52 protein-coding genes (1 of these 52 only partly in view) are annotated in these 56,241 nt (G+C 71.2%); 32 read left to right on the top strand and 20 right to left on the bottom strand.

Annotation, left to right across the window (positions count from 1 at the left end; all coding sequences use genetic code 11):
• The 9 genes from G4G93_RS24170 to G4G93_RS24130 all read right to left on the bottom strand — a co-directional run.
• Window positions 1–24, bottom strand: the beginning of a protein-coding gene (locus G4G93_RS24170) for a type II toxin-antitoxin system VapB family antitoxin (RefSeq protein WP_165088094.1). Its footprint begins 213 nt before the window's first position; 24 of the gene's 237 nt are visible here — the first part of the coding sequence; its start codon is at window positions 22–24; its stop codon lies beyond the left edge, outside the window.
• 149 nt (window positions 25–173) lie between these two features.
• Complete coding sequence (locus tag G4G93_RS36615; RefSeq protein ID WP_165088092.1) at window positions 174–665, bottom strand: c-type cytochrome; 492 nt, start codon at window positions 663–665, stop codon at window positions 174–176.
• A gap of 119 nt (window positions 666–784) precedes the next feature.
• Window positions 785–2,011: a sorbosone dehydrogenase family protein gene (locus tag G4G93_RS24160; protein ID WP_165088379.1), complete on the bottom strand. Its 1,227-nt coding sequence runs from the start codon at window positions 2,009–2,011 to the stop codon at window positions 785–787.
• Window positions 2,012–2,203: 192 nt separating this feature from the next.
• The gene (locus tag G4G93_RS24155) at window positions 2,204–3,067 is read right to left on the bottom strand and encodes a MurR/RpiR family transcriptional regulator (protein WP_165088090.1); all 864 of its coding nucleotides are present in this window, start codon (window positions 3,065–3,067) and stop codon (window positions 2,204–2,206) included.
• An 86-nt stretch (window positions 3,068–3,153) separates the two neighbouring features.
• Window positions 3,154–3,594 carry an RbsD/FucU family protein gene (locus G4G93_RS24150; RefSeq protein ID WP_165088088.1) on the bottom strand — a complete coding sequence of 147 codons (441 nt, stop codon included), beginning with the start codon at window positions 3,592–3,594 and terminating at the stop codon, window positions 3,154–3,156.
• Window positions 3,588–4,643, bottom strand: coding sequence for an ABC transporter permease (locus tag G4G93_RS24145; protein ID WP_165088085.1), 1,056 nt, complete (start codon window positions 4,641–4,643; stop codon window positions 3,588–3,590). The genes G4G93_RS24150 and G4G93_RS24145 overlap by 7 nt, the downstream gene beginning before the upstream one ends.
• Window positions 4,643–5,638 carry an ABC transporter permease gene (locus G4G93_RS24140; RefSeq protein WP_165088082.1) on the bottom strand — a complete coding sequence of 332 codons (996 nt, stop codon included), beginning with the start codon at window positions 5,636–5,638 and terminating at the stop codon, window positions 4,643–4,645. Before G4G93_RS24140 ends, G4G93_RS24145 begins: the two co-directional genes overlap by 1 nt.
• On the bottom strand, window positions 5,631–7,112 hold the full coding sequence (locus tag G4G93_RS24135) for a sugar ABC transporter ATP-binding protein (protein WP_246736983.1): 1,482 nt from the start codon (window positions 7,110–7,112) through the stop codon (window positions 5,631–5,633). Before G4G93_RS24135 ends, G4G93_RS24140 begins: the two co-directional genes overlap by 8 nt.
• Window positions 7,113–7,512: 400 nt before the next feature.
• On the bottom strand, window positions 7,513–8,523 hold the full coding sequence (locus G4G93_RS24130) for a substrate-binding domain-containing protein (protein WP_165088079.1): 1,011 nt from the start codon (window positions 8,521–8,523) through the stop codon (window positions 7,513–7,515).
• Between the two features lie 234 nt (window positions 8,524–8,757).
• Here G4G93_RS24130 and G4G93_RS24125 point away from each other — a divergent pair, with 234 nt between their 5' ends.
• From G4G93_RS24125 to yghU, 7 genes are all read left to right on the top strand, one after another.
• Window positions 8,758–9,747 carry a sugar phosphate isomerase/epimerase family protein gene (locus tag G4G93_RS24125; RefSeq protein ID WP_312892254.1) on the top strand — a complete coding sequence of 330 codons (990 nt, stop codon included), beginning with the start codon at window positions 8,758–8,760 and terminating at the stop codon, window positions 9,745–9,747.
• 75 nt (window positions 9,748–9,822) lie between these two features.
• Window positions 9,823–10,875 carry a substrate-binding domain-containing protein gene (locus G4G93_RS24120; RefSeq protein ID WP_165088077.1) on the top strand — a complete coding sequence of 351 codons (1,053 nt, stop codon included), beginning with the start codon at window positions 9,823–9,825 and terminating at the stop codon, window positions 10,873–10,875.
• Between the two features lie 277 nt (window positions 10,876–11,152).
• Window positions 11,153–12,673, top strand: coding sequence for a sugar ABC transporter ATP-binding protein (locus G4G93_RS24115; RefSeq protein ID WP_165088074.1), 1,521 nt, complete (start codon window positions 11,153–11,155; stop codon window positions 12,671–12,673).
• Between the two features lie 101 nt (window positions 12,674–12,774).
• Window positions 12,775–13,707 carry an ABC transporter permease gene (locus G4G93_RS24110; RefSeq protein WP_165088371.1) on the top strand — a complete coding sequence of 311 codons (933 nt, stop codon included), beginning with the start codon at window positions 12,775–12,777 and terminating at the stop codon, window positions 13,705–13,707.
• Window positions 13,704–14,612, top strand: a complete 909-nt coding sequence (locus tag G4G93_RS24105) for a PfkB family carbohydrate kinase (protein ID WP_165088071.1) — start codon at window positions 13,704–13,706, stop codon at window positions 14,610–14,612. The genes G4G93_RS24110 and G4G93_RS24105 overlap by 4 nt, the downstream gene beginning before the upstream one ends.
• A 226-nt stretch (window positions 14,613–14,838) precedes the next feature.
• Window positions 14,839–15,627 carry a transporter substrate-binding domain-containing protein gene (locus G4G93_RS24100; protein WP_165088069.1) on the top strand — a complete coding sequence of 263 codons (789 nt, stop codon included), beginning with the start codon at window positions 14,839–14,841 and terminating at the stop codon, window positions 15,625–15,627.
• Window positions 15,628–15,715: 88 nt separating this feature from the next.
• Window positions 15,716–16,603 carry a glutathione-dependent disulfide-bond oxidoreductase gene (gene yghU, locus G4G93_RS24095; RefSeq protein ID WP_165088066.1) on the top strand — a complete coding sequence of 296 codons (888 nt, stop codon included), beginning with the start codon at window positions 15,716–15,718 and terminating at the stop codon, window positions 16,601–16,603.
• 112 nt (window positions 16,604–16,715) lie between these two features.
• On the opposite strand, the gene G4G93_RS24090 is transcribed toward yghU, so the two are convergent.
• Entirely contained in the window at window positions 16,716–18,431 is a 1,716-nt protein-coding gene (locus tag G4G93_RS24090) for a peptidase M14 (RefSeq protein WP_165088063.1), read from the bottom strand.
• A 188-nt stretch (window positions 18,432–18,619) separates the two neighbouring features.
• Here G4G93_RS24090 and G4G93_RS24085 point away from each other — a divergent pair, with 188 nt between their 5' ends.
• The 14 genes from G4G93_RS24085 (at window position 18,620) to G4G93_RS24020 (ending at window position 34,733) form a co-directional block, all read left to right on the top strand.
• A complete protein-coding gene (locus G4G93_RS24085) occupies window positions 18,620–19,114 on the top strand; it encodes a MaoC family dehydratase (RefSeq protein ID WP_165088060.1) in 495 nt (164 codons plus the stop codon).
• 62 nt (window positions 19,115–19,176) lie between these two features.
• On the top strand, window positions 19,177–20,562 hold the full coding sequence (locus G4G93_RS24080; protein WP_165088058.1) for an MFS transporter: 1,386 nt from the start codon (window positions 19,177–19,179) through the stop codon (window positions 20,560–20,562).
• A gap of 128 nt (window positions 20,563–20,690) precedes the next feature.
• Complete coding sequence (locus G4G93_RS24075; RefSeq protein ID WP_165088055.1) at window positions 20,691–21,857, top strand: acyl-CoA dehydrogenase family protein; 1,167 nt, start codon at window positions 20,691–20,693, stop codon at window positions 21,855–21,857.
• On the top strand, window positions 21,857–23,149 hold the full coding sequence (locus tag G4G93_RS24070; protein WP_165088052.1) for a CaiB/BaiF CoA-transferase family protein: 1,293 nt from the start codon (window positions 21,857–21,859) through the stop codon (window positions 23,147–23,149). Before G4G93_RS24075 ends, G4G93_RS24070 begins: the two co-directional genes overlap by 1 nt.
• Window positions 23,150–23,549: 400 nt before the next feature.
• The gene (locus tag G4G93_RS24065) at window positions 23,550–24,326 is read left to right on the top strand and encodes a GntR family transcriptional regulator (RefSeq protein ID WP_165088050.1); all 777 of its coding nucleotides are present in this window, start codon (window positions 23,550–23,552) and stop codon (window positions 24,324–24,326) included.
• Window positions 24,316–25,134, top strand: a complete 819-nt coding sequence (locus G4G93_RS24060) for a CoA ester lyase (protein WP_165088047.1) — start codon at window positions 24,316–24,318, stop codon at window positions 25,132–25,134. Before G4G93_RS24065 ends, G4G93_RS24060 begins: the two co-directional genes overlap by 11 nt.
• Before the next feature lie 10 nt (window positions 25,135–25,144).
• Window positions 25,145–25,837 carry a class I SAM-dependent methyltransferase gene (locus tag G4G93_RS24055; RefSeq protein WP_165088044.1) on the top strand — a complete coding sequence of 231 codons (693 nt, stop codon included), beginning with the start codon at window positions 25,145–25,147 and terminating at the stop codon, window positions 25,835–25,837.
• A gap of 439 nt (window positions 25,838–26,276) precedes the next feature.
• On the top strand, window positions 26,277–27,443 hold the full coding sequence (locus tag G4G93_RS24050) for a CaiB/BaiF CoA-transferase family protein (protein WP_165088042.1): 1,167 nt from the start codon (window positions 26,277–26,279) through the stop codon (window positions 27,441–27,443).
• Window positions 27,440–28,312: an HpcH/HpaI aldolase/citrate lyase family protein gene (locus G4G93_RS24045; RefSeq protein ID WP_165088039.1), complete on the top strand. Its 873-nt coding sequence runs from the start codon at window positions 27,440–27,442 to the stop codon at window positions 28,310–28,312. The genes G4G93_RS24050 and G4G93_RS24045 overlap by 4 nt, the downstream gene beginning before the upstream one ends.
• A complete protein-coding gene (locus tag G4G93_RS24040; RefSeq protein ID WP_206289991.1) occupies window positions 28,309–29,418 on the top strand; it encodes a zinc-binding dehydrogenase in 1,110 nt (369 codons plus the stop codon). The genes G4G93_RS24045 and G4G93_RS24040 overlap by 4 nt, the downstream gene beginning before the upstream one ends.
• A 288-nt stretch (window positions 29,419–29,706) precedes the next feature.
• Window positions 29,707–30,732: a TRAP transporter substrate-binding protein gene (locus G4G93_RS24035; protein WP_165088036.1), complete on the top strand. Its 1,026-nt coding sequence runs from the start codon at window positions 29,707–29,709 to the stop codon at window positions 30,730–30,732.
• 61 nt (window positions 30,733–30,793) lie between these two features.
• Window positions 30,794–31,573 carry an SDR family NAD(P)-dependent oxidoreductase gene (locus G4G93_RS24030; RefSeq protein ID WP_165088034.1) on the top strand — a complete coding sequence of 260 codons (780 nt, stop codon included), beginning with the start codon at window positions 30,794–30,796 and terminating at the stop codon, window positions 31,571–31,573.
• Window positions 31,574–31,848: 275 nt separating this feature from the next.
• Window positions 31,849–33,057, top strand: coding sequence for an ABC transporter substrate-binding protein (locus G4G93_RS24025; protein ID WP_165088031.1), 1,209 nt, complete (start codon window positions 31,849–31,851; stop codon window positions 33,055–33,057).
• Between the two features lie 86 nt (window positions 33,058–33,143).
• Window positions 33,144–34,733: an acyl-CoA synthetase gene (locus G4G93_RS24020; RefSeq protein ID WP_165088028.1), complete on the top strand. Its 1,590-nt coding sequence runs from the start codon at window positions 33,144–33,146 to the stop codon at window positions 34,731–34,733.
• A gap of 179 nt (window positions 34,734–34,912) precedes the next feature.
• On the opposite strand, the gene msrB is transcribed toward G4G93_RS24020, so the two are convergent.
• From msrB to G4G93_RS23975, 9 genes are all read right to left on the bottom strand, one after another.
• A complete protein-coding gene (gene msrB, locus G4G93_RS24015; RefSeq protein ID WP_165088026.1) occupies window positions 34,913–35,356 on the bottom strand; it encodes a peptide-methionine (R)-S-oxide reductase MsrB in 444 nt (147 codons plus the stop codon).
• Window positions 35,357–35,427: 71 nt separating this feature from the next.
• On the bottom strand, window positions 35,428–35,769 hold the full coding sequence (gene mnhG, locus G4G93_RS24010) for a monovalent cation/H(+) antiporter subunit G (protein ID WP_165088024.1): 342 nt from the start codon (window positions 35,767–35,769) through the stop codon (window positions 35,428–35,430).
• Window positions 35,766–36,050: a K+/H+ antiporter subunit F gene (locus G4G93_RS24005; RefSeq protein ID WP_165088021.1), complete on the bottom strand. Its 285-nt coding sequence runs from the start codon at window positions 36,048–36,050 to the stop codon at window positions 35,766–35,768. The genes mnhG and G4G93_RS24005 overlap by 4 nt, the downstream gene beginning before the upstream one ends.
• Window positions 36,047–36,535 (bottom strand): Na+/H+ antiporter subunit E, encoded by a 489-nt coding sequence (locus G4G93_RS24000; RefSeq protein ID WP_165088018.1) that lies wholly within the window; start codon window positions 36,533–36,535, stop codon window positions 36,047–36,049. Before G4G93_RS24000 ends, G4G93_RS24005 begins: the two co-directional genes overlap by 4 nt.
• Window positions 36,532–38,133 (bottom strand): monovalent cation/H+ antiporter subunit D, encoded by a 1,602-nt coding sequence (locus tag G4G93_RS23995; protein ID WP_395414064.1) that lies wholly within the window; start codon window positions 38,131–38,133, stop codon window positions 36,532–36,534. Before G4G93_RS23995 ends, G4G93_RS24000 begins: the two co-directional genes overlap by 4 nt.
• Complete coding sequence (locus G4G93_RS23990; RefSeq protein WP_165088015.1) at window positions 38,130–38,525, bottom strand: Na+/H+ antiporter subunit C; 396 nt, start codon at window positions 38,523–38,525, stop codon at window positions 38,130–38,132. The genes G4G93_RS23995 and G4G93_RS23990 overlap by 4 nt, the downstream gene beginning before the upstream one ends.
• Window positions 38,525–41,455, bottom strand: a complete 2,931-nt coding sequence (locus tag G4G93_RS23985; protein WP_165088013.1) for a monovalent cation/H+ antiporter subunit A — start codon at window positions 41,453–41,455, stop codon at window positions 38,525–38,527. The genes G4G93_RS23990 and G4G93_RS23985 overlap by 1 nt, the downstream gene beginning before the upstream one ends.
• A 238-nt stretch (window positions 41,456–41,693) precedes the next feature.
• Entirely contained in the window at window positions 41,694–42,839 is a 1,146-nt protein-coding gene (locus G4G93_RS23980) for a GGDEF domain-containing protein (protein WP_165088010.1), read from the bottom strand.
• Between the two features lie 180 nt (window positions 42,840–43,019).
• Window positions 43,020–43,889, bottom strand: coding sequence for a LysR family transcriptional regulator (locus G4G93_RS23975; protein ID WP_165088007.1), 870 nt, complete (start codon window positions 43,887–43,889; stop codon window positions 43,020–43,022).
• A gap of 102 nt (window positions 43,890–43,991) precedes the next feature.
• Between G4G93_RS23975 and pdxA the strand changes: the two genes are divergently transcribed.
• Window positions 43,992–44,999, top strand: coding sequence for a 4-hydroxythreonine-4-phosphate dehydrogenase PdxA (pdxA, locus tag G4G93_RS23970; RefSeq protein WP_246736982.1), 1,008 nt, complete (start codon window positions 43,992–43,994; stop codon window positions 44,997–44,999).
• Between the two features lie 106 nt (window positions 45,000–45,105).
• On the top strand, window positions 45,106–45,780 hold the full coding sequence (locus G4G93_RS23965) for a 4-hydroxythreonine-4-phosphate dehydrogenase (protein WP_165088004.1): 675 nt from the start codon (window positions 45,106–45,108) through the stop codon (window positions 45,778–45,780).
• A 309-nt stretch (window positions 45,781–46,089) separates the two neighbouring features.
• Here G4G93_RS23965 and G4G93_RS23960 read toward each other — a convergent pair whose 3' ends face one another.
• The gene (locus G4G93_RS23960; protein ID WP_165088002.1) at window positions 46,090–46,983 is read right to left on the bottom strand and encodes a LysR substrate-binding domain-containing protein; all 894 of its coding nucleotides are present in this window, start codon (window positions 46,981–46,983) and stop codon (window positions 46,090–46,092) included.
• 172 nt (window positions 46,984–47,155) lie between these two features.
• Here G4G93_RS23960 and G4G93_RS23955 point away from each other — a divergent pair, with 172 nt between their 5' ends.
• The 9 genes from G4G93_RS23955 (at window position 47,156) to G4G93_RS23915 (ending at window position 55,811) form a co-directional block, all read left to right on the top strand.
• Window positions 47,156–48,190: an ABC transporter substrate-binding protein gene (locus tag G4G93_RS23955; RefSeq protein ID WP_165088360.1), complete on the top strand. Its 1,035-nt coding sequence runs from the start codon at window positions 47,156–47,158 to the stop codon at window positions 48,188–48,190.
• Between the two features lie 341 nt (window positions 48,191–48,531).
• Window positions 48,532–49,584 (top strand): ABC transporter ATP-binding protein, encoded by a 1,053-nt coding sequence (locus G4G93_RS23950; protein ID WP_165088357.1) that lies wholly within the window; start codon window positions 48,532–48,534, stop codon window positions 49,582–49,584.
• Window positions 49,585–49,604: 20 nt separating this feature from the next.
• A complete protein-coding gene (locus G4G93_RS23945) occupies window positions 49,605–50,495 on the top strand; it encodes an ABC transporter permease (protein ID WP_395414470.1) in 891 nt (296 codons plus the stop codon).
• Window positions 50,492–51,292, top strand: coding sequence for an ABC transporter permease (locus G4G93_RS23940; protein ID WP_165087999.1), 801 nt, complete (start codon window positions 50,492–50,494; stop codon window positions 51,290–51,292). Before G4G93_RS23945 ends, G4G93_RS23940 begins: the two co-directional genes overlap by 4 nt.
• Window positions 51,293–51,327: 35 nt before the next feature.
• Window positions 51,328–52,467 carry an FAD-binding oxidoreductase gene (locus G4G93_RS23935; RefSeq protein ID WP_165087996.1) on the top strand — a complete coding sequence of 380 codons (1,140 nt, stop codon included), beginning with the start codon at window positions 51,328–51,330 and terminating at the stop codon, window positions 52,465–52,467.
• A 163-nt stretch (window positions 52,468–52,630) separates the two neighbouring features.
• Complete coding sequence (locus G4G93_RS23930) at window positions 52,631–52,927, top strand: (2Fe-2S)-binding protein (RefSeq protein ID WP_165087993.1); 297 nt, start codon at window positions 52,631–52,633, stop codon at window positions 52,925–52,927.
• The gene (locus G4G93_RS23925; protein WP_165087990.1) at window positions 52,924–54,342 is read left to right on the top strand and encodes an NAD(P)/FAD-dependent oxidoreductase; all 1,419 of its coding nucleotides are present in this window, start codon (window positions 52,924–52,926) and stop codon (window positions 54,340–54,342) included. The genes G4G93_RS23930 and G4G93_RS23925 overlap by 4 nt, the downstream gene beginning before the upstream one ends.
• Window positions 54,339–55,451, top strand: a complete 1,113-nt coding sequence (locus tag G4G93_RS23920; protein ID WP_165087987.1) for an FAD-binding oxidoreductase — start codon at window positions 54,339–54,341, stop codon at window positions 55,449–55,451. The genes G4G93_RS23925 and G4G93_RS23920 overlap by 4 nt, the downstream gene beginning before the upstream one ends.
• Before the next feature lie 15 nt (window positions 55,452–55,466).
• Window positions 55,467–55,811 (top strand): RidA family protein, encoded by a 345-nt coding sequence (locus G4G93_RS23915; RefSeq protein ID WP_165087985.1) that lies wholly within the window; start codon window positions 55,467–55,469, stop codon window positions 55,809–55,811.
• Window positions 55,812–56,241: the final 430 nt, after the last annotated feature.

Here is a 56,241-nt window from a genome sequence, read left to right as displayed (position 1 = left end):
CTCGCGATCGCGGATGCTGAGCATGATGCCTCCTGTCCGTTGCCGATATCTGTGGGTCCCTCCCGGCAACGTCCATCATACCGCGGCTCGGTGCCCGGCCAGCCCAAGCGTCGCAGAGGCGTCGCAGAGGCGAAGCGCGACCGGGCATCGACATCATCCCCGTTGACAACGCATCACGGCATCACCGCCAGGTAATGCGCCAACGCCTTGATGTCCTCGTCCGACAGCGAGCCCGCGACCTCGGTCATCGCGGCGCCGCCCGAACTCGGGCGGGTGTTCGCCCGGTAATCCGAGAGCGCCTTGGCGAGGTAGGCCTCGGGCAGGCGGGCGACGCGGGGGGCGGCCTGGATGCCGAGATAGGCGTCGCCGTGGCAGGCGGCGCAGCGGTGGCGGGTGGCGGAGGCCTCGCCGGCCTTGGTGAGATCGGCTTGCATGTCCGCCGGGGGCTTCGCGTCCGGGACCGGCAGGGAGGCGAAGTACTTGCCGAGCGCCCGGATGTCGTTGTCCGACAGACCCTCCGCCACGCCCTGCATGATCTCGTTCTTGCGCCGGCCGGAGCGGAAGAAGACCAATTGCAACTGGATGTAGTTGCTGGAATGCCCGGCGATCGGCGGCGCGCCCTCCGCCAGCGCCTCGCCGTGGCAGGACAGGCAGGCCTGCGCCACCTCGGGCGCCTCGGCGGCTCGGGCCCCAGCCGAGGCCGTGAGGGTGAGGGCGACGAGCGCGGCGCGGGCCGGCCCGGAGACACTCCGGGCCGGCTTGCGGGCGCGAGGGGGAACCCCGCTCACTTGGTGTAGGCGATGCGATAGATCGCACCGGCCCAGTCGTCGGCCACCAGCAGCGACCCGTCCGGCGCCACCAGGATGTCGGCCGGACGCCCCGTATAGTCGCGGTCGCCCTTGAGCCAGCCCGAGGCGAAGGTCTCCATCTTGGCGTTCTTGCCGTCCGGATCGACGATCACCCGCTCGATGCGCCCGCCCTGGTACTTGTGGCGGTTCCAGGAGCCGTGCTCGGCGATGAAGATGTTGTTTTTGTACTCGGCCGGGAAGGACGAGCCGGTGTAGAACTTCATGCCGAGCGGGGCCACGTGCGCCCCGAGCTTCGCCACCGGCGGCGTGAACTCGGCGCAGGTGCGGCCTTGAGCGAATTTCGGATCCGGCATGTCGCCCTGGTGGCAGTACGGATAGCCGAAATGCTCGACGACCTTCGAGATCATGTTGAGCTTGTCGCTCGGGACGTCGTCGCTCATCCAGTCGCGGGCGTTCTCGGTGAACCAGTAGCGGCCGGTGCGCGGGTCGATGTCGCCGCCGACGCTGTTGCGCACGCCGAGCGCCACGATCTCCGCCGCCCCGGTCTTCAGGTCGACGCGGCGCACCTGCGACACGCTGCTCGGCGGGTTACCGATGTTGAAGGGCGGGCCGAACGGCACGTAGACCCAGCCGTCCTTGTCGAAGGTCAGGTATTTCCAGCCATGCGGCACGTAGGATGGCATGTCGTCATAGACGACGACCGGCTCCGGCGGCTTGTCGAGATTGGCCTCGATGTTGTCGTAGCGATAGATCTTGTCGATCGCCACGACGTAGAGCGCGCCGTCGCGGTAAGCGAGGCCGGTGGGCATGTTGAGGCCCTTGAGGATCGTCTTGACGACCTTCTTGCCGCCCTGGTCGACGATGGCGTAGACGTTGGTCGCGCCGAACGAGCCGACGAACAGGGTGCCCTTGTCGCCGAGGGCCATCTGGCGCGCCTCGGGCACGCCGCTGGCAAAGACGCTGATCGTGAAGCCCGCCGGCAGCTTGACCGCCTTCAGGTTCTCCGCCAGCTCGTCCTCCGAGGCCGGGAGCGCCGGGTTGGCCGGCGGCGCGAGGCCCTTCTGCGCCGAGGTCTCGTCGCCCAGGAACCAGTCCGGCGGCGGGTTCTTCCAGAACGCCTTGCCGCTCGAATCGTACTGCTTGAGGCCCTGCGCGCCGGCAGCCCCGCCGGTCAGCCCCGCCGCCACCAGGGCGGCGGACATCCAGGCCGCGCGGCGCAGTCCGGTCCCGGGACGGGCTTTCTCGCTCGTCGTCATGTCGGCTTCCTCCCGATATTGTTCGCCCTTGTGGGCGTTCGTCTCGCGGCGCGCCGTGCGGGGCGACCTCGGTTCGCCCACTGTCGAATTGGACACGGACTTCCGTCAAGGGGAGGGGGCGATCGGCGCGCGCGCCGGTCACCCCCGGCGCTTGTCCCGGACCGCGTCCTTTGTGCGCACCAGGTTCGCCTCGGCGGACTTGATGTCGCGCTGCGCCACCAGGACGAAGATGGCGTCGAGGATGTTGAGCTGGGCGATCCGCGCCGCCGCGTTCTCGCCCAGCAGCGGCGAGCCGCGGGCGGTCGAGCACAGGACCACGTCGGCAGCCTCGGCGAGGGGGGAATGCGAGTAGTTGGTGATCGCGATCGTGCGGGCGCCGCGGCGCCGGGCGATCTGGAGCGCGTCCAGCGTCACCAGGGTGGCGCCGGTATGCGAGAAGCCGACCGCCACGTCCCGCGTGCCGAGCAGCGAGGCCGACATCGCCATCATGTGGGCGTCGTCGTAGACCGCGGCGTGAATGCCGATGCGCAGGAACTTGTGGGCGCCGTCGCGGGCGATCTGGGCCGAGCCGCCGACGCCGTAGAAGTCGCGCCGGCGCGCCTCCGCCAGGAAATCCGCCGCGCGCTCGAAGGCGGCGATGTCGGCGATGGCCAGCGTCTCCTCGAGCGCCTGGATCGAGGCCCGGAAGACCTTGCTGACGATCTCGGCGCCCGAATCGTCGGGGGAGAGTTCGTCGTGCATCTCTCCTTCCGAGACGCGCACGTAATCGGCGACGTTCTGGCGGAAGTCGCGGTAGCCCGAGAAGCCGAGCTTCTTGGCGATCTTGACCACCATGGCCTCGGAGACCCCGGCGGTCTCGGCCACGTCCTTGAGCGCCGTCTCGGTGCCGAAGTCGCGCCGCCCGAACACGCTGTCGACGACCTTGGCCTCGAGCGGCGTCAGGTTCGGCCGCATCATGCGGATCCGCGGCCCGACCGACTTCGGATCCATCACGTCGCTCATCGGGTCCGTCTCCTGCGAGGAACGCCTCACTGTAGTCCGGCAGGGCTTAAGACCGGGCAGCGCCCCGGGGGGCGCCGCCCGGAGCCTCAGACCACGCCCTTGCGCAGGATGAAGCAGCCATAAGGGCCGGGATCGGCGGTGCGCACGACCGCGAAGGCCTCGCGGGCGGCGGCGTAGAAGGCGAAGCGCTCCAGCGCCTCCACCGGAACCGGCCGGCCCTCGGCGCGGTCGACGACCTCCTGCATCCGCATGTGCGCGGGCATCAGCCGGTCGGGATCGCCCACCACCTGCATCCGCTTCACGGGCGCCGGCACGAAGGTGTCGAGCGGCATCACCGACAGGATGGCCTGCGCGGCACGGGGCAGATCGCAGCCGGCCATGTCGATCACCCGCCCGTGCACCGTGTGGCGGGCGATGCTGGCGGCCGGATGGTTGACGTCACAGACGAGCAGGTCGTCGCCGTGGCCCATCGCCATCAGCGTGCCCAGGAGCTCGGCCGACAGAGCCCGGTCCAGTCCCTTCAGCATGACGGTCCTTTCGCATCCACGGTCTGCCGCCCGGCGGGGCGGGGGAGCGGCGCGCGCAAGGTGGCGAGGAGCGGCCGCAGCTGGTCGCGCACCGCCCCGATCAGGCTGACGGCGAGCAGGATCCCGCCCCAGATCGCCAGGGTGAGGAACTGGCTGAAATCGAGCAGCACGCAGGCCGTCGAGATCAGCTGCAGCACGACCAGCGACAGGACGAGGCCGCCGACCCGCCCGAAGCCGCCGGTCGGCGAGATGCCGCCGAGCACGCAGGCGAGGATCGTGACGAGGAGGTAGCTCTCGCCGTAGGCCGCGTTGGCCGAGTTGAACCGCGCCATCATGACGAACCCGGCGGTGGCGGCGACCATCGAGGTCAGCATGTAGGTGCGCAGGAGCGCCGCCCGCGTGTCGATGCCGGAGAAGCGCACCGCCTGCTGATTCGAGCCCATCAGCGAGAGGATGGTGCCGAAGGGCGTGCGGGTGAGCAGGACGCCTAAGCCCAGCGCGACGAGCCCGAACAGCAGGAGCGGCATCGGCACGCCGCCCACCGCGCCGCTGCCGAGGAACAGGATGTCGGGCGGGAAATCCGACACGACGCTGCCGTGGGTGAGCCCGATCGCCAGCCCCTTGACCAGCGTCATGGTGCCCAGCGTCGCGAGGATCGGCGAGACGCGCAGGTAGCCGACCAGGGTTCCGTTGAGGAGGCCGACGGCTGCCGCCGTCGCGAGCCCGGCGAGCAGCGCGCCCGCCTCGATGGCGACGAGGAGCGCGCCGGACGCGCCCTCCGGCGCCGCCTTCAGCACCGCCGCCGCGGCGAGCGCCGCGAGGTTCGCGGTGGCGATGATCGACAAATCGAGCCCGCCGGAGAGCAGCGCCACCATCATGGCGAGCGACAGGAGCCCGAGTTCCGGCAGCTGGTAGGCCATCGAGCGCAGGCCCGCCGGCGCGAACAGCCGGTCGCCGATCAGCGGTGCGGCGGCGAGGCACAGGAGGGCAAGGAGGGCGAGGAGCCGCAGGTTGGTGCGGCCGACCGTTCGCAGGAGCAGGGCCGGCATCAGGCGAGACCCGGGGATTCGTGCCAGCGCCGGCGGGCGCGACCGGCCATGACGGCGACTGCCGCCACGATGACGAGGCCGGTGAAGAAGTCCGTCCAGTAGGAGGAGACGCCGAGCAGCGCGAGGCCGTTCTTCATGATGACCACGAGGGCGAGGCCGAGGATCGCGCCGAGCACCGAGCCGCTGCCGCCCTCGAGGCTCGCCCCGCCGAGCACCGCGGCGGCCACCACCTCGAGCTCGCGCCCGACGAGGGCGGTGGGCGACACCGACTGGGTGTATTGCGCCTGCACCAGCGAGGCGAGGCCGGCGACGAGGCCCATATAGCCGTAGACGAGCAGGTTGAGCCGGGTCGTGCCGAAACCGACGCGCCGGGCCGCCTCCGGGTTGCCGCCGAGGGCGAAGACCTGCCGGCCGAAATGCGTCCGGTTGAGCAGGAACCAGGCGACCAGGAAGGCGAGCACGAGCGCCCAGATCTGCAGGCTGACCGCGTAGACGTTGCCCTTCGCGTCGGACGTGACGAAGAGGTCGACCCCGTCGGCGAACCAGGGCGGCAGGGTGAAGATGTCCTGGCCCCGGGTGACGGTGAGCAGGATGCCGTAGATCACGCTCTGCGTGGCGATGGTGACGATGATGCTGGCGATGCCGAGCGTGCTCACCAGGGCGCCGTTGAGGAGGCCGAGGCTCAAGCCGATGCCGCCTGCGATGGCGACGATCTCGCCCCAGCCCGCCCCGGTGGCGTTGGCGACCGTCAGCGCCGCGTATTGCGCCACCGAAGCGACCGCCGCGAACGAGATGTCGATGCCGCCGGCGATCAGCACGATCAGCAGGCCCGAGACCAGGATGCCGTTGAACGCGGTCGCGTTCAGCATCTCGAGGATGTTCTGGATGCTGAGGAAGTTCGGCCGGAGCGCGGTCAGCACGACCACCATCGCCAGGATGACGAGCCCGAGCCAGAGTTCCTGCGGTGCGCGCCCTCGGCGCGGGCCCTTACGCATGCACCATCCTCCTCAGATCGGGCTCGGCGACGTGGTGCGCCATGACTTCGCCGGTCAGCCGGCCGTCCCGCATCACCAGGATGCGGTCGCAATGGTAGAGGACCTCCGGGATCTCGTCGGAGATCATGATGACCGCCAGCCCTTGCGCCGCCAGGTCCTTGACGAGCTGGTAGATGCCGTCCTTGCCGTGCAGGTCGACGCCGACCGTCGGGCTGTCGAGGATCAGGACCCGGGGCTTGGTGGCGAGCCACTTGGCGATCACCACCCGCTGCTGGTTGCCGCCCGACAGGGTCCGGACCGGATCGTCCGGCGTGCCGATCTTGATCGCGAGCCCGCGGATCCAGTCGCGGATCAGCCCGGCCTCGCGGCTGCGGCGCAGGAAGCCGACGCCGTTCGTCAGCGTGTCGAGCACCGGCAGGGTGATGTTGGCGCCGATCGACTGGTCGAGGACCAGCGACAGCGACAGGCGGTCCTCCGGCACGTAGGCGATGCCGCGCGCGATGGCGTCGCGGTTCGAGCGGAACGTCACCGGCTCGCCGTCGATCCGGATGGTGCCGGAATCCGGCGCGTTCATGCCGAAGAGCGAGAGCGCCAGCTCGGTGCGGCCGGCCCCGAGCAGCCCGGTCAGCCCGAGGATCTCGCCGGGATAGAGCGAGAAGCCGATCTCCTGGTACTCGCCCGTCTTGCACAGCCCCTCGACGCTCAGGACCGGGCGCGCGCGGGGAATCGTCCGCTCCTTGGTCTCGTAGGTGAAGGAGCGGCCGGACATCAGCACGGCGAGACGCTGCTCGGTCATGTCCTTGGCCTCAAAGGTGCCGAGCTTCACGCCGTCGCGGATCACCGTGACCCGCTCGGCGATCTCCAGCACCTCGTCGAAGCGGTGGCTGACGAACAGCACGCTGATGTCGCGGCGCTTCAGTTCGAGGGTCAGCGCCAGCAGCGCATCGACCTCGTGGCGGGTCAGCGACGCGGTCGGCTCGTCCATGATGACGAGCTTGGCGTCGGCCGCGATCGCCCGGCAGATCGCCACGAGCTGCCGGTTGGCGATCGACAGGTGCGCCACCCGCTCGTCGAGATCGAGCGCGACGCCGATGCGCCGCATCGCGGCTTCCGCGACCGCGCGCATCGTCTTGCGCTTCACCAGCCCGGTCAGGCCGCGATGCTGCGCGACCGCGATGTTCTCCGCCACCGTGAGGTTGGGAAACAGCGACAGGTCCTGGTAGATCACCTGGATGCCGAGCGCGCTGCTCTCCACCGGCGTGAGCCGCGTCTGCTCGCGGCCCTCGACCACCAGGCGGCCGCCGGGATCGGGGGGCTGCACGCCCGCGATGATCTTGATCATCGTGGACTTGCCCGAGCCGTTGCCGCCGACGAGGCAGTGGATCTCGCCGCGCGCGAGGTCGAAATCGAGATCCGACAGGGCCTGGACCCCGCCGAACCGCTTCGACACGCCCCGCATCTCCAGGAACATCATCGCTCGGGTCCGCAATCGGGAGGGAGGGGGCAGGGACTGGTCCACGTGCGCCGCATCTGATCGCATTTCATCCGGTGCAGGACGGCAGGGCCATGCGGTTTGTCCGGGCCCACGGCGCCTCGTCATACGATTTCCGACGGATCGCGTCGCAATGCGGAAATCGGCGTCGCCCCAGCGCCGCGCAGGCCGGTGATACGAAATCCGGAAGTCATCGTCCGGATTCGTATCAGCCTCCCCCTTTCCCGGATCTCCTTCCGCTTCGCTGCGGTCGTCCGGGAAAGGCGGAGGCTTATGAGGCAGCAATATGCTGCGCCTCAAGCCCTTCGAAACGTCTGCTTCGGCGACGTCTTGGACGAACCGGATTCCGGTTCGTCGGACCAGGCCCGGACCCTGCGCGGGATCAGAGCCCCTGCTTCACCAGATCGCCGACGGTATTCTTGTTGATCGTCAGCACGCGATCGACCTGGATCACCCGGTTCGCCTCGTCGACGGTCGCCGGTCCGAGCGTCGGGATCTCGGTCCCGGTCTTGATCGGCGTGCCGTCGAGCGCCATGCGGGCGACCGCGACCATGCCGTAGCCAGCATCCTTGGGGTTCCACAGGAAGCCCTCGCGGATCGCGCCGCCCATGATCAGGGCCTGCGCCTGGGCCGGGATCAGCGTGCCGACCACGGCGACCTTCTTCTCCAGGCGCCGCTGCCGGATCACGTTGCCGGCGCCGATCGGCCCGTTCGAGCCCATCGACAGGATGCCGCGCACCTCCGGGTAGGTCTGCAGCACCTGCTGGGTCACGCGGGTGGAATCGTCGATCAGGTCAGCGCCCGGGAAGCGGTCGGCCGCCATCTTCATCTTGGGATAATGCGCCTTCTGGTAGGCGATGGCGGCATCGGCCCACTGATTGTGGCCCGGCGTCGTCAGCGTGCCGACATAGACGACGTACTCGCCTTCCTCGCCCATCTCGCGGGCGAGGGCCTTCATCTGCATCTCGCCGTAGTTCTTGGGGCTGATCAGCTCCAGGTCCCAGGTCTTGCCGTCCTGGTTCTCGCCCTCCTGGGTGATGACCAGGATGCCGGCATCCCGCGCGCGCTTCACGGCCTGGGCCGTCACCTTCACGTCGAGCGGCACGAGGCCGATCACGTCGACCTTCTTGGCGATGAGGTCGTCGATGAGCTTGACCTGCTGGGCCGGATCGACCTGGGCCGGCCCGACCATCGTCGTGGTGATGTTGAACTGCTTGCCGGCGGCCTCAAGGCCCTGGTTGAGGATGTTGAACCACGGCACGCCGGCCGCCTTGACCACCGTCGCCATGGTCTTGGGGGCGGCCGCGAAAGCCGGGGCGGCGCCCCTGATCCCGCCGAAGGGGGCCGCGACCGCCAGGCCGCCGAGCATCTTCAACGTGGTGCGTCGATCCATGGTGCGTCCCCTCGACCCTTGGCGATCCGGCATTTGGCCGCCGCGTTATTTACTGCAACACTGGTATGCGTGAAGCCGAGGCCGAGTCAAGGCCATCCCCCAGCGGAACCGCGCGCGGCGAATCTCGCTGCGCCGCAGCATATAGAGAGGGGTGCCGGTCGGCAGGTTCCTGATTTGCACTTTACGGATTTACCAAAATCTGTGATGTAACGGCGAGACACAGGAGACTCGCCGGTGACATCCGCCCCCGTCCGCTTCGCGACGCGCCTGAATTCGTTCGCCTCGAAGCCCGACGCCTTCTGGCCCGCGGGCCACGGCAAGCCGAGCCCCCTGGAGATGGCGGCGCGCGCGGCGACCGCCCGCGGCCTCACCGACGTCGACCTGAACTTCCCCGATCACCTCGGCTCCGACCCGCGGGCGACCGGCAACGCGATCCGCGACCTGGGCCTGACGCTGAACGGCCTGGCGATGCGCTACTACTCGAACCCGGCCTTCAAGCTCGGCGCCTTCACCAACCCGGACCCGGCGGTGCGGCGCGAGGCGATCGACCTGACGAAGCGCGGCATCGACGCGGGCCGCGAGGCCGGCTGCTCCCTGATGACGCTCTGGCTCGGCCAGGACGGCTTCGACTACGCCTTCCAGGCCGATTACAGGAAGCTCTGGGCCGACGAGATCGACGGCATCCGCGAGGTCGCGCTGCACGATCCCGACTGCCTGGTCAGCATCGAGTACAAGCCGAACGAGCCGCGCGCCTACAGCCTGCTGCCCGACTGCGCCACGACCCTGCTGGCGCTTCGCGAGATCGACCTGCCGAATCTCGGCGTCACCCTCGATTTCGCCCACGTGCTCTACGCCGACGAGCAGCCGGCCTTCGCGGCGGCCCTGATCGCCCGGCACAGCCGCATCCTCGGCCTGCACCTCAACGACGGCTACGCCAAGCGCGACGACGGGCTGATGGTCGGCGCGGTGCACCCGATCCAGACGATCGAGCTCCTGCGCCAGGTCCGCAAGGACGGGTTTCACGGCCCGATCTACTTCGACACCTTCCCCGACCTGACCGGGCTCGACCCGGTGGCGGAGTGCGAGGCCAACATCGCCACCGTGACGGCGATGCTCGGCGTGGTCGAGACGCTCGAGGGCGACAACGAACTGAGCGCGGCCATCGCCCGCCAGGACCCGGTGACGAGCCAGAACCTGGTCCGCCGGGCGATGCTCGGGCGCTGATTCCGTCGCGAGAAGTCTTCGAGATCGTCTGACGCAACAGACCGGCCGCCCCCGTCGGCCGGCAGGAGGAACGCCATGAAGTCGTTGCTGTTGTCCGGGTTCATGCTGCTTGCCGCGACGCTGGTGCAAGCGCAGGAGCTGAAGCCGCTCAACCCGGACAGCGAGCCGGACCGGATCGACTGGAGTCAGCTGGCCGCGAAGCTCGGCCCGCTGCCGAAGCCCGCATCCGGCACCCGCGCCGGCGCCGTCTCGAAGACGTTGACCAACGAGTATTGGCGCCTCCTCGGCGAGGGTTATCAGAGCTTCGCCAAGCCGCTGGGCGTGAAGGTCGCCTACCAGGCGGCGCAGAACGAGGGCGACCAGGTCGGCCAGCTGTCGATCGCCGAGACGATGATCGCGCAGGGGGTCAACGTGCTGCTGGTCTCGCCGCAGACCAACGCCAACCTCGAGCCGATCCTGGGCGAGGCGAAGACGGCCGGCATCCCGGTCGTCAACGTCAACGACGCGGTGATCCCGCAGGCGGCGCACTACGTCGGCAACGTGCAGCGCGACAACGGCGTGCGCGTCGCCCGCTGGTTCATCGCCAACCGGCCGAAGGGCGGCAAGCTCGCGGTCATCGAGGGGCAGGCCGGGGTCTACGCGGCGACCCAGCGCACCGCCGGCTTCAAGGCGACCCTCGCGGCGGAGGGAACTGCGTTCAAGGTCGTGGCCAGCGTGCCCGGCAACTGGGACCGCCAGCTCTCCTACGACGCCGCCACCACGATCCTGCAGCAGCACCCGGACCTCGTCGGCTTCTACTGCAACAACGACACGATGGCGCTCGGCGTCGTCGAGGCGGTGAAGAACGCCGGTCTCCTCGGCAAGGTCGCGGTGTTCGGCACCGACGGGATCAACGACGCCCACGCGTCGATCCGTGCCGGCGAGCTGACCGGCACCGTCGACAGCTTCCCGGTCCTGACCGGCGAGGTCGCCATGGAGGCGGCCCTGCGGGTTCTCGCCAAGGAGCCGGTCCCGCGGGTCGTCGCCACGCCGCAGGCCCTCGTCACCAAGGACAACATCGAGCGCTACAAGGGCAAGGGCGCCGACCTGCGGGCGGTGCTCGAGGAGGATGCCCGGTCGGGCAAGTGATACCAGGTGAAGTGATACCAAGTGAGACGACGTCCGGACGATCCCTTCCCGACGTCGTATGAGTCGAGCGGCTGCGCCGGTCTACGTGGCACGCACGCCGACATCTCCCTGCGTCATCCCGGCGCTCGCCGCAGGCAAGAACCCGGGATGACGCAGAGGTTGAAAAGTCTATCGGAGCGGATCGAACAAGCTTTGTCGGAACGGCATCGCCTACGATTCGCCAGTCTTCACGTCGCCCAAACGCGTCCACGGCTGCCCCCCAACCCGCGGTCCCGCCATGCCCCCCGCCGAGCCCCCGCGCCTGCACATCCACGGCCTCACCAAGCGCTTCCCGGGCGTGACCGCGCTTGCCGACATGACCCTGACCGTCCGACCGGGCGAGGTCCACGCGCTGCTCGGCGAGAACGGGGCGGGCAAGTCGACGCTGATGAAGATCCTGTCGGGCGTCCTGAAGGCCGACGAGGGCAGCATCGCGGTGGACGGGGAGGCGCTCACCCTGCGCTCGCCGCTGGCGGCGCGGCGCGCTGGGATCGCGATGATCCACCAGGAGCTGCAGCAGGTTCCCGAGCTGAGCGTGGCGCAGAACATGTTCCTGGGCCGGTCCCTGCGGCGGGCCGGGCTCTTCGTCGACCGCGCCCGGCAGGAGGCGCTCGCCGCCGAGGCCCTGGCGCCGCTCGACCCGTCGATCCGGCCGGAGGCGAAGGTCCGCAGCCTCACGGTGGCGCAGCGCCAGATCGTCGAGATCGCCCGGGCGCTCCTCGACAAGGCCCGGATCATCGCCATGGACGAGCCGACCTCGAGCCTGACGCCGAGCGAGTTCGAGCGCCTGGCCGCCGTCATCGCCGGCCTCGCGGCACGCGGCGTCTCGATCATCTACGTCTCGCACAAGATGGACGAGGTGTTCAAAACCTGCAGCCGCGCCACGATCATGCGCGATGGGCGCCGCGTCGGCGAGGTGGCGCTCGCCGGCACCACCGAGGGCGCGGTCGTCGCCATGATGGTCGGCCGCGAGCTGGCGGCGGCGGCGCACCGCTCGTCGGTGCGGCCGGAGACGGTCCTGTCGGTGCGCGGCCTGACCGCCGGCACCCGGGTCGTCGAGGCGAGCTTCGACCTGCGGCGCGGCGAGGTGCTGGGCATCGCCGGGCTGATCGGCGCCGGCCGCACCGAACTCCTGCGCCTCATCGCGGGCGCCGACCGCGCCGAGTCCGGCACGATCGCCGTGAATGGAAGGCCCCTCACGCGGCCGGGTCCCCGCGCGGCGATCGCGGCCGGGATCGGGCTCGTGCCCGAGGAGCGCAAGCGCGACGGCATCGTGCCCCAGCGCTCGATGGTCGCCAACCTGGCGCTGCCCTCGATGGCCCGGTTCGCGCCGCGCGGCCTCGTCCGCCGGCGGGCCTTGCGGGCCGAGGCGGCGCGGCTCCTCGCCGAGGTGAACCTGCGGCCGATGCAGATCGACCGGCCGATCCGCCTGTTCAGCGGCGGCAACCAGCAGAAGGGCATCATCGCCCGCTGGATCGCCGCCGGCAGCCAGATCCTGCTCTTCGACGAGCCGACCCGCGGCATCGACATCGGCGCCAAGGCGGAGATCTACGGGCTGATCGAGCGGCTGGCCGCCGAGGGGAAGTCGGTGATCGTCGTCTCCTCGGAGCTGCCCGAGCTGCTGCGCCTGTCCGACCGGGTGCTGGTGATGCGCCAGGGCCGCATCGCCGCGGAGCTCGGCCGCGACGCCCTCACCGAGCAGGCCATCGTCGCCCATGCGGTGCCGCAATCGGTCCCCCGGTCCGGGCGCGCCGCCTGACCGCCCGAACCTCACACGTCCCGCGCCGTCGAGGCCCCGTCATGTCCACCGTCACAGAGCCACCCCTCGCCGGCAACGCCGCCCCGTCGCCCGGCCCGGCCATGCGGCTGCGCGTCTCCGTCCGCGATTTCGGCACCCTCATCGGCCTCGTGCTGATCGTGCTGGTCTTCGCCGTCCTGGCGCCGGGCTTCCTGACCGAGCGCAACCTCCTCAACATCCTGCAGCAATCGAGCATCAACGCCTGCGTGGCGCTCGGCATGACGCTGGTGATCGTGTCGGGCGGCATCGACCTCTCGGTCGGACCGGTCGCGGCGCTCTCGGCGGTGCTGGCGGCGAGCCTGATGGTGGCCGGCGCGCCGCCCGGTCTCGCGATCCTGGCCGGGCTGGCGCTCGGCGCGGCGTGCGGCGCCGTCAACGGCGCGCTGATCTGCTTCGGCGGCCTGCAGCCCTTCATCGTCACGCTGGGCACGCTCAGCACCTACCGGGCCCTCGCCCTGATCGCCACGGACGGCAACCCGGTCTTCGGCGTGCCGCGGGACTTCCGGGCGATCGTGAACGGCAGCCTGTTCGGCGTGCCGGCGCCGGTGCTCGTGGTGCTGGTCGTCGCCATCCTGGCCGGGCTGATCCTGCGCCGCACGCCGTTCGGCGAGTACCTGCTGGCGGTGGGCGGCAACGAGGAGGCGGCCCACATCGCCGGTGTGCCGATCGCGCTCACCAAGATCGGCGCCTACATGCTGTCGGGCACGCTGGCGGCGCTCGCCGCGCTGATCCTGGTCGGCCGCCTCGGCGCCGCCGAGCCGATCCTCGGCAACTTGTGGGAGCTCGACGCCATCGCGGCGGCGGCGATCGGCGGGGCCTCGCTGATGGGCGGCAAGGGCAGCATCGTCGGTACGCTGCTGGGCGCGGTGATCCTCGGCGCCATGCGCAACGGCCTGACGCTGATGAACGTCCAGGCCTTCTACCAGCTGCTCGCCACCGGCCTCATCATCCTCTTCGCCATGCTGGTCGACCGGTTCGCACGGGGGCGCGCATGACCACCTCAGACAAGGACGGACAGGGCACGGCCGCCGAGATCGTCGTCGTCGGCAGCCTGCATTACGACATCACCGTCGACGCGCCGGACCGCCCCCGCAAGGGCGAGACGGTGACCGGCCGGGCGTGGGCCCCGGCCTTCGGCGGCAAGGGCGGCAACCAGGCGGCGGCGGCGCAGGCGCAGGGCGTGCCGACCGCCATGGTGGGGGCGGTCGGCGACGACGATTTCGGCCGCCGGCTGCTCGCCGGGCTCGACCGGGCGGGGGTCGACCGCGCCGCCGTGGCGATCCTGCCCGGGACCGGATCAGGGATGAGCGTGGCGATCTTCGACGACGACGGCGATTACGGCGCGGTGATCGTCTCGGGCGCCAACCTCGCGATCGCACCCGGCCAGATCCCGGACGCGCGCCTCGGGCAGGCCCGCGTGCTGATCCTCCAGAACGAGATCCCGGAAGCCGTCAACGCCACCGTCGCGGCCCGCGCCAAGGCCCTGGGGTTGACCACGATCCTCAACGCGGCGCCCGCCCGCCCGTTCGCCACCGACCTGCCCGACCACGTCGACATCCTGGTCGTCAACGCGATCGAGGCCGAGATGCTCGGCGGCGGCGCGGTCGCATCGCTGGCGGATGCCGCCACGGCCGCCGCCGCGCTCGGCGCCCGCTTCGGCCTCGCCGTGGTGACGGCCGGCGGCGACGGCGTCGCCATGGCGGGGCCCGGCGCCGACCCGGTGGCTCTGCCTGGCCTGCCGGTGACGGTCGTCAGCACCCACGGCGCCGGCGACATGTTCGTCGGCACCCTGGCCGGGCGCCTCGCCCGGGGCGAGCCGCCCGCGGATGCCCTGCGGGCCGCCAACGAGGCCGCGGCGCGCCTCGTCGCGACCCCCGCCGACGAGCGGGCGGCCCTCTGATGCAATGTCCGATCGATTGCTCGGCGATTGCTGCGCCATCGCGTTCGCCATGCGGAGGTCGGCTTCGCTCAATTGCCGCGCGGGCTGGCGATACGAAGTCCGGAAGGGATCTTCCGGACTTCGTATCACACCCGTGGGGTCGAACCGTCCCGAAAAGCTGGACGGTTCGACCCCGCGTCCCTACGGTGCCGCCCTCGAAGAACGGACGGGACGGGGAGTGCGGGACATGGCGGTGGGTTCGGTGACGTCGCGCTGGGCGGTGGGCGGGATGCTGGCGCTCGCGGCGACGCAGGCCCTCGCCGCGGGCGAGCCGTCGCGCCTCGATCAGGTCGTCGAGCGCAAGGTCCTCAACGTCTGCACGACCGGCGATTACCGCCCGTTCTCGTACCGCCCCGACGGCGCCAACGACTTCGTCGGGATCGACATCGATCTCGGCCGCTCGCTCGCCAAGTCGCTCGATGCGGAAGCCGTCTTCATCCAGACCAAGTGGTCGGACCTGCTCGCCGACTTCAAGGCGAAATGCGACATCGCGATGAGCGGGATCTCGGTGACGCTGCCGCGCCAGCGCGAGGCGTTCTTCAGCGAGATGTACCTGGTGAACGGCAAGGCGCCGATCGTGCGCTGCGACGACGTCGCCAAGTACCAGACGACGAAGGCCATCAACCAGCCCGCGACCCGCGTCGTCGTCAATCCCGGCGGCACGAACGAGAAGTTCGCCCGCGCCAACCTCGGCGACGCGCAGATCCGGCTCTTCCCGGACAACCGCGTCATCTGGCGCGAGATCGCGGAAGGCCGCGCCGACGTGATGGTCGCCGAATCCGTCGAGGTGAAGCTCCAGGAGAAGCTGCATCCGGGCCTGTGCGCGGTGAACCCCGACCAGCCGCTCCAGTACGGCGAGATGGGCTTCCTGCTGCCGCGCGGCGACGCGGCGTTCAAGGCCTATGTCGACCAGTGGCTGCACCTGACCAAGGCCTCGGGCGAATTCGCCCGGATCTTCGACGCCAACATGAAGTGAGGGCCGGGGGCCCCCGATCCGGGGGCCCCTTGCGCTATGGCCTGACATTGCCGATCTGCCTCCTCGGAACGATCCCGGAGAGCACCCCATGACCGATTCAGCCGACAGCGAGTCAGCCGGTTACGTGCCGCCCAAGGTCTGGACCTGGGACAAGGCGAGCGGCGGCCGTTTTGCCAGCATCAACCGTCCGGTCGCGGGGGCGACGCACGAGAAGCCGCTGCCCGTCGGCCGCCATCCGCTCCAGCTCTACTCCCTCGGCACGCCGAACGGGCAGAAGGTCACGATCCTGCTGGAGGAGCTGCTGGCCCTCGGCCATGCCGGCGCCGAGTACGATGCCTGGCTGATCCGCATCGGCGACGGCGACCAGTTCGGCTCGGGCTTCGTCGAGGCCAACCCGAATTCCAAGATCCCGGCCCTCGTCGACCGCAGCGGCGCGACGCCGGTCCGGGTCTTCGAATCGGGCGCGATCCTGACCTACCTCGCCGAGAAGTTCGGCGCCTTCCTGCCGACCGAGCCGGCCGCCCGCGCCGAGACCCTGTCCTGGCTGTTCTGGCAGATGGGCTCGGCCCCGTTCCTCGGCGGCGGCTTCGGCCATTTCTACCATTACGCGCCGGTGAAGCTCGAATACCCGATCAACCGCTACGCCATGGAGGTGAAGCGCCAGCTCGACGTGCTCGACCGCCGGCTCGCCGAGACCGAGTTCGTCGCGGGCGAGGCCTACACCATCGCCGACATGGCGATCTGGCCCTGGTACGGCGGCGTGGTGAAGGGCTGGCTCTACGAGGCGGCCGAGTTCCTGGCGGTCGAGGAGTACCGCAACGTCCGCCGCTGGGCCGACCAGATCCTCGCCCGGCCGGCGGTGCAGCGCGGGCGCAAGGTCAACCGCCTCACCGGCGATCCCGCCGACCAGCTCCACGAGCGCCACGACGCCGGCGACTTCGACACGAAGACGCAGGACAAGGCGGCGGCGGGGTAGGGCGGTTCGCCGCGTCAACCGTCCGTCGACGGAAGGGGCGGGGCGCGGATGTCCCCTCTCCCCGCCCGCGGGGAGGGATCCGCGCCCTTCATTTCCCCGGGATGACCGCGCCTCACACCTCCGGCAGCGCCAGCGCCTGGAACGCGTCGTAGGCTGCGATCACCGTGCGCGCCTGGGCCCGGATCCCGGCCGCGAGGGCGTCTCCCGCGATGGTCTCGTCCGGGTACTCGGTGATCAGCGTCAGCGGCACGCGGTGGCGGGCATCCTCGGCGATCAGGCACGGGATCCCGTTGACGATCCGCAGCGGTGGCAGGGGGGCGTGAAGGGCGCTGAGGGCGAGCTGCGCCCGCGTCAGCGCCATCAGCGCCGCGTCCTCGGCGAGCCGCGCCGTGACGGTGGTCGCCAGCGCCTCCGCGGCCTCGGCCCAGCCGCGCCAGTGGCGCAGGATCAGGAAGAAGCCGCGGGGCAGCGACCAGGTCTCGAAGCCTGACGGCAGGTAGCCCGAGAGCGGGCGGGTCCATTCATGGGCCGGGTAGCCGTGCAGGTTCACGTGCAGACGCGCGCCGCTGCACCGTTCCGCCGCGTGCCGCAGGGCGGTCTCGTGGAAGGGCGGGGCGATCCTGTATTCCAGGTCGTCGCCCAGCGCCGTGTAGCGCGCCGCATGGTGCATGTGGCGCGGGTTCTCCGCCGCGAGGCGGCGCTGGAGCGCCGCGCCGTCCGGGTTCTCCAGCGGCGAGATCGTGAAATGCGCACCGTCGCGGGCGGCCAGTTCCCGAGCCGCCGCCAGCGCCCCGGCGGGTCCGGTCACCTCGTTCGGATGCTGGCCGGAGCCGATCGTCACCGCGCGGTCGCTCCCCTCGACGTACCGGCCGAGGACCGGGCGACCCGAGCGCGCCGTCGCCGACAGCGCGGTGCCGCCGAGGGCGGCGAGGAGCGCCGGCAGGTCCTCCGCGGCCAGGATCCCGTCGGCGGCCGCCGGCAGCGCCTCGCCGGCTCGTGAGAGCGGGCGGGTCTCCACCGCGACGGCGATCGCACCGTCGCGGATCGCGATCTCGGGCACGATCTGGCCCGGCCGCAGGTGCCGGTCGCCCGGCGGGCGGCCGGTGCGGTGCTGGAAGTGCTCGAGGAGCGAGAAGTAGAGGTCCTCGTGCAGGGCCTCGGCCAGGCTGACCGCCTCCTCGCCGCAGGGCAGCGCCCGGTCGCGGGCCGGGATCCCGATCCGCACCGACAATTCCTCGAAGAACGGCTCCGCGTCGCCCCACGGGTGGTCGGCCACCGCCGCCATCGCCCGCGCGAAGGCGGCCTCGTAATCGGTCTCCAGACGCGCGCCGGTCTCCCCGTCGCCGAGCCAGCCGGTGGGCGAGAGGAGCACCCGGCCGAAGGCGTCGGCGTGGCGGCGGTTCGGGGCCGGGACGCGCAGGTCCCGGATCCCGCCCGCGCCGTCCGTCAGCCGGACCTCGTAGACCGGCAGGTCGGTCTCGCGGGGCTCTTGTGCGGTGAAGCGGAGCGGGACCGCGCCGACGAGGGCCGCCAGCGGATAGGCCTCGGTGAGGAAGCGCTGCGCCGCCGCCGCCGGATGCACCGGATAGGCGATTGCGATCCCGGCGACGCCGGCGAGGTCGATCTCCTCCAGGAAGGCGTGGAGCAGCGGCTTGTAGGCGCTGCGCAGCCGCGCCGCGACGCCCCGGGCGGCGAGCGTCCGCTCGGCCTCGCGCCGGCTCCCCGAATCCTCGAACAGCCACGCCTCGACCGTCGCGCCCGCGGGCCAGGGCCGGGCGAGGAGCGCGTCGAGGCTGCGCGGCAAGGTGACGTTGAGGAGGAGAGGCATGGCGAGGAGAGGGGCTGAGGGAGGGAAGGGGCCGGGCGGGGTCTCACACGCTTAAGCGACCGCACCTCTCCTGTCGCGCTCCGTCGCGAGGGCGTCCGTCGCGGGGCGCCGCCGATCCGCCCGCACCCCCGCCCTTGACAGGGGCGATCCATTTTGTGAGTTTGTCCGTACAAATAAGGGAGGATCCGATGCGCGAAGGCGGCACCCGCCACGTCACCCCGTTCGGCCGCTACCTGGAGGATTTCGCCATCGGCGACGTCTACGAGCACCGCCCGGGCCGCACCGTCACGGAGAGCGACAACATCAACTTCTCCCTGATGACGATGAATTTCCACCCGATGCATTGCGACCGGGCCTTCGCCGAGAAGAGCGAGTTCGGGAAGCCGCTGGTGAATTCCGGGCTCAGCCTCGCCATCGTGCTCGGCATGACGGTGGCCGACGTTAGCGGCAAGGCCATCGCCAATCTCGGCTGGCGCGAGATCAACCTCACCGGGCCGGTCTTCCCGGGCGACACGCTCTACGCCGAATCCGAGGTGCTGGAGACCCGCGAGTCGCGCTCCCGGCCGACGCAGGGAATCGTCACGGTCAAGACCCGGGCCTTCAAGCAGGACGGGACGCCGGTGATGGACTTCGTCCGCAGCGCCCTGGTGCCCAAGCGCGGCCACGGCGTCGGCGAGGGCTGAGACCGGCATCGGACCCGATAGGCCGATCAACGGCCGGGTCGCCCGAGGGAGGACGCAGCGTCATGGCTCAGACACCCATCGTGAATGCGGGAGCACGCCTCGACCGGCTCCCGATCGCCCGGTTCCACTGGCGCATCCTCGGGCTGATCGGCGCGGGCGCGGCGCTCGACGCCTTCGACATCTACCTCGCCGGCGGCGTCATCGCGGCGATGCTGCAGGAGGGGTTCTCGACGCCGAGCCAGAACGCCACCTTCGTGGCGGTCACCTTCGCGGGCATGCTCGGCGGCGCCGGCCTCGCCGGCTATGTCGGCGACCGCTACGGCCGGCGCGTCTCCTACCAGTTCAACCTCGGCCTGTTCGGGCTGGCCTCGCTGGCGGCGTGCTTCGCGCCCAACATCGAGATCCTGACCCTCTGCCGCTTCATCATGGGCATCGGGCTCGGGGCCGAGCTGGTGGTGGCGGCCGGCACGCTCTGCGAGTTCGTGCCGCCGGCCTATCGCGGCCGCTGGATCGCGATCCTCGGCATCCTGACCAATTCCGGTCTCTTCCTCGCCACCAGCATCGGCTACCTCGTCATCCCGACCCTCGGCTGGCGGGCGATGTTCGCCATCGCGGGCTTGGGGGCCCTGGCGATCTGGGTCATGCGCAAGCAGATGCCGGAATCGCCCCGCTGGCTCGAGGCGGTCGGCCGGCGCGAGGAGGCGGAACGCACGCTCCGGGCGATCGAGGCCGAGGTCGGCGCCGGCCGCGCCCTGCCGCCCGTGGCGACCGTGCGCAGCCTGGAAGCGCCGGCTGTGCCGTTCCACGCCCTGTTCCGCCCCGGCATGGCCGGGCGCACGGCGGCGGCGGCGCTGACCTGTATGGCGGTCAACGTCGCGGTCTACGGCTTCGTCGCCTGGCTGCCGACCTTCCTGGTCGGGCAGGGCATGAGCGTGGTGCGCTCGCTCGGCTTCACCACCCTGATGTCGCTCGGCAGCGTCGCCGGCGCCCTCGTCGGCATGGCGCTCGGCGACCGGGTCTCGCGCCAGCGCTCCCTCGTCGGCACCTGCCTCGCCATCCTGGCGCTCGGCTCGGTCTACGCCACGTTGCGCGAGCCGGTCGCCATCACGGTCGTGGGCTTCACCCTCGTCACCAGCATCTACACGCTCGTGACGCTCGGGCTCTACGCCTACATCCCGGAGCTGTTCCCGACCCATCTGCGCCTGCGCGGCACCGGCTTCGCCGGCATGTGCGGGCGCGCCACCTCGATCGCGACGCCGTTCCTGGTCGTCGCCTTGTTCGACCGCTTCGGCCTGCCCGGGGTGCTCGGCATGGTCGCCTGCATGCTGGTGCTGCTCTGCGCCGCGATCCTGTTGCTGCGGGTCGAGACCGGCGGCCTCTCCCTCGACGAGGCCGATGCCGAGCCCGCTGCCGCGCCGGCCCCCGCCGGCCTGCGCCGCCCCGCCTGACCTCGCCCGATACGGTCTCGGAGGATTCTTTCCGGGGACCGTATCGAAAGCCCGTGCGGCGCTTGAACGAAGCAGAAATCCGCATTGCGAAGCAATCATCCGGATTTCGTATGAGAAGGATTGTCGTCATGGACATGAAGACGCCCGCCGACCACCTCGACGAGGACGCCCTGATCCTCGATTCCGTCGACCGCTTCCTCGCCACCGAGGTGAAGCCCTACGTCCACGACCTCGAGGCGCGGGACGAGTACCCGGCCGACATGGTCGAGGCGATGAAGGAGCTCGGCCTGTTCGGCTGCCTGATCGAGCCCGAATACGGCGGGCTGGGCCTCTCGACCGCGGCCTACGCCAAGATCATCGAGCGCATGTCGGCGGTGTGGATGTCGATCAGCGGCATCGTCAACTCGCACCTCATCATGGCGATGGCGGTGCAGCGCTACGGGACGAAAAGCCAGAAGGAGGCCTACCTGCCGCGCTTCGCCACCGGCGAGCTGCGCGGCGGCATCGCGCTGACCGAGCCCGATTGCGGCACCGACCTGCAGGCGATCCGCACCACCGCCCGGCGCGACGGCGAGACCTACGTCGTCAACGGGACCAAGACCTGGATCACCAACAGCTATTACGGCAACACCTTCGCGCTGCTGGTGAAGACCGATCCGGCGGCGAGCCCCCGCCACAAGGGGATGAGCCTCCTCATCGCCGAGAAGGGCCCGGGATTCGAGGTCAGCCGCAAGCTGCCGAAGCTCGGCTACAAGGGCATCGATACCTGCGAGATCTCGTTCCAGGATTACCGCGTCCCCGTCGACCGGGTGGTCGGCGGCGCCGAGGGGCGGGGCCTGCAGCAGATCCTCGGCGGGCTGGAGCTCGGCCGCATCAACGTCGCGGCCCGCGGCGTCGGGGTCGCCCAGGCGGCGCTCAAGGAGGCGGTGGCCTACGCGCAGGTGCGCAAGACCTTCGGCAAGCCGATCTGCGAGCACCAGGCGATCCAGCTCAAGCTCGGCGAGATGGCGACCCGGGTCGAGGCGGCCCGGCTCCTGACCTATCGCGCCGCCGAGGCCTTCGACCGGGGCGAGCGCTGCGACATGGAGGCCGGCATGGCGAAGTACTTCGCCACCGAGGCCGCGGTCGAGAACGCCACCGAGGCGATGCGCATCCACGGCGCCTACGGCTACTCGAAGGAATACGGCGTCGAGCGGCTCTACCGCGACGCGCCGCTCCTGGTCATCGGCGAGGGCACCAACGAGATGCAGCGCATCATCATCGCCAAGCAGCTCGTCGAGAGGAACCCGGTCTGATGGACGCCCTGCACGACGATCTCGTGGTCGGGGCGGCGCAGGCGCTCCAGCCCGACCACGCGCCTGAGACCGGCGCGGCCGCAGCCGCCTCGCCGTCACCCGCACTGCCCCTCGCCGGCCTCAAGGTACTCTCGGTCGAGCAATACGGCGCCGGGCCGTTCGGGACCCAGCATCTCGCCGACCTCGGCGCCGAGATCGTCAAGATCGAGAACATGCAGGACGGCGGCGATATCGGCCGCCATGTCGGGCCGCACTTCCTGGAGCCGGGCGACAGCCACTTCTACGAGGCGTTCAACCGCAACAAGCGCTCGCTCGCCCTCGACCTCAAGGCGCCGGAGGGCCGGCAGGTGCTGCACGCCCTGGCGGCGGGGGCGGATGCGGTATTCAACAACCTGCGCGGCGACCTGCCGGCGAAGCTCGGCCTCGACCACGCCCATCTCGGCGCGGTCAACCCGGCCCTGGTCTGCGTCCACCTCTCGGCCTATGGCCGCACCGGCTCGCGGGCGGCCTGGCCCGGCTACGACTACCTGATGCAGGCGGAGGCCGGCTACCTCTCGGTCACCGGCGAGCCGGACGGCCCGCCGGCCCGGATGGGCCTGTCGATCATCGACCTGATGACCGGCACCACCGCCGCCATGGCGCTGCTCGCCGGCGTGGTCGAGGCGCGGCGCACGGGGCGCGGGCGCGACTACGACGTGAGCCTGTTCGACGTCGCGCTGCACAACCTCTGCTACGTGGGCTCGTGGTACCTCAACAAGGGCGTCGTCACGACCCGCGAGCCGCGCTCCAGCCACCCGTCGCTCACCCCGAGCCAGCTCTACCGGACCGGGGACGGCTGGATCTTCATCATGTGCCAGAAGGAGAAGTTCTTCCGGATCCTGGCCGAGCGCGTCGGGCATCCCGAATGGCTGGAGGATCCCGACTTCGCGACCTTCGCAGGCCGGCTCGCCAACCGGCCGCGGGTCAACGCCGCCATCGACGCGGCGCTCTCGGTGCGCACCACCGCCGAGTGGATGGCGCTCCTCGGCGGCGCGGTGCCGGTGGCGCCGGTCCACGACGTGCGCGAGGCGCTGGAGAACGGTTTCGTCCACGAGCAGGAGCGCGTCCTCGACTTCGCCCATCCCCGCCACGGCCCGATCCGCGGCATCGCCTCGCCGGTCCGGGCGGCGGGCGCCGCCCATCCGGTGAAGGCCGCGCCGGATCTCGGGCAGGATACCGATGCGGTGCTGGGGCGCGCGGGGTTCTCGGACGAGGCGATCCGGGGCTTGCGGGAGCGGGCCGTGGTGCGGTGAGAGGAACTGCCGCGGGCTCCGGACGATCACTGGACACGGCAGTGGTTCTGCCGCGCCTGACGGCTCGACGCTTCCTCGTAAGCCACGTCCTTTCCCGGACGACTGCAGCGTCAGCGCAAGGAGATCCGGGATACATTATAAAAATCCGCGAAGCGTCTTTTTGTCTGAGCGTTGCAGCATGCAGAGCCGGTTCGCGGCACTTCTTCCGCGGGATCCAGGGTCTCCTTCCACTCTGTTCCAGTCGTCCGGGAAAGCGGTTGTTCTTCGATGGAATGTCGGCCCGCCGACCCGCGCCTGCACGCCCATCCTCGACCCGCGGGGAGGTGACAGACTCGGCCGGCCTCATATGTGATGATCGCGACCTCACCCGCGGTCATCCCGCCCCCCTTGCCCCGGTCCCATGGCCCTCATCGCTCCGCAGCCCCGCTACCTGCAGCTCGCCCAGACCCTGATCAGCGAGATCGAATCGGGCCGGTACCCGGTCGGTGCCCTGATGCCGACCGAGTTCGCCCTGTGCGAGCAGTTCGGGGCGAGCCGCTTCACCGTGCGCGAGGCGATCAAGCGCCTCGTCGAGCTCGGCCTCGTCAGCCGCCAGGCCGGCGTCGGCACCCGGGTGCTGAGCGCGCAATCGCGCACCGCCTACCGGCAGGTGATGCACGGCCTCGACGACCTGCAGCAATACACCGCCGAAACGGTGCTGGAGATCCTCGACGTCGAGATGGCGCCGCTCGCCGAGGACATCGCGGCGCTCGCCCAGGCGCCGGCCGGCCAGTCCTGGCTCCACATGCGGGGCCTGCGCCACCGCGAGGGCGAGGCGGGTGCGCCGCTCTGCGTCACCGAGATCTACATCCACCCGGCCTTCCGCGCCGTACGCGACGTCGGCGGGCGCTCGACCGTGCCGGTCTATGTCCGCCTGGAGGAGCAGTTCGGCGAGAGCGTCGCCGAGGTGCAGCAGCAGATCCGCGCCGTCGTGCTGGCGCCCGACCAGGCGGAGCGCCTCGGCGCCGCACCCGGGGCGCCGGCCCTGTGGATCTGCCGGCTCTACCTCAACCGGCGGGCCGAGGTGATCGAGGTCGCGATCAGCGTCCACCCGGCCGAGCGATTCAGCTACTCGGCGGTGTTCCGGCGCGAGCGCGCGGGGACCCGCACCCGACTGGAGGATTCCGATGAGGCGTGAGCGCAGCTACCTGTTCTGTCCCGGCGACCGCCCGGAGCGCTTCGAGAAGGCGCTGGCGAGCGGCGCCGACCGGGTCGTGCTCGACCTCGAGGACGCGGTCCTGCCCGACGCCAAGGCGGCGGCGCGCGACACCCTGGCCGACTGGCTCGGCCGTGCCGCGCCGGGCGCCGCCATGGTGCGGGTCAACGCCACCGGCACCCCCTGGCACGCCGACGACGTCGCGGCGCTCGCCGGCCTGCCGGGCCTCGCCGGGCTGATGCTGCCGAAGGCGCAGGAGCCGGACCAGATCCGGTCCCTGCGGGCTGTCCTGGCGCCGCAGCGCAGCCTCGTCGCCCTGGTCGAGACGGTGCGGGGCATCGCGGGTCTCAGGGCACTTGCCGGCGCGGAGGGGCTCGACCGCCTCGCCTTCGGGTCGGTCGATTTCTGTACCGAGACCGGCATCCGCGGCCAGGGCCGCGAACTCGATTTCGTCCGCGGCCAGCTGGTGCTCGAATCGGTGCTGGCCGGACTCCAGGCTCCCGTCGAGGGCGTCACCGTCGAGGTGAAGCGGGAGGACGTGCTCGCCGAGGACGTGGCGCGGGCGCGCAGCTTCGGCTTCGGGGGCAAGCTCTGCATCCACCCGTCCCAGGTCGCGGCGGTGAATGCCGGCCTGTCGCCGAGCGAGGGCGAGATCGCCTGGGCCCGCCGTGTCGTCGCCGCCAGCGCCACCGGCCCCGGAGCGATCGTGGTCGACGGCAAGCTCGTCGACCGGCCGATCCTGCTCCAGGCCGAGGCGATCCTGGCTCAGGTGCCGGCTCAAGGGGCATGAGCACCAGGGCATGAGCACCAGGGGCATGAGCACCGCCCTCGACCTGATCGCCGAGGCCTTCGCGCCGCTCCCCGGCCGGCGCCTCCTCGATATCGGCTGCGGCGCCGGCGCGCTCGTTCGCGCCCTCACCGCCCGGGGCGCTCGCGTCGCGGGCCTCGATCCGTCGCAGGCGGCCCTGGTGCGGGCGCGGGCGAGCGTGCCCGGGGCCGACCTGCGCCTTGGCGCGGCCGAGACCCTGCCGTGGCCGGACGGCGCCTTCGACGGCGCGGTCTTCCTCAACTCCCTGCACCACGTCCCGGGAACCGGCATGGCAGCGGCCCTGCGCGAGGCCGCCCGGGTCACCGGCCCGGGCCGTGGGGTCGTGGTGGTCGAGCCCCTGGCCGAGGGCAGCTTCTTCCTGGCGATGCGCCGGGTCGAGGACGAGACCGCGATCCGCGCCGAGGCGGCGGCCGCCCTCGCGGCGTGCGTGGCCGAGGGCGTGGTCGCGATCGAGCGGGACACGGTGATCGACCGGGTCGAGACAGTCGCGGATCTCGACGCCTTCCTCGCCCGGGTCACCGCCGGCGATCCCGACCGCGAGGCCGCCGCCCGCGCGCATCGCGACGCCGTTGCGGCGGATTTTCGCGCGCAGGCAGAACGGGGGGAGGGGGGCTTCGTCCTGCGCCAGCCGCTGCGGGTGGTAATCCTGCGGGTCGCGGGCTGAGCGTCCAGCTCCGACGATCGTCGCGTTCGCGCGACGAGGGCGGGCATGCCGCTCTCCTCGCACGCGCCGTGCCGTCCGGGGAAACGGAGGGCGCGGGATCCCCTCTCCCATGTGGGCTGGCGCAGGCACGCGACGCGGCCGGACCTATGCGACTTGCTGGTTCGAGCGGATCGGACGGTCCCTGAACAACCAAGCGGGTGCCCCGGCCGTCGAGCCGGTCGATGAGCCCCGAGCCATAAGATTCCCCGATACCCTCCCCGCGAAATCCGTCTCGATCCCGGGCAGACCCTCGGCCAGGATACGCCCCAAGCAAGACAACCCGGGAGGAGCGCATGGCCCGCAGGACGCACGGGCGGCGGGACGCCGCCATCGAGGGCGGGCGGCGGGACGCCGTTATCGCGGACAGGCGGCGGGACGCCGCTTCCCGGCGGAGGCGCCCATGAGCCCCGTCGCCGACGGCCCCCTCGCCGGCATCCGGGTGCTCGACCTGTCGCGCCTCGTCGCCGGCAACATGCTGAGCCTGCAGCTCGCCGATTTCGGCGCCGACGTGATCAAGCTCGAGCCCGACCGCGGCGACCCGCTCCGCCACTGGCAGGAGAACGGCATCCCGGCCTGGTGGAAGGTCTACGGCCGCAACAAGCGCTCGATCCGTCTCGACCTGCGCGAGCCCGACGGCAAGGCCGGCTTGCGCCGGCTGGTGCCGACCGCCCAGGTGCTGATCGAGGGGTTCCGCCCCGGCGTGATGGAGGCGGCGGGCTTCGCCCCCGAGGCGCTGCTGGCGCTCAACCCGAAGCTCGTGATCGTGCGGGTCAGCGGCTTCGGCCAGACCGGCCCCTACGCCCAGCGCCCGGGTTTCGGCTCGCTGATCGAGGCGATGAGCGGCTTCGCCGCCAAGAACGGGTTTTCCGACAAGCCGCCGGCCCTGCCGAACCTGGCGCTGGCCGACATGGTGGCGGGCCTGTCCGGGGCCTTCGCGACGCTGGCGGCCCTGCGGGTCGCGGAAGGCCCGGACGGGGCCGGGCAGGTGGTGGACCTCTCGCTGCTCGAACCGCTCCACGCGACGCTCGGGCCCGACGCCGCGATCCACCGGCTCACCGGCCGCGTGCCCTCGCGGATCGGCAACCGGGTCAGCATCACGGCGCCCAGGAACGTCTACCGCACCCGCGACGGCGAGTGGCTGGCGCTCTCGGCCTCGACGCAAGCCATGGCCGCCCGGCTGTTCTCGGCCATCGGCCGGCCCGACATGATCGCCGATCCGCGCTTTGCCACCAATTCCGCCCGGCTCGACAATGTCGAGGAGGTCGACGCGATCGTCGGCGGCTTCATCGGCGCGCGGGATCTCGCCGACAACCTCGCGTATTTCGAGGCGGCGGAAGTGACCGTCGGCCCGGTCTACGATCCGGCGGGCTTCGCCGAGGACCCGCACGTGAAGGGCCGCGGCGTGCTGGTCGAGGTCGAGGATCCGGAGCACGGCCCGGTGCCGATGCACGCGCCGTTCCCCCGCCTGTCGCGCACGCCCGGGCGGATCCGCCGCCTCGCGCCCTCCCTCGGCCAGGACGAGGCCGACATCGCCGCCGAGTTCGACCGGAAGGAGATCTCGCGATGAGGCTGCGCTCCCTCCTGTTCGCCCCGGCCGATTCGGCCCGCAAGGTCGAGAAGGCCGTCGCCGCGGGCGCCGACGCCGTCATCCTCGACCTCGAGGACAGCGTCGCGCCCGCCGCCAAGGACGCGGCGCGCGGCCAAGCCGCCGCTGCCCTGCGCGACCGGCCGGATACGCTGATCGTGCGGATCAACCCCCGCGGCACCGCCTGGTACCTCGCCGACCTCGCGGCGATCGTGCCGGCGCGGCCCGCCGCGATCCTGCTGCCGAAATGCACCTCGCCCGCCGACCTGCTGATGCTGTCGGGCCAGCTCGACGTGCTGGAGGCGGCCGGCGGCGTGAAGGCCGGCTCGGTCGCGGTGCTGCTCCTCGCGACCGAGACCGCGGAATCCCTGAAGGATATGGACTATGCCGGCGTGTCGCCGCGCCTGCGCGCCCTCTGCTTCGGCGCCGAGGACCTGTCGGCCGATCTCGGCATCGTCCCGCGCCGCGCCGACGGCACCCTCGCGGCGCCGGTCGCCGCCGCCCGCGACCGGCTCCTGATCGCGGCGGCCGGTGCCGGCGTCGCGGCGATCGACACGCCGTTCCCCGATCCCCGCGACCCCGCCGGCCTCCGGGCCGAGACCGCTTCCGCCGCCGCCGACGGGTTCGCCGGCAAGCTCTGCATCCATCCCGGCCAACTGGCGGCGGTCACGGCCGCCTTCACCCCGACGCCGGAGCGCGTCGCCTGGGCCCGGGAGGTGGTGCGGCTGCTGGACGGCAGCGGGGCGGGGGTCGCGGTCCTCGACGGACGGATGATCGATATCGCCCACCTCAAGCTCGCGCGCCGCGTGCTCGCGACCGTGCCCGAGGGCCAGACGGGAGACCGCCCATGATGCGCTTTCCGAAGACCAGCCGCGCCGCCGTGGTGCGGGAATTCAAGGCGCCGGTCTGCATCGAGGAGGTGCCGGTGCCGCAGGAGCTGGAGCCCGGCACGATCCTCACCAAGATCGAGACCTGCTCGATCTGCGGCACCGACGTCCATCTCTGGCAGGGGTCGCTCGCCCTCAAGGTCGACCTGCCGGTGATCATCGGCCACGAGATGGTCGGCCGCATCGTCGCCATGGGGTCGGGCACCGACCGCGATTCGGTCGGCCAGCCGCTCCGGGTCGGCGACCGCATCACCTGGACCCACACGGCCTGCGGCCGGTGCTACTTCTGCACGGTCGCCCGGGAGCCGACCCTGTGCCAGTACAGCCGCAAATACATGTACGAGCGGATGGACGTCGCGCCCTACCTGCTCGGCGGCTTCTCGGAATACGGCTACGTCCTGCCGGATTCCAGCCGGGTGAAGGTGCCGGATGCGGTGCCGAACGAGCTCGCCAGCATGGCGAGCTGCGCCTTCCGCTCGGTGATGAACGCCTTCGACATGCTGGGCCGCATCGATCCGACCGACACCGTGGTGGTGCAGGGCGCCGGGCCCCTCGGGCTGCTGGCGACGGCTGTTGCCAAGATCTCGGGCGCCCGCCGGGTCGTCACCCTCGGCGCCCCGGCGCCGCGGCTGGCGCTCGCCCGCGATTTCGGTGCCGACGAGGTGCTGTCGATCGAGGAGACGAGCCAGCCTGAGCGCCTCGACCGGGTCCGGGCGCTCACCGACGGGCGCGGCGCCGACGTGGTGATGGAGTTCACCGGCCACCCGGCCGCCTTCGGCGAGGGCCTGGACCTCGCGCGGCGCGGCGCCGCTTACGTCGTCGTCGGCCAGCTCGGCCAGGGCACCACGACGATCACGCCCTCGACCATCGTGGCGAAGAACCTGCGGGTGCTCGGCTCGTTCTCCGGCCAGGCCAAGGCGTACTGGAAGGCGCTGCAATTCGTCGAGAAGCACCAGCACGAGGTGCCGTTCCACACGATGGTGACCAACCGCTACAGCCTCGATCAGGTCGATACGGCGCTGACCCGGATGAAGAACTTCGAGGAGATCAAGCCGATCATCGCGTTGTGATGTCGGATGATGGTGGCGGTAGGCCGGGTGACCGCCGCCATCGACAGCTCTCCACGTCATCCCGGGACCCGGCGCAGCCGGGAAGCTGGGATCCATAACCGCTGACGTCGAAGAAAAAGGCGAGGACCGTCCCGCTTCATCCGGGATCGTCAGTGGTTATGGATCCCAGGTTCCACTGCACGGCACCGGGATGACGATGGAACGTCACAGGAGACGTTTGCGAACACGATCGAATCAAGAAAACACCCAAGCGGCAAAGCCGCCAACCACACCACACCAGGAGGAACGATGTCGCGCGCCCCCCTCTCGCGCCGCGCCGTGATCGCCGGCACCCTCGGTGCCGGCCTGATCGGCTCGGCCCTGCCGTTGCGCACCGCCCGCGCCGCGGAGTTCGTGTTCAAGCTCGGCACCGACGTGCCCGACACCCACCCGATCAACATCCACGCCCGCAAGGCCGCGGACGCCATCCGCGAGCAGACCAATGGGCAGGTCGAGCTTCAGATCTTCTCCAACAACCAGCTCGGCGGCCAGAGCGACATGCTCTCGCAGCTCCGCTCCGGCGCGCTGGAATGCTTCGCGCTGTCGGGCGTCAATGTGCTCTCGACGATCATCCCGACCTCGTCGATCTACGGCCTCGGCTTCGCTTTTCCGGATTACGATGCGGTCTGGCGCGGCATGGACGGGCCGCTCGGCCAGCATCTGCGCGGCCAGATCGAGAAGGCCGGCTTCGTCGTCATGGAGAAGATCTGGGACAACGGCTTCCGGCAGATCACCAACAGCGTACGGCCGATCAAGGAGCCGAAGGATCTCCAGGGGCTCAAGATCCGGGTGCCGGTGAGCGCGCTGTGGACCTCGCTGTTCCGCTCGCTCGGGGCCGCGCCGACCAGCCTCAACTTCGCCGAGGTCTATTCCGCGCTCCAGACCAAGGTGGTCGACGGCCAGGAGAACCCGCCGGTCATCATCAACACCGCCAAGATCTACGAGGTGCAGAAATACTGCTCGGTGACGAACCACATGTGGGACGGCTGGTGGTTCCTGATCAACCGCCGCGCCTGGAACCAGCTGCCGCCGGAGACGAAGGAGATCTTCGCCCGGAACGTCAACGCCGCCTGCCTGGAGGAGCGCAAGGACGTCGCCCGGCTCAACGCCTCCCTGCGCGAGGAGCTGGCGGGCAAGGGGCTCGCCTTCAATGACGTGGACACCGCGCCGTTCAAGGAGGAACTGCGCAAGAGCGGCTTCTACGCCGAATGGCGCAAGAAGTTCGGCGACGAGGCGATGGGCCTGCTCGAGGCGGCGGCCGGCAAGCTCGGCTGACGCCGATCGACGGCGGGCGCGCGGTGGTCGACACTGGGCTCTTACAACGGGGAGGATCAGGATGAAGCTCGGACTCGACGGCAAGGTCGTGCTGGTCACCGGCGGCTCGAAGGGGATCGGGCTCGCCTGCGCCCGCGCCTTCCTGGACGAGGGGGCGACGGTGGGCATCGTCTCGCGCGCGCAAGGAAACCTCGACCGCGCCCGGGCCGAGCTTGGGCAAGGGGTGGCGGGCTACGCCGCCGACCTCGTCGATCCGGCCCAGGCCCTCGCCGCCCTCGACGCGCTGGAGGCTCGGCTCGGTCCCGTCGACGTGCTGGTCAACAGTGCCGGGGCGGCGCGCCGCGTGCCGCCCGACGAGCTGACCCCTGAGCGCTGGCGCGCCGCCTTCGATGCCAAGCTGTTCTCCTACGTCAACATGTTCGATCCCGTGGTGAAGCGGATGGCGGCGCGCGGCACCGGCGTGATCGTCAACGTGATCGGCAGCGGCGGCAAGGTCGCGGCGCCGACCCACATCGCCGGCGGCGCCGCCAACGCCGCCCTGATGCTGGCGACCGCCGGCCTCGCCCAGGCCTATGCCGGCCGGGGCGTGCGCGTCGTCGGCGTCAGCCCGGGCCTGACCCGCACCGACCGGGTCGCGGAGGGCATGCAGGCCGAGGCGGCGGTCCAGGGCATCGACGCGGCGCAGGCCCAGGCCCGGGCCGAGGCCGGCATCCCGCTCGGCCGCATGGCGGAGCCGGCGGAGATCGCTGCCGCGGTGGTGTTCCTGGCCTCGGCGCAGGCGAGCTACGTCACCGGCGTGACGCTGACGATGGACGGGGCGAAGGTGCCGGTCGTCATCTGATCCGCGACGGGCGAGGGTTCTCCTCTCCCTGCTGGCAGGGAGAGGAGAACCCTCGCCTCGTCCTTCCCCGAGGGGCGACGCCGTTCATGCATTGACGGCGGATCGGCGCCGACGCTACGGTCCTGCCGGGAATGCATGGCAGGTATGCTCCGAGCACGGCCCCCAAGAGGGCCCCAAGACACCCTCCGGCATCCCGCGCCCGACGACACGCTCGGGCGTCGCGAGGAAACGCCAATGGCCGGGGCCCGCCGAGGGTGGCCCGCCGGGAGGTCCCTATGAGCCCATGGAAGGCCGTCATCGCCGGTCTGCTCGGCGTGATGAGCGCCGCGCAGGCGCAGGCGCAGATCAAGACCAAGATCGGGGTGCTGAACGACCGGTCCGGCGTCTACGCCGACATCACCGGGGAAGGCTCGGCCGCCGCCGCCCGGATGGCGGTCGAGGACTTCAAGGCCCGCGAGAAGGGCATCGAGGTCACGGTCGTCGGCGCCGACCATCAGAACAAGCCCGATATCGGCGCCAACGTCGCCCGCACCTGGTACGACAAGGACGGCGTCGACGTGATCGTCGACGTGCCGACCTCGTCGGTGGCTCTCGCCGTCAATGAGATCACCCGGGAGAAGAACAAGATCCTGCTGGTTTCCGGCGGCGCGACCTCCGACCTGACCGGCAAGGCCTGCTCGCCCAACACCATCCACTGGACCTTCGATACCTACGCGCTCAGCCGCGGCACCGGCGGCGCGATGGTGCGGGCGGGCGGCGACACCTGGTTCTTCGTCACCGCCGACTACGCCTTCGGCCACGCGCTCGAGCGCGACACCGAGGCGGTGGTGATGCAATCCGGCGGCAAGGTGCTGGGCAAGGTGCGCCATCCCTTCCCGGGCCAGGACTTCTCGTCGTTCCTGATCCAGGCGCAAGCCTCGGGTGCCAAGGTGGTGGGGCTCGCCAATGCCGGCGGCGACACCATCAACGCGATCAAGCAGGCCAAGGAATTCGGCATCACGCAGGGCGGGCAGAAGCTCGCCGGCCTCCTCGTCTTCTCCAGCGACGTCCAGGCGATCGGGCTCGACGTGGCGCAGGGCCTCGTCCTGACGGAAGCGTATTACTCCGATCTCAACGACAAGACCCGGGACTTCGCCGAGCGCTTCGCCCGCGCCTATCAGGGCCGTCCCCCGACCTCGGTCCAGGCCGGGGTGTACTCGTCGGTGCTGCACTACCTCAAGGCGGTGCAGGCCGCCGGCACCAAGGAGGCCGGCGCGGTCCTCGCCAAGATGAAGGAGATGCCGACCGACGATCCCGTCTTCGGCCCCGGCAGCATCCGCGAGGACGGCCGCAAGCTGCACCCGATGTACCTGTTCCAGGTCAAGGCGCCGGCCGAATCGAAGAACCGCAACGACATCTACAAGCTGGTCGCCGCGATCCCGCCGGAGCAGGCGTTCCGGCCGCTCGCCGAGAGCAGCTGTCGCCTCGTCGCCCGTTCGCAGTAAGCTCGGCGCGAGCGTATCCCTCCGGGGCCGGCCGACGGCCCCGGAACCAGGACCGTCAAGCAAGAAACATCGGGAGGAGCCCCGCCATGGAAACCGAGACTCCGCAGGACGAGGCCGCCCGCGCCCGGCGCGACACGATCTCCGACGCCCTGCGCCGCGCGGCCCGGCGCCACCGCGAGCGCACCGCGCTGTCCTTCGCCGATAGACGCTGGAGCTTTTCCGGCCTCGACCGCGCCGTCGACCGCGTCGCCCACGGGCTGGTCGCGGCGGGGCTGAACCGCGGCGACCGGCTCGGGGCGCTGGGGCGCAACTCGGACGCCTACCTGATCCTGTGGCTCGCCTGCGCCCGCGCCGGCCTGATCCACGTGCCGATCAACTACGCACTGACCGGGCGCGAGCTGCGCTACATCGTCGAGCAATCGGGCGCCCGCGCGCTGATCGTCGACCCGGCGCTGGCCGGCAACGCCCGCGAGGCGCTGCAGGAGGGGCGCGGCCCGTGGTTCGGCACCCTGTTCGGCGGCAGCGACCTCGACGTGCTGAGCCTCGCCCGGGGCGAGGGCGAGGTCGCCCCGGTCGAGGTGCCGGTGGCGGAGGAGGACGTGGTCCAGCTCCTCTACACCTCGGGCACCACCGCGGCCCCGAAGGGCGCCATGATGACGAGCCGCGGACTGCTCGCCGAGTATCTCAGCTGCATCCTCGCCCTCGATTTCGGCCCCGGGGACCGGGCGCTCGCGGCGCTGCCGCTCTACCATACGGCGCAGATGCACGCCTTCACCATGCCCCAGCTGCTCGCGGGGGCCGAGACCGTGCTGATCGAGGCGCCCCACCCCGAGACCTGCCTGCGCCTGATCGAGGAGCACCGCCTGACCTCGTTCTTCGCGCCGCCGACGGTCTGGATCAGCCTCCTGCGCTCGCCCGATTTCGCCCGGCGCGACCTCACCTCCCTGCGCCACGTCTATTACGGCGCCTCGATCATGCCGGTGCCGGTGCTCGAGGAGCTGCGCGCCCGCCTGCCCGGGGCGCAGCCCTACAATTGCTACGGCCAGAGCGAGATCGCCCCGCTCGCCACCGTGCTGCGCCCCGAGGAGCACGATGCCCGCCCGGCCTCCTGCGGCCGCCCGGTCTTCAACGTCGAGACGCGGGTCGTCGACGATGCGATGCAGGACGTCGGCCCGGGCGAGCGCGGCGAGATCGTCCACCGCTCGGCCCAGTTGATGGCCGGCTACTGGGACAAGCCGGAGGAGACACGCGAGGCCTTCCGCGGCGGCTGGTTCCATTCGGGCGATGTCGGGATCATGGACGAGGAGGGCTTCATCACGGTCGTCGACCGGGTGAAGGACGTCATCAAGACCGGCGGGACGATCGTGGCGAGCCGCGAGGTCGAGGAGGTGCTGTTCACCCATCCGGGCGTCTCGGAGGTGGCGGTGATCGCCCTGCCGCACCCGAAATGGATCGAGGCCGTGGCCGCCGTGGTGGTGCTGCGCCCGGGCGCGGAGGCCGATGCCGACGCGCTGATCGCCCATTGCCGCACCGGGCTCGCGCCGTTCAAGGTGCCCAAGCGCATCCTGTTCCAGGACGACCTGCCGCGGAACACCGCGGGCAAGCTCCTCAAGCGCGAGCTGCGCACGCAGTACGCGGCGCTCGACTGGGCGGGGGAGGGGCCCCGGGGCGGGTGACGGGACCCGGCGGGTCCATCCCACCTCTGACCTCATCCTGAGGTGCGAACGAAGTGGGCCTCGAAGGAGGGCTCCAAGGAGCGCGGAGACCTCCTTCGCGCTCAAGCCATCCTCGATCGACTGACACCCCGGGATGAGGTCGTGAATGGGAGGGTAGGGGGCCTGGACCGGGCCCCGCCTCAGCCTTCCACCTGATCCAGATACGCCCCGTACCCCTCCGCCTCCATCCGCTCGCGCGGGACGAAGCGCAGCGAGGCCGAGTTGATGCAGTAGCGCAGGCCGCCGCGGTCGCGCGGGCCGTCCGGGAAGACGTGGCCGAGATGGCTGTCGCCGTGGGCGGAGCGGACCTCGGTGCGTACCATCCCGTGGCTGACGTCGCGCAGTTCCGCCACGTGGGCCGGCTCGATGGGCTTCGTAAAGCTCGGCCAGCCGCAGCCGGATTCGTACTTGTCGCTGGAGGCGAAGAGCGGCTCGCCCGAGACGACGTCGACGTAGATCCCCGGCGCCTTGTTCTCCAGGTACTCGCCGGTCCCGGGCCGCTCGGTGCCGTTCTGCTGGGTGACGCGGTACTGTTCGGGGGTGAGCCGGGCGATGGCGGCTTCGTCCTTCCGGTAGGTCGGCATCTCGGGTCTCCGATACGATCGTGGTCGGGACCCATATGGGGCCGGCGGGCGGCGGAGACGACCGCCCCCGCTCACGGCTTCGGCGGTGCGCCGGGATTGCCCTCGTGGCGGTCGCGGTGGGCGGCGGCGCGGGCCAGCAGCAGCAGGGTGACCGGCGTGGTGACGGTAAGGAACAGGCCGATCAGCGCGTCGCGCAGGACGAGGCGGCCCTCGATCAGCGACAGCAGCAGCATCGAGCCGCACAGGATGAGCGCCGTGCCGAGCGTCGCGCCGAGGGTCGGGGCGTGGACGCGCTCGTAGAAGGTCTTGAGGCGCACGAGGCCCAGCGCCCCGGTGAGCGAGAAGGCGGCGCCGGTCAGCACCAGCGCGACGACGAGCCAGGCGGCCCAGAGGGGCAGGTCGGCGCCGGTCACTGGATCACCTCGCCCTGCATCAGGAACTTGGCCAGCGCCACGGTGGCGGTGAAGCCGATCATGCCGATGATCAGGGCCGCCTCGAAATAGAGCCCGCTGCCGGTGCGCATGCCGTGGACCACGATCGTCAGCATGCCGTTCAGGTACAGCGTGTCGAGGCCGAGGATGCGGTCGTGGGCCCGCGGGCCGCGTAAGCAACGCCAGGCGGCGAGCGCCATCGCCAGGACCAGCGCCCCTTGCGCGAGGCCGAGACCCCAATCGAGAACCGCCGCGGCGCTCATGCGAAGATCTCCATCAGGGGCCGCTCGTAGCGGTCCTTCACCCGCCGGACCCACTCGTCCCCGTCGGTATAGTCGAGCACGTGCAGGAGCAGGTGCCCCGTATCGGAATCGTACTGCACCCAGAGCGTGCCGGGCGTCGCCGTGAGGATGACCGCCAGGACCGTGAGGCCGAACGGCTCGCGCAGGTCGAGGGGGATCGATACGAACCCCGTCCGCCGCTCGCCGCGTCGCAGGCCGAGGATGATCCGGGCGACGTCGATGTTGGATCGGACCATGTCGGCGAGGACGACGACCCCGAGCCGGGCGAGCGCGCCGGGCGCACGCACCCGGACGCTCTGCGGGCGCAGGGGCCGCATCGCGTGCGGAACCGCGAGGCCGACGGCCAGCGCCAGCAGGGCGCTCCCCGGCGTCGGCGGCGCGTTGAGGAGGAGCCAGGTCAGGGCCAGGGCGACCGACAGGACGGGATAGGGCAGGACCCGGCTCACCGCGCGCCTCCGTCGAGCACCGCCGCGATGTAGGCCTCGGGCGCCTTGAGCCACTGCATCGTCGCGTCGGCATAGGCCAGGGCCGGCCCGCCCCAGAGCGCCAGGGCGGCGCAGGCCGCCAGCAGGCCGCTGAGTGCCGTCAGCTCGGACAGGCGCAGGACCGGCGGGGGATCGTCGTTCGGCACCCACAGGTTGAGGATGCCGAGCCGCACCATCGGCATCAGGGTGAAGAGGCTCGACAGCGTGAGGCATGCGATCAGGCACCAGCCGGCGGCGGTGACCGTGCCGGCGGTGAGCCCGATGAAGATCGCGAGCTTGCCGACGAAGCCCGGCAGCGGCGGCACGCCGGCCAGCACCAGGGTGCAGAGGAGGAGGCCGACGCCGAGGATCGCGACCCCGGCGGGGATCGCCCGGCCGACCTCGGTCGCGTCGGCGTCGTCGAAGGGATCGCGGTACTCGTCGGCGAAGACCGGCTGCGCCGCCTCGACCGGGTCGCGGCCGCGCTGGAGGATCTCGGCCAGGAGGAACAGCGCGCCCGCCGCCAGCGTCGAGCCGACGAGGTAGTAGAGCGCGCCGGCGAGCGCCGCCTCGCTGCCGGTGCCGAGGACCGCCAGCACCGTGCCCGAGGAGATCATCACCGCGTAGCCGGCCGCCCGGGTGAGGTCGCGGGAGGCGAGGATCCCGACCGTGCCGAAGGCGATGGTGGCGAGCCCGGCGACCAGGATCGCGCCCTGCCCGAAGCCCGCCGACAGCCCGGCCCCGAACAGCAGCAGGCTCAGGCGCAGGACCACGTAGACGCCGACCTTCGAGAGGATCGCCAGGATCGCGGCGGCGGGCGCGCTCGCCGCCGCGTAGGTGGTCGGCAGCCAGAAGCCGAGCGGCCAGGCGCTGCACTTGATGAGGAAGGCGAGGCCGAGGATCGCGCAGCCGACCTCGAACAGGGCGAGTTCGCCGGCCCCGGGAGCGGCGAGGCGCCGGGCGAGGTCGGCCATGTTGAGCGTGCCCATTGTGCCGTAGACCAGGCTGACGCCGATCAGGAAGAACAGCGAGGCGACGAGGTTGACGGCGATGTAGCCCAGCCCCGCCCGGATCCGCGTCTCGCCCGAGCCGTGCAGCACCAGGCCGTAGGAGGCCGCCAGCATCACCTCGAAGAACACGAACAGGTTGAACAGGTCGCCGGTCAGGAAGGCGCCGTTGACGCCCATGAGCAGCAGCAGGAACAGGCCGTGGAAGCGCGGGCCCGCCCGCCCCCAGCGGGCGAAGGAGAAGACGAGCGCGCAGAGCCCGAGGAGGCCGGCGAGCGCCAGCATCATCGCCGACAGCCGGTCGGCGACGAGGACGATGCCGTAGGGCGCCGCCCAGTTGCCGACCCGGTAGACCTCCGGCGCGGCGCTCGTCCGTCCGACGAGGACGAGGGCGATGCCGACGAGCGCGAGCAAGGTGGCGAGGCTCAAGGCCTCCTTCAGCCGGCGCCGGCGGTCGTCGAGGAGGAACATCGCGCCCGCGACCGCGATCGGCAGCACGATCGGTAGCACGACGAGGTGGTCGGACCAGGCGACGGAGGGGGGCAGGGCCGGCGGGGTCATCGGCGGGGTCATGGCTGCGGCCGCCCCGGATGCGGCTCGCCGGGGCTCTGCTGGCCTGGATGCGGCTCGCGTCCGTCGACGTGGTCGCTGCCGGTGATGCCGCGGGCGGCGAGCAGGACCACCAGAAACAGGGCGGTGAGGGCGAAGCTGATCACCAGGGCGGTCAGCACCAGGGCCTGGGTCACTGGATCGTCGACGAAGACGCTGTCCTGCCCGATGCCGGTCCCCGCGCCGAGCACCGGCGGCGCGCCGACGGTGAGGCGGCCCATGGCGAAGATGAACAGGTTGACGGCGTAGCTCAGGAGCGACAGCCCGAGCGCGACCTGGAAGCTGCGCGGGCGCAGCATCAGCCACACCCCGGCGGCGGCCAGCACGCCGATGCCGAGGGACAGGACGAGTTCCATCAGGCGCGCTCCTCGCTGGCTTCCCGCTCGGCCTGTCCTTGCGCGACCCGGGTGCGGCGCAGGGACTGGTGGGCGAGGGCGACGAGCATCAGGGCGCTCGCGCCGACCACCAGGACCATGATGCCGAGGTCGAACACCAGGGCGCTCGCGACCGGGACCTTGCCGAGGATCGGGAATTTCCAGTAGGCGAAGTAGGCGGTGAGGAACGGCCGCCCGGCGAGCCAGGACCCGGCCCCGGCCAGCACCGCGACGAGGAGGCCGAGGCCGATCCAGGCGATCGGCTGGATGCGCAGGCGCTCCTCCACCCAGGCCGCACCCCAGGCCATGTATTGCAGCATGAAGGCGACGGTGAGCGCGATGCCGGCCGCGAAGCCCCCGCCCGGCAGGTCGTGCCCGCGCAGGAACAGGTGCAGGGCGAGCAGGATGATGAACGGGAACAGCCAGGTCGTCACGAGGCGGGGCACCAGCAGGGCGTCGGCCGTCGTGTGGCCCGGCTCGCGGCCCTCGCTGCTCCGGTCGTCGGCGTCGTGGCGGCGCTGCTGGGCCGGCCGCTCCAGGCTGTCGGGGGCGGGGCGGAAGCGGCGCAGGAGCGCGAACACCGTCAGCCCGACGATCCCGAGCACGGCAATCTCGCCCAGCGTGTCGAAGGCGCGGAAATCGACCAGCAGCACGTTGACGACGTTGCGCCCGCCGGCCTGCGGATAGGCCTCCTCCACGAACCAGCGGCCGATCCCGTCGACCGCCGGCCGGGTCATCACGGCATAGGCGATCGTCGCGAGGCCGAGGCCCGCGGCGAGGGCGATGACGAGGTCGGTGACGCGGCGCCGGCGCGCCCGCACCCGCTCCGAATCCGGGACCGGGATCGCCCGGTCGCGTTTGGGGAGCCAGCGCAGGCCGAGGAGCAGCATCGCCGTGGTGACGATCTCGACGAGGATCTGGGTCACCGCGAGGTCGGGCGCGGAGAGCCACAGGAAGGTGAGGCTGCTGACGAGGCCGGCCCCGCCGACCAGGATCACCGCCGACAGGCGGTGGTACTTCGCGCGCTCCGCCGCGCCGAGGGCGCAGGCGGCGCCGACCAGCCACATCAGGGCGAAGGCCGGATCGAAGGCGGTCGCCCGGCCCGGCGCGAGGAGGTCGAGCCCGCGCGCGACGCCGGCGGCGGCCGCCGCCGCGAGGGCGGCGAGGAACAGGATGCGCAGTTGCGGCTGCAGGTGCTCCGTGCCGAGCCTGGCCTCGAGCCAGCGGGCGCCCTTCACGAGGCCGGTCATCCCGCGCTCGAACAGCCAGCCGCCGTCGAGACGGTGCATCAGCCAGGGACCGCCGCGGGGATTGGTGTCGATCCGTGCTCCGAACACCCGGTAGAGCGCGACCCCGCCGGCGAGCGCCAGCACGCTCATGGCGAGCGGCGCGTTGAACCCGTGCCAGATCGCGAGGTCGTAGTCGGGCATCCGCTCGCCCAGGACGGCCCGGGCCGCACCTGCGAGCGCCGGCCCGATCGTCAGGTTCGGCACGAGGCCGATCGCGACGCACACGAGGACCAGGGCCTCGATCGGGATGCGCATCCAGCGCACCGGCTCGTGGGGAGCGTGCGGCAGGTCGCGGGCGGGCGGCCCGAAGAAGGTCTGGCGGATGAAGCGGAGGGAGTAGAGCACCGTGAAGGCGCTCGCCAGCGTCGCCAGCACCGGCAGGGCGAGGTTGAGCCAGTGCTCCCCGGTACTGTCCACGGCCTCGGCCAGGAACATCTCCTTCGACAGGAAGCCGTTGAGGAGCGGCACGCCGGCCATCGCGGCGGCGGCGACCATCGCCAGGGTGGCGGTGTAGGGCATGGCGTGCCACAGGCCGCTCAGGCGGCGCATGTCCCGCGTCCCGGTCTCGTGGTCGATGATGCCGGCGGCCATGAACAGCGAGGCCTTGAAGGTCGCGTGGTTCACGGTGTGGAAGATCGCCGCCACGACGGCGAGCGGCGAGTTGAGGCCGAGAAGCAGGGTGATCAGCCCGAGATGGCTGATGGTCGAGTAGGCGAGCAGGCCCTTGAGGTCGTGCTGGAAGATCGCGCTCCAGGACCCGACCAGCATCGTCGCCATGCCGGCGGTGCCGACGATCCAGTACCAGCTCTCGGTGCCGGCCAGGACCGGCCAGAACCGGATCATCAGGAAGATGCCGGCCTTCACCATCGTGGCCGAGTGCAGGTAGGCGCTGACCGGGGTCGGCGCCGCCATCGCCCGCGGCAGCCAGATGTGGAACGGCAGCTGCGCCGACTTGGTCAGCGCCCCGGCGAGCACCAGGACCAGGGCCGGCCCGTAGAGCGGGCTCTCGCGCACGACCGGGCCGGCGGCCAGCACCGCGTCGAGCTCGTAGCTGCCGGCGATGCGCCCGAGCAGCACCGCCCCGACGAGCAGGCACAGGCCGCCGGCGGCCGTGATGGTGAGCGCCATCCGGGCCCCGTCGCGGGCCGAGGCGTTGTCGGACCAGTAGCCGATCAGCAGGAACGACACGACGCTGGTCAGCTCCCAGAACACGACCAGCTGAATCAGGTTGCCGGACAGCACGATGCCGAGCATCGCGCCGACGAAGGCGAGGAGGTAGCAGTAGAGCCGCGGGATCGGATCGGCGGCGTCCATGTAGTAGCGGGCATAGAGCGCCACGAGGGCGCCGATCCCGAGCACCAGGACCGAGAAGATCCAGGCGAGCCCGTCGAGCCGCAGCACGAGGCGGATTCCGAGCGCCGGCAGCCAGTCGACGGCGAAGACCACCGGAGCGCCGGACGCGGCGAGGGGATAGAGCAGGCCGATGCAGGCGAGGCCCGTCACCGTGACGAAGCCGGCGAGGCCGGCGGCGGCGTTGCGCGCATGCCCAGGCAGGCAGATCGCGGCGGCGCTGCCGAGGAAGGGCAGGATCGCCGCGAGGACGAGGAGCAGTTCGGGCGCCATCGAAACGGGAACAAGGACCGGTTGGCGGGGGGCAGGCCGCACCCGCGCCGATGCACGGGATGCGCGCCGGGGACGGGATCGGGTCTGCGGGAGCGACGCACTCGGGCCGCGCGGATCGTTTCAAGGTAGGCCCGACGGGCGGGGCGACAAGGGAAAGGGGGGCCAGGGAAAGGGAGCAAGGGAACGCGAGGCAGGGGGACGCGAGGCGAGGGAACGCGAGGCGATCCGCCGGCCCGCCTCAGCTCGCCTGCGCGACCGGCCAGGGCCGGGGCCGCGCTTCGCGCACGCAGTCGCGTCCCGCCTCCTTGGCGGCGTAGAGCGCGAAATCCGCCTCCGGGAGCGCCGCCATCGCGCTGCCGTACCACGCGCAGGCGGCCACGCCGACCGAGACCGTGACCCTGTCGAGCCCCGCAATGCCGTCGAAAGCGGTCCCCGAGACCCGGTGGCGGATGGCTTCGGCGAAGGCCGGCCCGTCGAGCCCGCCCCGCCCGCCCGGACGCCCCCGGACGAGGCAGACGAACTCTTCACCCCCGAAGCGTCCGACCGTGTTGTCCGGACCCGCCTCCGCCGCGATGGCGGCGGCGACCGCCTTGATCACGGCATCGCCCGCCAGGTGGCCGAACCGGTCATTGATCGCCTTGAAGCGGTCGATGTCGATCATCACCACCGCCCGGATGGTCCGCGCCCCGGCGGGCCGGGCATCGTCCTCGGCGATCAGGTCGCCGAGGTGGCGCCGGTTGAAGACGCCCGTCAGGGGGTCGCTGATGACCAGCTGGCGCACGGTCTCGTTCATCCGGGCGAGGCCGGCGATCGCCAGGCCGCGCTCGTAATCGACCAGGAAGACGAAGACCGACAGGCAGACCACGAGGTAGATCATGCCGATGCTGGAGACGATCTGCAGGTCGGCGGGGTCGAAGGCACGCGGCACCATCCAGGCATGGCCCACGATTCCCAGCGACACCATCGCCACGACCGTGACCAGGGTCCAGGCCAGCCCGCAGGCGAGGCCGCCGAGCATGATCGCAAGCACCGGCACGGCGGCGAGCCACGCGCTTCCCGGCGACACGATGGTGCCGAAATAGACGACTTCGTAGGACTTGAATCCCAATAGAGCCGCGAGGAACAGTTCCCGCGCGAGCACGACGCTGCCGCTCCACCGGTGGATCAGCGGGGCGGCCATGAGGATGCCGCCGCAGACGACCAGGGCGGCGACGAGCGGCCACATCGCGTACCAGGCGAACAGGGCCAGGAAGCTCGGGACGGCGAGGCAGGCCAGGACGGACAGCCTGTGCAGGCGGTCGCCGGAAGTCGCGGCGGCGTTGAGCGCCTCCGCCTGAGGGGTGAGAAGCAGGCGAAGCAGCCGCCTCTTCAACGCCTGGACCATGTCGCCTCCTGCCGCGACATCCGAAGCGGCGTCCCGAGCCTGTCCCTGATAGTGGAAGAACGTTACGGAAATCGCAGCAGTGACGCGCGTGTTTTGATGTGATTGACGCTCGGTAAATGTGGCGCGGCGCGTCGCCGGAGGGCCGCGTCGCTCCGGGAGACGAGGCGATCCCGGCCGCGTTCAGCCCGTCACGGCTTCTCGCCGCAGCCAGTCGCGCACCGTCTCGGCGGCCTCGGACAGCCCGGAGGCGCGGGGATGGATCAGCCCGTAATGCGTGCCGTCCGGCACGAACCCGCACGGCGCCACGAGCCGGCCGAGCGCGACGTCGCCGCTCACGATGACCTCGGGCGCGAGCGCGACGCCGAGGCCGCCCAAAGCCGCCTCGGTCATCAGGAAGTGGTGGTCGAGGAGCCGCAGGCTCCGGGGCCGCGGGACCTGCGGGTGCGCGCCGAGCCAGTCGGGCCAGGCCTTCGGGCGGGTGCGGGAGCCCAGCGCCACGTAATCCCCGAGGGCGAAGCGCTCGCGCAGGCTCGGGCCCATCACCGGGCCGACCCGTTCGGGCATCAGCTCCCGCACCGCCCAGGCCGGGTCGAGGGCGAAGTCGAGCCGCCGGATCGCGAGGGTCACCCGCTCGCGGGTGAAATCGAGGCTGCCGCCCCCCGTCGACAGGTGGATCTCGATCTCGGGATGCCGGTCCTGGAAGGCCGAGAGGCGCGGGATCAGCCACCGCATCGCCAGCGAGCGTTCGCAGGACACAACGACGGGGCCGGATCCCGGCGCGGCGCGGATCGCCGACAGGCTGTCCTCGATCAGCGCGAAGGCCTTCGTGGTCGCCTCCGACAGGGCGGCCCCGTCCCGGGTCAGCCGCAGGCCCCGCCCGGCCGGCTCGAACAGCCGCAAGCCGAGATCCCCGGCGAGCTTGGCGACCCGCCGGCTGACGGCGCCGTGCGTCAGCGACAGCTCGCCCGCCGCCTGCCGCACGGAGCCGAGGCGCGCCACGGTCTCGAAGGCCCGCAGGTCGTCCAGCGAGGGCAGGTCCGAACGCTTCATCGGTGATCTCTCGTCACCGGATTACGTCAGACCCTCTCGCTCGTCCAGCGCGCTGCGGCCGGTATGGTGGGCCTCGACCCCGCCGCGAGGCCAAGGACGACCATGCCCCCTGCTCCCGAGTCCCGTCCTCCCCTCGCGGTCACCATGGGCGACCCGTCCGGCATCGGCCCGGAGATCGTCGTCCGCCTGTTCCTGCGGCGGCCCGACAGCAGGCGCTGGATCGTCGTCGGCGATCCGCTGGTGATGGCGGACGCGGTCCGGCGCCTCGATGCGAGGATGGGCCTGCGCCGGATCGACCACGTCGAGGAGGCCCGGTTCGAGCCCGGTCTCCTCGAGATCCTGCCGAGCTCCGATCTCGCGGTGCTGCCGCCGGTCGGGCAGGTCTCCGCCGCGAGCGGGCGCGCGGCCTACGCGGCGATCCTGGCGGCGATCGGGCTGGCGCGGAGCGGCCGGGTCGCCGGCATCGTCACGGCGCCGATCCACAAGGAGGCGCTGTCGGCCGCCGGCTTCGCCTATCCGGGCCATACCGAGATCCTGGCCGAGCACGCGGACGGCGCCCGCGTCGCCATGATGCTGGCCAACGACGAGATCCGCACCGTCCTGGTGACGATCCATTGCGCGCTGTCGGAGGCGATCCGCCGGGGCGACTTCGCGGCCCAGATGGCGGCGATCCGGCTCGCCCACGCGGCCGGCCTGTCCCTCGGCATCACCGCCCCGCGGGTGGCGGTGGCGGGTCTCAACCCGCATGCCGGCGAGGGCGGCCTGTTCGGCGACGAGGAGATCCGCATCATCCGCCCGGCGATCGAGGCGGCGCGGGCGGAGGGCATCGACGCCTCCGGGCCGTGGCCGGGCGACACCGTGTTCATGCAGGCGCGCCGGGGGCGGTTCGACGTCGTGGTGGCGCAGTACCACGACCAGGGCCTGATCCCGGTGAAGTATATGGGCCTGGAGAAGGGCGTGAACGTCACGCTCGGGCTGCCCTTCGTGCGCACCAGCCCCGATCACGGCACCGCCTTCGACATCGCCGGTCGGGGATTGGCCGATCCGTCGAGCCTCGAGACCGCCGTCGGCTATGCCGAGCGACTGATCGCCCGCCGCGCCGCGGCGTAAGGCGGCGCGTCCCCGGCCTTCGACCTTCACCTTTGACCCGGACCGATTTTCTGCGACGATCCGGCCGCGACAGCGCCGGACATGCGCGAGCGGGGAGCCGCCATCCATGACAGCGTTCGACTTCATCTTCATGCTGACCCGGAACGACCGCACGGTGGCGGAGGCCGCCGGCCACGTCGCGACGGCGCTGGATTCCGGGATCCGGCATATCGGCTTCAAGGATATCGGCCTGCCCTTCGAGGCCCTGGACGACCTTGCCCGGGCGATCCGGCGCGGCGGCGCGACGACCTACCTGGAGGTCGTCTCCCTCGACCGGGAGAGCGAGATCCGCTCGGTGAAGGCGGCGCTGGACCTCGGCGTCGACTACTTGCTCGGCGGCACCCACGTCGACGACGTCCTGCCGCTGCTGGCGGGGACCGGCATCCGCTACTATCCGTTCCCGGGCCGCATCGTCGGCCATCCGAGCCGGCTCGAAGGGACGCAGGGCGAGATCGTCGCCAGCGCCGTCGCGCTCGCCGGGCGCGAGGGCGTCGCGGGCCTCGACCTCCTCGCCTACCGCTCCTCCCTCGACGTGCCGTCGCTCATCGCCGCCGTCTGCGCGGCGGTGCCGAAGCCGGTCATCGTGGCGGGCTCGGTCGACAGCCCCGCCCAGGTACGGGCGATCCGGCAGGCCGGCGCCGCCGCCTTCACGATCGGCACCTCGGCCCTCGACGGCCGGTTCCCGGCGGCGGGCACGGCGCTCGACCTGCAGCTCCGGGCGATCGACCGGGCGGCGGCTTGATCAAGCCGTCCCGCCCTGTCCCGGACGACGGGAGCGGAGCGGGAGATCCGGGAACCGGCACAGGACGTCGCGAAGCGTCCGCCCGTCTGCAACGTCATGATACGACATCCGGAGGATCCCTTCCGGATGTCGTATCACCAGCCCGCGCGGCGCCCGAGCGAAGCCGATTTCCGCATCGCGCAGCAATCAGTCGGACATCGTGCGAGAGGCAGAGCCGCTTCGCGGCACGCCTCCCCTCGATCCCGGGCCCTCGCCTGCGGCGAGCCCCGGGGATGGCCCGGAGGGTGTCGGCTCGCGGCCTCCCCCGGCTCAGAACGCCGCCAGCGAATCCCGCACCGCCGCCACCAGATCCAGGGCGACCGGGGAGGGGCTACGCTGGGGCGGGAACACCGCCGCGAACTCGAACTCGATCCGCGGCACGAAGGGCCGCACCACCACGCCGCGGCCCTCGAATTCCCGCGCGGTGAAGGGATCGGAGATCGACACGCCGATCCCCGACGAGACCAGCCCGCAGATGATCTCCGACAGGGCGGTCTCGATCCGCAAGGTCCGCCGCACCCCGTCGCGGTGGAAGGCCTGGTCGACCAGGTGGCGCCCGGTCGAGCCGGCGGTGAGCGATACGAAGGTCTCGCCCTCGAAGTCCCGCGGCGCCAGCTCCGCCTTCTCCGCCAGCCGGTGGCCCTCCGGCAGCACCGCGACCCGGGCCACCGCCGGCAGGCGCTCGTTCGGCACGCCGGCATGGGCGATCGGCACCTCGGCGAAGCCGACGTCGCACTGGTTGTTCATCACCCAGTCGACCACCAGCGGCGAGATCACCCCGAACAGCGACAGGTTCAGGTTCGGGCGCTCCTTCAGGAAGTGCCCGGTCAGCCGCGGCAGGTAGCCGTTGGCGAGCGCCGGCAACGCCGCGACCCGCAGGAAGCCGGTGCGCCGGCCGCGGATCTCCTCGGCCGCCGCCCCGATCCGCTCGAGCCCGACGAAGGAGCGCTCGACCTCGGTGTAGAGTGCCATCGCGGCCGCATTCGGCACCAGGCCGGTGCCGCGCTTCTCGAACAGCGGCATGTTGAGCACCGCCTGGAGGTCGCGCAGCAGGCGGCTCGCCGCCGGCTGGGTCACCCCCATCAGGGCGGCGGCCTCGGTGACGCTGCCGGTCAGCATCGTGGCGCGGAAGGCCTCGACCTGCCGCAGGTTGATCCGTGCCATCGCTCCTCCCGTCCGGCGGTCCCCCGTTTCGAACCATAACATTTCGGCATGAACGCCGCGCCATTTCGCATTGGACGATCGTGGGCCGGCCCGGCACCTTTTGCCCAACGAGACGGCACGGCACATTCTTGTGCAGTGCCGCATGGCGCTCGTGAGAGGAGACAGGTCCTTGGTGAAGCAGCTCGGCCTCCTGACCGCCCTCGGCCTCACGGCCCTGGCGACCTCCCTCGCACCCGCGACGGCGCAGCAGAAGACCCTCTACGTCGCCGGGTATGGCGGCTCGTTCGAGAAGACGATCCGCACCGAGGTCATCCCGGCCTTCGAGAAGGCCAACGACGTCAAGGTCGAGTACGTCGCCGGCAATTCCACCGACACGCTCGCCAAGCTCCAGGCCCAGAAGGGCAACCAGCAGATCGACGTCGCCATCGTCGACGACGGCCCGATGTACCAGGCGATCCAGCTCGGCTTCTGCGATCGCGTCGAGGGCGTGCCGAGCGACCTCTACGACCTCGCCCGCTTCAAGGACGACCGGGCCGTGGCGACCGGCCTCGTCGCGACGGGCATCATGTACAACACCAAGGTCTTTTCGGAGAAGGGCTGGGCGCCGCCGACCTCCTGGAACGACCTCAAGGACCCGAAATACCGCCAGGCCCTCGTCATCCCGCCGATCAACAACACCTACGGGCTCAACCTGCTGGTGATGCTGGCGCGGATGAACGGCGGCAGCGAGAAGACCGTCGACGCCGCGTTCAAGATCGTCAAGTCCGAGATCAACCCGAACGTGCTCGCCTACGAGCCGTCCCCCGGCAAGATGACCGAGCTGTTCCAGTCCGGCCAGGCGGTGATCGCGGTCTGGGGCACCGGCCGGGTGCAGGGGCTCGCCAATACCGGCTTCCCGGTCGATTTCGTCTATCCGAAGGAGGGGGCGGTCGCGCTCCTCACCGCCGCCTGCCCGGTGGCGAAGCCCAAGGCCTCGCCGCTCGCCAACGCCTTCATCAAGGCGCTGCTCGACCCCAGGGTGCAGCTCACGATGCTCAAGGAATACGGCTACGGCCCGGTGCTGAAATCGGTCGAGGTGCCGCCCGAGATCGTCAAGATGGCCCCGGTCGGCGCCCGCGCCGCTTCGCTCGTCACGCCGGACTGGACCGTGGTGAACGAGAAGCGCGAGGAGTGGACGAAGCGGTGGAACCGGGAGGTGGAGCGGTGACGGGGCGAGCGGCCTCTCCCGGCGGCGCCCCGAGTTCCGCAAGCGTTGCCGCGTAATGGCAGGTCTCCTCCGCTTCCCGCGAGCGGGGAGAGGACCGCGACCATCGTGTGGTCGACGCGGCGAGGCGTCCGCCGAGAGGGAGGTGCCGGATTGTGGCTTCTTCCGGAAACATCCCCTCACCCTCGTCCTGGGGGCTTGCCGCATCCCTCGAACAGGGACGCAACTCTCTCCCCGCCCGCGGGGAGAGGAGGAATCCGCTCCTTCTTGTCCCGGACAGGCGGCCTTTTCCCGCGACCCCACGAGCCCCGGACCCGCGCATGATTCCCACGCCCCGCTCCGCCGTGCCGCTGCTCGAACTCGACCGCGTCGCCAAGACCTTCGGCGGCCACGTCGCGGTCGAGGATTTCACCCTCGCGGTCTCTCCGGGCGAGTTCATCTCGTTCCTCGGCCCCTCGGGCTGCGGCAAGACCACGACGCTGCAGATGATCGCCGGCTTCCTGGCCCCCTCCCGCGGGACGATCCGGCTCGAGGGCCGCGACCTGACGCAGGTCCACCCGTCGCGGCGCGGTCTCGGCATCGTCTTCCAGAGCTACGCGCTCTTTCCGCACATGACGGCGGCCGAGAACGTCGCCTTCGGTCTCGAGATGCAGCGGGTCTCGAGGGCTGAGCGCACCGAGCGGGTGCGCGCCGCCCTCGCGATGGTCGGGCTGTCCGGCTACGAGGACCGCCACCCGCGCCGGATGTCCGGCGGCCAGCAGCAGCGGGTGGCGCTCGCCCGCGCCCTCGTCATCCGCCCGAGCGTGCTGCTCCTCGACGAGCCGCTCTCGAACCTCGACGCCAAGCTGCGCGAGGAGATGCAGATCGAGCTGCGCCAGATCCAGCGCAATCTCGGCACCACCACGATCCTCGTCACCCACGACCAGACCGAGGCCCTGTCGCTCTCCGACCGGATCGTCGTGATGAGCAAGGGCCGCATCGAGCAGATCGGCACGCCGCAGGACACCTACGAGCGCCCGGCCTCGGCCTTCGTCGCCCAGTTCCTCGGCAAGACCAACGATTTCGCCGCCCGGGTCGAGGGCGCATCCCCGGCCCGGATCGTCGCCGGCGGCTGGAGCGCGCCGGCGCCGGTCGGCCTGCGCGGCCCGGTGACGATCAGCGTCCGCCCCGAGCGGATCGGATTCTCGGAAGAAGGCCTGCCGGGGCGGGTCGCCGCCCGGGTCTTCCAGGGCAATCACTGGCTGTTCCAGTGCGAGACCGAGTGCGGCCCGGCGATCGTGGTGCGGCCCAATGACGGTCTGGCCCAGCCCGGCGAGGGCGAGGCGGTGCGGCTCGCCTGGCGCCCGGAAGACATGAGCATCCGGGATATGGGCCTGCGGGCGGGAGCCGTCGCGTGAGCGCCGCCGCCACGACCACGCTGCCCGCCGCCGCCACGGCGACGCCGCCCGAGCCCCGCGCCAGCCGCGCGCCGCTCTGGCTGATCCTGCCGGCGCTCCTGCTCTTCGTCGGCATCGTCCTGGTGCCGCTGGCGATGACGGTGCTGCTGTCGTTCCACGATTGGGGCCAGTACAAAGGCATCGAGCCGGTCCTGGTCCTGAAGAACTGGCACGAGATCGCGACCGATCCGTATTACGCCGAGATGTTCGGGCGCACGCTGCGCATCGCGCTCGTCACCACGGTCGCGACCGCGCTGCTCGGCGCGCCGGAGGCCTACATCCTCAACCGGATGAGCGGGCGCTGGCGCGGGATCTTCCTGCTCCTGATCCTCGGGCCGCTCCTCATCTCGGTGGTGGCGCGCACGCTGGGCTGGGCCTTGCTGTTCGGCGGCGCGAACGGGCTCGCCAACAAGCTCCTGATGTCGCTCGGGCTGATCTCCTCGCCGCTGCCGTTCCTGTTTACCGAGACCGGCGTGGTGATCGCCCTCGTCCACGTGATGATGCCGTTCATGGTGCTGTCGGTCTGGGCGGCGCTTCAGCGCCTCGACCCGCAGGTCGAGCACGCGGCGATGTCGCTCGGCGCCGGTCCGCTCACCATCATCCGCCGCATCGTCCTGCCGCAGATCATGCCGGGCGTGCTGTCGGGCGCCATCATCGTGTTCTCGCTCTCGGCCAGCGCCTTCGCGACGCCGGCGATCATCGGCGGGCGCCGGCTCAAGGTCGCGGCGACGCTCGCCTACGACGAGTTCCTCAACACGCTGAACTGGCCGCTGGGCGCCGCGGTGGCGGTGCTGCTGCTGGCCGGCCTCGTGCTGATCGTCGTCGGCGCCAATGCGCTGGTCGAGCGTCGCTATGCGGAGGTCTCCCGATGAGCCGCAACGGCCCCCTGGCGCTCGCCTTCCACGGCCTGTTCGTGACCTTCATGCTGGCGCCGATCGTCGTCGTCTGCCTCGTCGCCTTCACGCCCGAGGGCTTCCTGTCGCTGCCGACGAACGGGTTCTCGCTGCGCTGGTTCAGGGCGATCGCCGACTACCCCGAATTCGTCCACGCCTTCTGGGTCAGCCTCGGGCTCGGCGCGCTGTCCTCGCTCGTCGCCCTCGTCTTCGCGGTGCCGGCGGCGCTCGCGCTGACCCGCTACGCGGTGCCGGGCCGCGGCGCCCTCCAGGCGCTGTTCCTGTCGCCGCTGATGATCCCGCACGTGGTGCTCGGCGTCGCCTTCCTGCGCTTCTTCACGGCGCTCGGCTTCGGCGGCACCTTCCTGGCGCTGCTCGCCGCCCACATCGTCGTGGTCTTCCCTTTCGCCTTCCGGCTGACGCTGGCGGCGGCGGCCGGGCTCGATCCGTCGGTGGAGCGGGCGGCGATCTCCCTCGGGGCCGGCGGGGTCACGCTGTTTCGCCGGGTGACGCTGCCGCTGATCCTGCCGGGGGTGGTGAGCGGCTGGGCGCTCGCCTTCATCCAGTCCTTCGACGACCTGACCATGACGGTCTTCCTCGCCGCGCCCGGCACCGAGACGCTGCCGGTGCGCATGTTCCTCTACATCCAGGACAACATCGATCCCCTGGTGACCTCGGTCTCGGCCTGCGTGATCGCCGTCACCATGGCGTTCCTCGTCGTCCTCGACCGCCTCTACGGCCTCGACCGCGTGCTCGCCGGCAAGGGCAGCCATTGAGGGTGGTCACTGACCGCGGCGCGTTAGGAGTTCACATGTCCAAGGACTACGACGTCGCCGTCATCGGCGGCGGCCTGCTCGGCTCGGCCATCGCCTGGGGCCTCGGCCGGCTCGGGCAGAGGACGGCCGTCCTCGACGAGGGCGACGTCACCAAGCGGGCCTCGCGGGCGAACTTCGCCCTCGTCTGGGTGCAGAGCAAGGGGCTCGGCATGCCGGCCTATACCGGCTGGACCGTGCGTGGGGCGCGAAGCTGGGCGAACCTCGCCACCGCCCTCCGGGCGCAGACCGGGGTGGACGTCGCGCTGCAGCAGAATGGCGGTTTCCACCTCACCCTCGGCGAGGACGAGTACGGCCGCCGCGCCGACCTCGTCACCCGCATGCACAACCAGACCGGCGCCGCCGACTACCGGATGGAGATGGTCTCGGCGTCAGAGGCCGGCCGGGTGCTGCCCGGCCTCGGCCCGGAGGTCTCCGGGGGCAGCTTCTGCCCCCTCGACGGCCACGTGAACTCGTTGCGCACCTACCGGGCGCTGCACGCCGGGCTGAAGGCCTTCGGCGTCGATTACCTGCCCGAGCGGCCGGTCTCCGGGATCACCCGCGAGGGGGGCGAGTTCCGGCTCGCGACGCCGTCGGGCGAGGTGCGGGCGGCCAAGGTCGTGCTCGCCGCCGGCAACGCCAACCAGACGCTCGCCCCGATGGTCGGCCTCTCGGCGCCGATGGGCCCGACGCGGGGCCAGATCGTCGTCACCGAGCGCACCGAGCCGTTCCTGCCCCATCCGCTCTCTACCCTGCGCCAGACCGACGAGGGCACGGTGATGATCGGCGACAGCAAGGAGGACGTGCTCGACGACCGGTCGATGCGCCAGGGCATCAACGCCGTCATGGCCGACCGGGCGCAGCGCACCTTCCCGCACCTCGCCCGGCTCAACGTGGTGCGCAGCTGGTCCGGCATCCGGGTGATGCCGCGGGACGGATTCCCGATCTACGACCAGTCCGACGCGCATCCCGGCGCCTTCGTGGCCTGCTGCCATTCGGGCGTGACGCTCGCCGCCAACCACGCCTTCGAGATCGCCCGCATGATCGCGGCAGGAAGCCTGGAGCCGGACCTGGTCGGCGCCTTCTCGGCCAAGCGGTTCGAGGCGACCGAGAGGCGGGCCGGCAGCGGGTATTACTGAGAGATTTTCCGACGGGAGACAGCCGGGGACCAGCCACGGTCCCACCCCGCAGGGTCATCCCGGGCTCCGCTGCGCGGCCCCGGACTGACGAGGAGGGTGACGGTCGCGTCGGACCCTCAGCCATCTTCGACTATCGAACGAGGCCCCCGGGCCCGGAGACGCCATGTTCAAGCGATCCGTCCACGACACCAGACCCATCGTCCGCATCCTCGTCGAGGGCGCGCCGGTCGAGGCGCGGGCCGGCGACACCGTGTCGGCGGCGCTTCTCGCCTCCGGCCGCGACGTGCGCCGGCTCACCGCCGTCAGCGGGGCGCCGCGGCTGCCCTACTGCATGATGGGGGTGTGCTTCGACTGCCTCGTCACCATCGACGGCGTCGGCAACCGCCAGGGCTGCCTCGTGCCGGTGGCGGACGGGATGCGGATCGAGATCCAGAAGGGCAAGCGGGAGATCGGCCGATGAACAATGCCCCGAAGCGCGACGCCTACGATGTCGCGGTGATCGGCGCCGGCCCGGCGGGCCTCGCCGCCGCCGCCACCGCCGCCAAGGCCGGCCTCACGGTCCTGCTCCTCGACGAGAATGCCGGCCCCGGCGGCCAGGTCTGGCGCGCCATCACCTCGACCCCGCTGGCGGACCGTACCCAGCTCGGACAGGATTTCTGGAGCGGCGAGGACCTCGTCCGGGACTTGCGCGAGAGCGGCGCCGAGGTGATCCACCGCGCCACGGTCTGGAGCCTGGACGCCGCGCTCGAGATCGGCGTCTCGGTCGGCGGCGGCTCGGCCTTCGTGTCGGCGCGCCGCGTGATCCTGGCGACCGGCGCTCTGGAGCGGCCGTTCCCGATTCCCGGCTGGACGCTGCCCGGCGTGATGACCGCGGGTGCCGCGCAGACCCTGCTCAAGTCCTCCGGCCTGGTGCCGGACGAGCCGACGGTGATCGCCGGGCAGGGACCGCTGCTCTGGCTCCTCTCGGCGCAGATCCTGCGCCTCGGCGGCCGCATCGACCGGATCCTCGACACCACCGAGCGCAAGAACATCCTCGGTGCCCTGCCGCACGCGCCCGCCTTCGCGACATCGCCGTATTTCCGAAAGGGCCTCGCCCTGATGCGCGAGGTGCGTGCCAAGGTGAAGGTGGTCTCCGGCGTCACCGCGCTCGAAGCGCGAGGGGAGGGGACGCTGTCGAGCGTCACCTACCGGGTGGGTGCCCGCGAGGAGACGCTGCCGGCCTCGCTGCTGCTGCTGCACCAGGGCGTGGTGCCGAACGTCAACCTGGCGATGGCGGCGGGCGTCGCGCATGCCTGGGACGAGGTCCAGCTCGCCTGGCTGCCGGTGCTGGGTAAGGACGGTGCGACCTCGGTCGAGGGGATCGCGGTGGCGGGCGACGGCGCCGGGATCGGCGGGGCGGAGGCTGCGGCTTTGCGCGGCCGCCTCGCGGCGCTCGCCGCCATCGAGGCCCTGGCGCCGGCGGCGCTCGCGACGCTCCCCTCCGTTGCCGGCGTGCGGGCCGCGCTCGTCCGGGCCGAGCGGGGCCGGCCGTTCCTCGACCTGCTGTTCCGGCCGTCCCGGCCGTTCCGCATCCCCGCCGACGACACCACCGTCTGCCGCTGCGAGGAGATCACCGCCCGCGACATCCGCGAGGCGGTCGCCATCGGGGCGACGGGGCCGAACCAGCTCAAGGCCTACCGGCGCACCGGCATGGGCCCGTGCCAGGGCCGGCTCTGCGGCCTCACCGTCACCGAGCTGATGGCCGAGGCGCGGGGGAAGACGCCGCAGGAGATCGGCTATTATCGCCTGCGCGCGCCGGTGAAGCCGATCGCGCTCGCCGAACTCGCCGCCCTGCCGAAGTCGAAGGCCGATACCGAGGCGGTGGTGCGCGGATGACGATCCTCGCCGACGCCATCGTGATCGGGGGTGGCATCCATGGCTGCTCGACTGCGCTCCATCTCTGCCGGGCCGGGCTGAAGCCCGTCCTGATCGAGAAGGATTATGCCGGCCGCCACGCCTCCGGGGTCAATGCCGGCGGGGTGCGCCAGCTCGCCCGCCACGTCGCCGAGATCCCGCTCTCGATCCGCTCGATGGACCTCTGGGAGCGGATCGGCGACCTCGTCGACGACGAGTGCGGCTTCGAGAGCCATGGCCAGGTGCTGGTCGCCGAGGATGACGGCGAACTCGCCGCCTGCGCCGAGCGGGTCGCGGACCTTCAGGGCCGCGGCTTCACCCACGAGGAGCTGATCGACGGGGCGGAGCTGCGCCGGCTGGTGCCGGCGGTGGCGGAGACCTGCCCCGGCGGTGTCGTCTCGCGTCGCGACGGCGCGGCCCAGCCGGCCCGCACGGTGGCGGCGTTCCGGCGCAAGGCGGAACAGCTCGGGGCGACCATTCGCGAGGGCGAGCCGGCTGGACACGTGCGCCGCGAGGACGGGCTGTGGCGGGTCGACGTCGGAGCCGACACCTACGCGGCCCCGGTCCTCGTCAACGCCGCCGGGGCCTGGGCCGGGCGCATCGCGGAATCCCTCGGCGAGCCGGTGCCGGTCGAGACCGTGGCGCCGATGCTGATGATCACATCGAAGGTGCCGCACTTCATCGATCCCGTGGTGATCCTGCGCGGCCGCAAGCTGTCGTTCAAGCAGTTCGGTAACGGCACGGTGCTGATCGGCGGCGGCCACCTCGCGGTGCCGGACCAGGATCGGGGCACCACGATCCTCGACTGGCGCCGCCTCGCCGAGAGCGCCCGTACGGTGTTCGAGCTGTTCCCGGTGATGCGCGAGGCCCAGATCCTGCGCGCCTGGGCCGGTATCGAGGCCAGGATGAAGGACGACCTGCCGGTCCTTGGGCCGAGCGCCCGGCATCCGGGCCTCTATCACCAGTTCGGCTTCTCGCTGCACGGCTTCCAGCTCGGGCCGGCGGCGGGCGCCGTCATGGCCGAACTCATCGTCGAGGGCGGCACCCAGACCCGGATCGGCGCGCTCGGCATCGAGCGCTTCCGGTCCTGATCCAAGGACGAGACCATGACCATCACCCGCCAGATCCGCACCCCGATCATGCACCGCGCCGTCGAGGCGAACGGCCTCGTCTTCGTCGGCGGCACCATCGCCGACGACACCTCGGTGCCGATGGGGGCCCAGACCGAGAACATCTTAGGGAAGATCGCCGGCTACCTGAAGGAGGCCGGGACGGATGCCTCGCGCATCGTCGCGGCGACGATCTTCGTGACCGACCTGTCGCACAAGAAGGAGATGGACGCCGCCTGGACGCGATTCTTCGGCGACGACCTGCCGGCTCGCGCCACCGTCGGCGTCGCCGATCTCGGCGGCGGCGCGCTCATCGAGGTCGTGGTGACGGCTGCCAAGTAGGGCGACGGCCGCCCGCCCGCGACCTCTGGATCCGGGCGTGTTGACAGGCGAGCCGGCTACCCTTAGACAGCCGCTCACCGACGGGGCGCCGAGACGAACGGCCCGCTCCGACGAACCTTCCCAGAGACGATGAAGCAAGGGCCGGGGCAACCCGGCGCTGCTTTCTGTTCTCGGAAGGTCGAGATCGGGCTTCGGGCCCGATCAGCTCTTTGACAAGTTCATACGAGAAAGAGAAGCGTGGACGGCGTCGTCCCTGCGGATCCTGCCTCTGGGTGGGATCGTGAGTAGGATGATGCTGGTCTGACGTTTCGGTGCTCACACGATTGGTGGAAACGCCGATCGGTCGTGAGCCTCCGTTTATGTTGTGATCAGCTTTGATCAGCTCTTCAACTTGAGAGTTTGATCCTGGCTCAGAGCGAACGCTGGCGGC

The organism is Methylobacterium sp. DB0501, assembly GCF_011043735.1.
Classification (GTDB): Bacteria; Pseudomonadota; Alphaproteobacteria; order Rhizobiales; family Beijerinckiaceae; genus Methylobacterium; species Methylobacterium alsaeris.
The sequence above is the reverse complement of the archived record's forward strand: the minus strand, read 5'-3'. Positions and strand labels throughout refer to the sequence as shown.

Excerpts from the sequence above, each read along its gene's own strand:
- yghU (WP_165088066.1), top strand. The coding sequence starts at position 15,716 with ATGACCGATTCAGCCGACAGCGAGTCAGCCGGTTACGTGCCGCCCAAG.
- G4G93_RS23920 (WP_165087987.1), top strand. The coding sequence starts at position 54,339 with ATGACGATCCTCGCCGACGCCATCGTGATCGGGGGTGGCATCCATGGC.
- pdxA (WP_246736982.1), top strand. The coding sequence starts at position 43,992 with ATGCCCCCTGCTCCCGAGTCCCGTCCTCCCCTCGCGGTCACCATGGGC.
- G4G93_RS23985 (WP_165088013.1), bottom strand. The coding sequence starts at position 41,455 with ATGGCGCCCGAACTGCTCCTCGTCCTCGCGGCGATCCTGCCCTTCCTC.
- G4G93_RS24055 (WP_165088044.1), top strand. The coding sequence starts at position 25,145 with ATGAGCACCAGGGGCATGAGCACCGCCCTCGACCTGATCGCCGAGGCC.
- msrB (WP_165088026.1), bottom strand. The coding sequence starts at position 35,356 with ATGCCGACCTACCGGAAGGACGAAGCCGCCATCGCCCGGCTCACCCCC.
- G4G93_RS24085 (WP_165088060.1), top strand. The coding sequence starts at position 18,620 with ATGCGCGAAGGCGGCACCCGCCACGTCACCCCGTTCGGCCGCTACCTG.
- G4G93_RS24150 (WP_165088088.1), bottom strand. The coding sequence starts at position 3,594 with ATGCTGAAGGGACTGGACCGGGCTCTGTCGGCCGAGCTCCTGGGCACG.
- G4G93_RS24060 (WP_165088047.1), top strand. The coding sequence starts at position 24,316 with ATGAGGCGTGAGCGCAGCTACCTGTTCTGTCCCGGCGACCGCCCGGAG.
- G4G93_RS23990 (WP_165088015.1), bottom strand. The coding sequence starts at position 38,525 with ATGGAACTCGTCCTGTCCCTCGGCATCGGCGTGCTGGCCGCCGCCGGG.
- G4G93_RS24005 (WP_165088021.1), bottom strand. The coding sequence starts at position 36,050 with ATGAGCGCCGCGGCGGTTCTCGATTGGGGTCTCGGCCTCGCGCAAGGG.
- G4G93_RS24070 (WP_165088052.1), top strand. The coding sequence starts at position 21,857 with ATGGACGCCCTGCACGACGATCTCGTGGTCGGGGCGGCGCAGGCGCTC.
- G4G93_RS23995 (WP_395414064.1), bottom strand. The coding sequence starts at position 38,133 with ATGACCCCGCCGATGACCCCGCCGGCCCTGCCCCCCTCCGTCGCCTGG.
- G4G93_RS23980 (WP_165088010.1), bottom strand. The coding sequence starts at position 42,839 with ATGGTCCAGGCGTTGAAGAGGCGGCTGCTTCGCCTGCTTCTCACCCCT.
- G4G93_RS24035 (WP_165088036.1), top strand. The coding sequence starts at position 29,707 with ATGTCGCGCGCCCCCCTCTCGCGCCGCGCCGTGATCGCCGGCACCCTC.
- G4G93_RS23915 (WP_165087985.1), top strand. The coding sequence starts at position 55,467 with ATGACCATCACCCGCCAGATCCGCACCCCGATCATGCACCGCGCCGTC.
- G4G93_RS24155 (WP_165088090.1), bottom strand. The coding sequence starts at position 3,067 with ATGAGCGACGTGATGGATCCGAAGTCGGTCGGGCCGCGGATCCGCATG.
- G4G93_RS23935 (WP_165087996.1), top strand. The coding sequence starts at position 51,328 with ATGTCCAAGGACTACGACGTCGCCGTCATCGGCGGCGGCCTGCTCGGC.
- G4G93_RS24110 (WP_165088371.1), top strand. The coding sequence starts at position 12,775 with ATGCGGCTGCGCGTCTCCGTCCGCGATTTCGGCACCCTCATCGGCCTC.
- G4G93_RS24080 (WP_165088058.1), top strand. The coding sequence starts at position 19,177 with ATGGCTCAGACACCCATCGTGAATGCGGGAGCACGCCTCGACCGGCTC.
- G4G93_RS24130 (WP_165088079.1), bottom strand. The coding sequence starts at position 8,523 with ATGGATCGACGCACCACGTTGAAGATGCTCGGCGGCCTGGCGGTCGCG.
- G4G93_RS24065 (WP_165088050.1), top strand. The coding sequence starts at position 23,550 with ATGGCCCTCATCGCTCCGCAGCCCCGCTACCTGCAGCTCGCCCAGACC.
- G4G93_RS24140 (WP_165088082.1), bottom strand. The coding sequence starts at position 5,638 with ATGCGTAAGGGCCCGCGCCGAGGGCGCGCACCGCAGGAACTCTGGCTC.
- G4G93_RS23960 (WP_165088002.1), bottom strand. The coding sequence starts at position 46,983 with ATGGCACGGATCAACCTGCGGCAGGTCGAGGCCTTCCGCGCCACGATG.
- G4G93_RS23925 (WP_165087990.1), top strand. The coding sequence starts at position 52,924 with ATGAACAATGCCCCGAAGCGCGACGCCTACGATGTCGCGGTGATCGGC.
- G4G93_RS24090 (WP_165088063.1), bottom strand. The coding sequence starts at position 18,431 with ATGCCTCTCCTCCTCAACGTCACCTTGCCGCGCAGCCTCGACGCGCTC.
- G4G93_RS24040 (WP_206289991.1), top strand. The coding sequence starts at position 28,309 with ATGATGCGCTTTCCGAAGACCAGCCGCGCCGCCGTGGTGCGGGAATTC.
- G4G93_RS24105 (WP_165088071.1), top strand. The coding sequence starts at position 13,704 with ATGACCACCTCAGACAAGGACGGACAGGGCACGGCCGCCGAGATCGTC.
- G4G93_RS24115 (WP_165088074.1), top strand. The coding sequence starts at position 11,153 with ATGCCCCCCGCCGAGCCCCCGCGCCTGCACATCCACGGCCTCACCAAG.
- G4G93_RS24045 (WP_165088039.1), top strand. The coding sequence starts at position 27,440 with ATGAGGCTGCGCTCCCTCCTGTTCGCCCCGGCCGATTCGGCCCGCAAG.
- G4G93_RS24135 (WP_246736983.1), bottom strand. The coding sequence starts at position 7,112 with ATGATGTTCCTGGAGATGCGGGGCGTGTCGAAGCGGTTCGGCGGGGTC.
- G4G93_RS24025 (WP_165088031.1), top strand. The coding sequence starts at position 31,849 with ATGAGCCCATGGAAGGCCGTCATCGCCGGTCTGCTCGGCGTGATGAGC.
- G4G93_RS23975 (WP_165088007.1), bottom strand. The coding sequence starts at position 43,889 with ATGAAGCGTTCGGACCTGCCCTCGCTGGACGACCTGCGGGCCTTCGAG.
- G4G93_RS23965 (WP_165088004.1), top strand. The coding sequence starts at position 45,106 with ATGACAGCGTTCGACTTCATCTTCATGCTGACCCGGAACGACCGCACG.
- G4G93_RS24050 (WP_165088042.1), top strand. The coding sequence starts at position 26,277 with ATGAGCCCCGTCGCCGACGGCCCCCTCGCCGGCATCCGGGTGCTCGAC.
- G4G93_RS23940 (WP_165087999.1), top strand. The coding sequence starts at position 50,492 with ATGAGCCGCAACGGCCCCCTGGCGCTCGCCTTCCACGGCCTGTTCGTG.
- G4G93_RS24145 (WP_165088085.1), bottom strand. The coding sequence starts at position 4,643 with ATGCCGGCCCTGCTCCTGCGAACGGTCGGCCGCACCAACCTGCGGCTC.
- G4G93_RS24020 (WP_165088028.1), top strand. The coding sequence starts at position 33,144 with ATGGAAACCGAGACTCCGCAGGACGAGGCCGCCCGCGCCCGGCGCGAC.
- G4G93_RS24030 (WP_165088034.1), top strand. The coding sequence starts at position 30,794 with ATGAAGCTCGGACTCGACGGCAAGGTCGTGCTGGTCACCGGCGGCTCG.
- G4G93_RS24160 (WP_165088379.1), bottom strand. The coding sequence starts at position 2,011 with ATGTCCGCCGCCCTGGTGGCGGCGGGGCTGACCGGCGGGGCTGCCGGC.
- G4G93_RS23930 (WP_165087993.1), top strand. The coding sequence starts at position 52,631 with ATGTTCAAGCGATCCGTCCACGACACCAGACCCATCGTCCGCATCCTC.
- G4G93_RS24100 (WP_165088069.1), top strand. The coding sequence starts at position 14,839 with ATGGCGGTGGGTTCGGTGACGTCGCGCTGGGCGGTGGGCGGGATGCTG.
- G4G93_RS24075 (WP_165088055.1), top strand. The coding sequence starts at position 20,691 with ATGGACATGAAGACGCCCGCCGACCACCTCGACGAGGACGCCCTGATC.
- G4G93_RS24120 (WP_165088077.1), top strand. The coding sequence starts at position 9,823 with ATGAAGTCGTTGCTGTTGTCCGGGTTCATGCTGCTTGCCGCGACGCTG.